At 60.4% G+C, this 57671-nt stretch carries 49 protein-coding genes, 2 tRNA genes, 1 rRNA gene and 2 pseudogenes (1 of these 54 only partly in view); 29 read left to right on the forward strand and 25 right to left on the reverse strand.

Annotation, left to right across the window (positions count from 1 at the left end; translation table 11 throughout):
* Positions 1–583 carry the beginning of a cellulose biosynthesis cyclic di-GMP-binding regulatory protein BcsB gene (locus R3C98_RS10955; RefSeq protein ID WP_371314128.1) on the reverse strand. It extends 1625 nt beyond the left edge of the window, so 583 of the gene's 2208 nt are visible here — the first part of the coding sequence; its start codon is at positions 581–583; the stop codon falls past the left edge of the window.
* On the reverse strand, positions 580–2763 hold the full coding sequence (gene bcsA, locus R3C98_RS10960; protein WP_371314129.1) for a UDP-forming cellulose synthase catalytic subunit: 2184 nt from the start codon (positions 2761–2763) through the stop codon (positions 580–582). The genes R3C98_RS10955 and bcsA overlap by 4 nt, the downstream gene beginning before the upstream one ends.
* 616 nt (positions 2764–3379) lie before the next feature.
* On the opposite strand from bcsA, the pseudogene R3C98_RS10965 reads away from it, so the two are divergent.
* The 3 genes and pseudogenes from R3C98_RS10965 to traG form a co-directional block, all read left to right on the forward strand.
* A pseudogene (locus R3C98_RS10965) lies at positions 3380–3738 on the forward strand (transposase); the annotation flags it as partial.
* Between the two features lie 65 nt (positions 3739–3803).
* Positions 3804–4942 (forward strand): IS3 family transposase gene (locus R3C98_RS10970; protein WP_371312552.1). Its coding sequence is split into 2 segments (ribosomal slippage): positions 3804–4062 and positions 4062–4942, totalling 1140 coding nucleotides; the frame shifts between segments, so codons are not numbered across the junction.
* Positions 4943–4992: 50 nt separating this feature from the next.
* Positions 4993–7059 carry an IncP-type conjugal transfer protein TraG gene (gene traG / locus R3C98_RS10975; RefSeq protein ID WP_371314130.1) on the forward strand — a complete coding sequence of 689 codons (2067 nt, stop codon included), beginning with the start codon at positions 4993–4995 and terminating at the stop codon, positions 7057–7059.
* Between the two features lie 101 nt (positions 7060–7160).
* Here the strand turns inward: traG and R3C98_RS10980 are convergent.
* Positions 7161–8299, reverse strand: a protein-coding gene (locus R3C98_RS10980) for an IS3 family transposase (protein WP_371312552.1) whose coding sequence is annotated in 2 segments (ribosomal slippage) — positions 7161–8041 and positions 8041–8299 — 1140 coding nt in all. Because the reading frame shifts where the segments join, the coding sequence is not laid out codon by codon here.
* A 67-nt stretch (positions 8300–8366) separates the two neighbouring features.
* On the opposite strand from R3C98_RS10980, the pseudogene R3C98_RS10985 reads away from it, so the two are divergent.
* The 10 genes and pseudogenes from R3C98_RS10985 to R3C98_RS11030 form a co-directional block, all read left to right on the forward strand.
* Positions 8367–8477, forward strand: a pseudogene (locus tag R3C98_RS10985) (P-type conjugative transfer protein TrbG); the annotation flags it as partial.
* Positions 8478–8560: 83 nt separating this feature from the next.
* Positions 8561–9733, forward strand: coding sequence for a TrbI/VirB10 family protein (locus R3C98_RS10990; protein ID WP_371314131.1), 1173 nt, complete (start codon positions 8561–8563; stop codon positions 9731–9733).
* Positions 9730–9948 (forward strand): DUF2274 domain-containing protein, encoded by a 219-nt coding sequence (locus R3C98_RS10995; protein ID WP_371314132.1) that lies wholly within the window; start codon positions 9730–9732, stop codon positions 9946–9948. The genes R3C98_RS10990 and R3C98_RS10995 overlap by 4 nt, the downstream gene beginning before the upstream one ends.
* Positions 9949–9992: 44 nt before the next feature.
* A complete protein-coding gene (locus R3C98_RS11000; protein WP_371314133.1) occupies positions 9993–10241 on the forward strand; it encodes a hypothetical protein in 249 nt (82 codons plus the stop codon).
* Positions 10242–10385: 144 nt separating this feature from the next.
* Entirely contained in the window at positions 10386–11426 is a 1041-nt protein-coding gene (locus tag R3C98_RS11005; RefSeq protein ID WP_371314134.1) for a GSU2403 family nucleotidyltransferase fold protein, read from the forward strand.
* Positions 11427–11693: 267 nt separating this feature from the next.
* Complete coding sequence (locus R3C98_RS11010) at positions 11694–13241, forward strand: Fic family protein (protein WP_371314135.1); 1548 nt, start codon at positions 11694–11696, stop codon at positions 13239–13241.
* Positions 13242–13667: 426 nt separating this feature from the next.
* Positions 13668–13976 carry an ETC complex I subunit gene (locus R3C98_RS11015; RefSeq protein WP_034766499.1) on the forward strand — a complete coding sequence of 103 codons (309 nt, stop codon included), beginning with the start codon at positions 13668–13670 and terminating at the stop codon, positions 13974–13976.
* 22 nt (positions 13977–13998) lie between these two features.
* A tRNA-Arg gene (locus R3C98_RS11020) sits at positions 13999–14075 on the forward strand.
* Between the two features lie 142 nt (positions 14076–14217).
* On the forward strand, positions 14218–14883 hold the full coding sequence (locus R3C98_RS11025; protein WP_371314136.1) for a GntR family transcriptional regulator: 666 nt from the start codon (positions 14218–14220) through the stop codon (positions 14881–14883).
* Positions 14884–14886: 3 nt separating this feature from the next.
* Positions 14887–16611: an amidohydrolase family protein gene (locus R3C98_RS11030; RefSeq protein WP_371314137.1), complete on the forward strand. Its 1725-nt coding sequence runs from the start codon at positions 14887–14889 to the stop codon at positions 16609–16611.
* Positions 16612–16670: 59 nt separating this feature from the next.
* Here the strand turns inward: R3C98_RS11030 and R3C98_RS11035 are convergent, their stop codons facing one another.
* Both R3C98_RS11035 and R3C98_RS11040 read right to left on the reverse strand, forming a co-directional pair.
* Positions 16671–17345 (reverse strand): TetR/AcrR family transcriptional regulator, encoded by a 675-nt coding sequence (locus tag R3C98_RS11035; protein WP_371314138.1) that lies wholly within the window; start codon positions 17343–17345, stop codon positions 16671–16673.
* 154 nt (positions 17346–17499) lie between these two features.
* Complete coding sequence (locus tag R3C98_RS11040; RefSeq protein ID WP_371314139.1) at positions 17500–19815, reverse strand: TonB-dependent receptor; 2316 nt, start codon at positions 19813–19815, stop codon at positions 17500–17502.
* A gap of 352 nt (positions 19816–20167) precedes the next feature.
* On the opposite strand from R3C98_RS11040, the gene R3C98_RS11045 reads away from it, so the two are divergent.
* The 4 genes from R3C98_RS11045 (at position 20168) to R3C98_RS11060 (ending at position 24378) form a co-directional block, all read left to right on the forward strand.
* Positions 20168–21460: a spinster family MFS transporter gene (locus tag R3C98_RS11045; protein ID WP_371314140.1), complete on the forward strand. Its 1293-nt coding sequence runs from the start codon at positions 20168–20170 to the stop codon at positions 21458–21460.
* Positions 21461–21541: 81 nt separating this feature from the next.
* Complete coding sequence (locus R3C98_RS11050) at positions 21542–21961, forward strand: heme-binding protein (protein WP_371314141.1); 420 nt, start codon at positions 21542–21544, stop codon at positions 21959–21961.
* A gap of 50 nt (positions 21962–22011) precedes the next feature.
* The gene (locus tag R3C98_RS11055; protein WP_371314142.1) at positions 22012–22821 is read left to right on the forward strand and encodes an enoyl-CoA hydratase/isomerase family protein; all 810 of its coding nucleotides are present in this window, start codon (positions 22012–22014) and stop codon (positions 22819–22821) included.
* A gap of 3 nt (positions 22822–22824) precedes the next feature.
* Positions 22825–24378, forward strand: a complete 1554-nt coding sequence (locus R3C98_RS11060) for an AMP-binding protein (protein WP_371314143.1) — start codon at positions 22825–22827, stop codon at positions 24376–24378.
* A 47-nt stretch (positions 24379–24425) separates the two neighbouring features.
* Here the strand turns inward: R3C98_RS11060 and R3C98_RS11065 are convergent, their stop codons facing one another.
* Both R3C98_RS11065 and R3C98_RS11070 read right to left on the reverse strand, forming a co-directional pair.
* Complete coding sequence (locus R3C98_RS11065) at positions 24426–25007, reverse strand: VOC family protein (RefSeq protein WP_371314144.1); 582 nt, start codon at positions 25005–25007, stop codon at positions 24426–24428.
* A 200-nt stretch (positions 25008–25207) separates the two neighbouring features.
* Complete coding sequence (locus R3C98_RS11070; protein WP_371314145.1) at positions 25208–26359, reverse strand: acyl-CoA dehydrogenase family protein; 1152 nt, start codon at positions 26357–26359, stop codon at positions 25208–25210.
* Between the two features lie 116 nt (positions 26360–26475).
* Between R3C98_RS11070 and R3C98_RS11075 the strand changes: the two genes are divergently transcribed.
* Positions 26476–27123: a TetR/AcrR family transcriptional regulator gene (locus R3C98_RS11075; RefSeq protein ID WP_371314146.1), complete on the forward strand. Its 648-nt coding sequence runs from the start codon at positions 26476–26478 to the stop codon at positions 27121–27123.
* 42 nt (positions 27124–27165) lie between these two features.
* Here the strand turns inward: R3C98_RS11075 and R3C98_RS11080 are convergent, their stop codons facing one another.
* Both R3C98_RS11080 and R3C98_RS11085 read right to left on the reverse strand, forming a co-directional pair.
* Positions 27166–30303: an efflux RND transporter permease subunit gene (locus R3C98_RS11080; RefSeq protein WP_371314147.1), complete on the reverse strand. Its 3138-nt coding sequence runs from the start codon at positions 30301–30303 to the stop codon at positions 27166–27168.
* Between the two features lie 5 nt (positions 30304–30308).
* A complete protein-coding gene (locus R3C98_RS11085) occupies positions 30309–31415 on the reverse strand; it encodes an efflux RND transporter periplasmic adaptor subunit (protein WP_371314148.1) in 1107 nt (368 codons plus the stop codon).
* 269 nt (positions 31416–31684) lie between these two features.
* Between R3C98_RS11085 and R3C98_RS11090 the strand changes: the two genes are divergently transcribed.
* A complete protein-coding gene (locus R3C98_RS11090) occupies positions 31685–32581 on the forward strand; it encodes an ROK family protein (RefSeq protein WP_371314149.1) in 897 nt (298 codons plus the stop codon).
* Between the two features lie 3 nt (positions 32582–32584).
* On the opposite strand, the gene mmsB is transcribed toward R3C98_RS11090, so the two are convergent.
* From mmsB to R3C98_RS11105, 3 genes are read right to left on the reverse strand one after another with little or no spacing between them, the layout of a single operon-like run.
* Positions 32585–33475, reverse strand: coding sequence for a 3-hydroxyisobutyrate dehydrogenase (gene mmsB, locus R3C98_RS11095; protein WP_371314150.1), 891 nt, complete (start codon positions 33473–33475; stop codon positions 32585–32587).
* A 24-nt stretch (positions 33476–33499) separates the two neighbouring features.
* A complete protein-coding gene (locus tag R3C98_RS11100; RefSeq protein WP_371314151.1) occupies positions 33500–34276 on the reverse strand; it encodes an enoyl-CoA hydratase-related protein in 777 nt (258 codons plus the stop codon).
* Positions 34277–34282: 6 nt separating this feature from the next.
* Positions 34283–35779, reverse strand: a complete 1497-nt coding sequence (locus tag R3C98_RS11105) for a CoA-acylating methylmalonate-semialdehyde dehydrogenase (protein ID WP_371314152.1) — start codon at positions 35777–35779, stop codon at positions 34283–34285.
* Positions 35780–35918: 139 nt separating this feature from the next.
* Here R3C98_RS11105 and R3C98_RS11110 point away from each other — a divergent pair, with 139 nt between their 5' ends.
* On the forward strand, positions 35919–36806 hold the full coding sequence (locus R3C98_RS11110; RefSeq protein WP_371314153.1) for a LysR family transcriptional regulator: 888 nt from the start codon (positions 35919–35921) through the stop codon (positions 36804–36806).
* Between the two features lie 83 nt (positions 36807–36889).
* Here the strand turns inward: R3C98_RS11110 and R3C98_RS11115 are convergent, their stop codons facing one another.
* Positions 36890–38974: a TonB-dependent receptor gene (locus R3C98_RS11115; RefSeq protein WP_371314154.1), complete on the reverse strand. Its 2085-nt coding sequence runs from the start codon at positions 38972–38974 to the stop codon at positions 36890–36892.
* A gap of 206 nt (positions 38975–39180) precedes the next feature.
* Here R3C98_RS11115 and R3C98_RS11120 point away from each other — a divergent pair, with 206 nt between their 5' ends.
* The 5 genes from R3C98_RS11120 to R3C98_RS11140 all read left to right on the forward strand — a co-directional run bounded on the left by R3C98_RS11120 (position 39181) and on the right by R3C98_RS11140 (position 43344).
* Positions 39181–39858: a Fe2+-dependent dioxygenase gene (locus tag R3C98_RS11120; protein WP_371314155.1), complete on the forward strand. Its 678-nt coding sequence runs from the start codon at positions 39181–39183 to the stop codon at positions 39856–39858.
* Positions 39859–40195: 337 nt separating this feature from the next.
* The gene (locus R3C98_RS11125; protein WP_371314156.1) at positions 40196–40573 is read left to right on the forward strand and encodes a hypothetical protein; all 378 of its coding nucleotides are present in this window, start codon (positions 40196–40198) and stop codon (positions 40571–40573) included.
* Between the two features lie 147 nt (positions 40574–40720).
* On the forward strand, positions 40721–41557 hold the full coding sequence (locus R3C98_RS11130) for an alpha/beta fold hydrolase (RefSeq protein WP_371314157.1): 837 nt from the start codon (positions 40721–40723) through the stop codon (positions 41555–41557).
* 90 nt (positions 41558–41647) lie between these two features.
* Positions 41648–42388: an SDR family NAD(P)-dependent oxidoreductase gene (locus R3C98_RS11135; protein WP_371314158.1), complete on the forward strand. Its 741-nt coding sequence runs from the start codon at positions 41648–41650 to the stop codon at positions 42386–42388.
* Entirely contained in the window at positions 42388–43344 is a 957-nt protein-coding gene (locus R3C98_RS11140) for an alpha/beta hydrolase (RefSeq protein WP_371314159.1), read from the forward strand. The genes R3C98_RS11135 and R3C98_RS11140 overlap by 1 nt, the downstream gene beginning before the upstream one ends.
* Here the strand turns inward: R3C98_RS11140 and R3C98_RS11145 are convergent.
* The 3 genes from R3C98_RS11145 to R3C98_RS11155 all read right to left on the reverse strand — a co-directional run bounded on the left by R3C98_RS11145 (position 43341) and on the right by R3C98_RS11155 (position 46404).
* Positions 43341–43883 carry a GNAT family N-acetyltransferase gene (locus R3C98_RS11145; RefSeq protein WP_371314160.1) on the reverse strand — a complete coding sequence of 181 codons (543 nt, stop codon included), beginning with the start codon at positions 43881–43883 and terminating at the stop codon, positions 43341–43343. The genes R3C98_RS11140 and R3C98_RS11145 overlap by 4 nt on opposite strands.
* Positions 43884–43999: 116 nt before the next feature.
* A complete protein-coding gene (locus R3C98_RS11150; RefSeq protein ID WP_371314161.1) occupies positions 44000–45163 on the reverse strand; it encodes a CaiB/BaiF CoA transferase family protein in 1164 nt (387 codons plus the stop codon).
* Between the two features lie 248 nt (positions 45164–45411).
* On the reverse strand, positions 45412–46404 hold the full coding sequence (locus tag R3C98_RS11155) for a hypothetical protein (protein WP_371314162.1): 993 nt from the start codon (positions 46402–46404) through the stop codon (positions 45412–45414).
* Between the two features lie 293 nt (positions 46405–46697).
* On the opposite strand from R3C98_RS11155, the gene R3C98_RS11160 reads away from it, so the two are divergent.
* On the forward strand, positions 46698–47003 hold the full coding sequence (locus tag R3C98_RS11160) for a hypothetical protein (RefSeq protein ID WP_371314163.1): 306 nt from the start codon (positions 46698–46700) through the stop codon (positions 47001–47003).
* Positions 47004–47083: 80 nt separating this feature from the next.
* Here R3C98_RS11160 and R3C98_RS11165 read toward each other — a convergent pair whose 3' ends face one another.
* Positions 47084–47716, reverse strand: coding sequence for a peroxiredoxin (locus R3C98_RS11165; RefSeq protein WP_371314164.1), 633 nt, complete (start codon positions 47714–47716; stop codon positions 47084–47086).
* Positions 47717–48086: 370 nt separating this feature from the next.
* Here R3C98_RS11165 and R3C98_RS11170 point away from each other — a divergent pair, with 370 nt between their 5' ends.
* Positions 48087–48545 carry an Rrf2 family transcriptional regulator gene (locus R3C98_RS11170; RefSeq protein ID WP_371314165.1) on the forward strand — a complete coding sequence of 153 codons (459 nt, stop codon included), beginning with the start codon at positions 48087–48089 and terminating at the stop codon, positions 48543–48545.
* Here the strand turns inward: R3C98_RS11170 and R3C98_RS11175 are convergent.
* From R3C98_RS11175 to R3C98_RS11190, 4 genes are read right to left on the reverse strand one after another with little or no spacing between them, the layout of a single operon-like run.
* A complete protein-coding gene (locus tag R3C98_RS11175; RefSeq protein WP_371314166.1) occupies positions 48542–49045 on the reverse strand; it encodes a hypothetical protein in 504 nt (167 codons plus the stop codon). The two genes, R3C98_RS11170 and R3C98_RS11175, sit on opposite strands and share 4 nt — an antisense overlap.
* A 2-nt stretch (positions 49046–49047) precedes the next feature.
* Positions 49048–49167 (reverse strand): cytochrome bd-I oxidase subunit CydX, encoded by a 120-nt coding sequence (gene cydX, locus R3C98_RS11180; protein ID WP_034765495.1) that lies wholly within the window; start codon positions 49165–49167, stop codon positions 49048–49050.
* A gap of 30 nt (positions 49168–49197) precedes the next feature.
* Positions 49198–50340, reverse strand: coding sequence for a cytochrome d ubiquinol oxidase subunit II (gene cydB, locus R3C98_RS11185; RefSeq protein WP_371314167.1), 1143 nt, complete (start codon positions 50338–50340; stop codon positions 49198–49200).
* Positions 50341–50352: 12 nt separating this feature from the next.
* Positions 50353–51957: a cytochrome ubiquinol oxidase subunit I gene (locus R3C98_RS11190; RefSeq protein WP_371314168.1), complete on the reverse strand. Its 1605-nt coding sequence runs from the start codon at positions 51955–51957 to the stop codon at positions 50353–50355.
* A gap of 162 nt (positions 51958–52119) precedes the next feature.
* Between R3C98_RS11190 and cydD the strand changes: the two genes are divergently transcribed.
* Together cydD and R3C98_RS11200 are read left to right on the forward strand one after the other, a co-directional pair.
* A complete protein-coding gene (gene cydD, locus R3C98_RS11195; protein WP_371314169.1) occupies positions 52120–53781 on the forward strand; it encodes a thiol reductant ABC exporter subunit CydD in 1662 nt (553 codons plus the stop codon).
* Entirely contained in the window at positions 53775–55421 is a 1647-nt protein-coding gene (locus R3C98_RS11200; RefSeq protein ID WP_371314170.1) for an ATP-binding cassette domain-containing protein, read from the forward strand. The genes cydD and R3C98_RS11200 overlap by 7 nt, the downstream gene beginning before the upstream one ends.
* A 4-nt stretch (positions 55422–55425) precedes the next feature.
* On the opposite strand, the gene R3C98_RS11205 is transcribed toward R3C98_RS11200, so the two are convergent.
* The 4 genes from R3C98_RS11205 to rrf form a co-directional block, all read right to left on the reverse strand.
* On the reverse strand, positions 55426–56547 hold the full coding sequence (locus R3C98_RS11205) for a PepSY-associated TM helix domain-containing protein (RefSeq protein ID WP_371314171.1): 1122 nt from the start codon (positions 56545–56547) through the stop codon (positions 55426–55428).
* Positions 56548–56700: 153 nt separating this feature from the next.
* A complete protein-coding gene (locus R3C98_RS11210) occupies positions 56701–57090 on the reverse strand; it encodes a hypothetical protein (RefSeq protein ID WP_371314172.1) in 390 nt (129 codons plus the stop codon).
* A gap of 189 nt (positions 57091–57279) precedes the next feature.
* A tRNA-Met gene (locus tag R3C98_RS11215) sits at positions 57280–57356 on the reverse strand.
* A 152-nt stretch (positions 57357–57508) separates the two neighbouring features.
* Positions 57509–57623, reverse strand: a 5S ribosomal RNA gene (gene rrf, locus R3C98_RS11220).
* Positions 57624–57671: the final 48 nt, after the last annotated feature.

Consider the following 57671-nt stretch of genomic DNA (forward strand, 5'->3'; position numbering starts at 1 on the left):
GGTCCGCAAGGGACATGGAAAACCTGGCCCGCTCATAGGTGATTTCAAAATAGGAACGGACCGCATCAATGTCGGTCCATAGTTCCGCCGCCAGCGGATCCTGGCACTCCAGCGTATATCGCTGAACCGCATCAAGGGTCAGTGTATTGTAGCCCGATTGAAGGAAATCTGTCCGGATCGGGACTTCATTGATTGCCGCGCCCGTCTCGGTCACGCCAGGCAGCTGCGCCAGGAAATGACTGTTGAGCGCCATGCGGAGCTGAGGCTTGAGGCTCGATTGGCTGAGCCCATTGACATGGCGCATCACCAGGCGGGAGGACAGGATGTTGGCCTGAGGTGCGAGATTGATGGAAACTGCCGCCTCCGCACTCGCGCCGAGCAGGCGGATATCGCCCCATTCCGACCGGACCGCCGCGAACGGGATCCGGGTGACATAGGTGCCATTCGCCCGGCGTTCAGTCACGATGTCTGCCTGTGCAGGCGCACGGGCAAAGACATCAAACGTGTCAGCCGCCTCTTCGGCGCAAACGGCTCCGCCGTCCGCAATCAGACATATTGCAAGACCAAGCAAAAGCTTCTTCATGTATTCCGTTCCCGTCTGAGATATCGAATGTGTGCCATCGCGTGATGAAGGCTGTCACGCATCAGGAAGATTACCTTCAGCACCATCCCTTCGGATGTCGCGCGCTCTTCCTGGAATGTTTTCCAGTTCTGGCTGCGCGCATAAACCAGCGCCACAATGGTCTGCCACTGAAGCGGGTCTTCGATGACGTAGCTGAACCCGAGGCGCCTTGCCTCACTCGTCCCGAATACCTTTTCAACGCGCAGGTCAATCTGCTGTGAATGAGCCATTCCGAGATCAACCGCATCCAGACGAACGCGGTCACCTGGCTCAGGATTGCAATCACTGCCGGCAGGCAAGACACAGCCAAGCCCGGTGATCGAGATGTCGGTCAGCCGGGCCGTGACACCTTTCCCAATGAAATCGAGGTGGACCGCTCCTTCGCGCTCGAAGCGCGGAAAGATACGCCTTTGCGGCCGCTCATAGAGCACTCCGAGGGCGGCAATGAGCAGGAAGAAGTGGAAGGAGTTCCAGAGCAGGAGGACACCAACCACTCCGGGACCGATCGGGTCTACCAGCAACCGGATCAGCCCGGCGCATTCCCCCAGGAACACGATGCCAATCAGCCAGTAGAAGGGCTTCGCAAGGGGAGAGACAAACTCCGACTCAAGCGACTCCCCCTTGGGCGTCACGGCAAATTCCGGTGCACGCGGGTTCTTCAGGACCTGGAGGATGGCGCCGCTGCAATGAATCGTCTGGATTATTTCATAAAGCTCCGACGCAATGGCCCACCGGGTGCGCCCGTACAAGGTTGCCGACAACATCAGTGAGCCGACAATATGCGGGGCGCCGTACATCAGGAAATCATCGAAATCGCCGACATAGACCCGCACCCCAAACAAAAGGTAGAGCAACGGCCCAAGGATGAAGATCATGCGGGCAAGCGGGAAGAACCAGTAGAAGCAGGAATTCAGATACCCGATCCGCTGGGCAAGGCTGAGCCCCTTCTTAACGAGCGGGTTCTTGAGCAGGAAGATCTGGACCATTCCCTGGGCCCAGCGCATGCGCTGCACGATGAACCCGGAAAACGTCTCCGGCGCGAGCCCCGCAACCATGGGCCGGGCGACATAGGCGCTCCGGTATCCGCGTGAATGAAGCTCCAATGCTGTTTCAGCGTCTTCGGTGATCGTATCTCCGCTTATGCCTCCGATCTCCATGATATGCTCCCGGCGCAAGACAGCTGCCGAACCGCAGAAGAAAGAGGCATTGACGCTATCGAGACCGAGCTGGATCACCGAGTAGAACATCTCGTTTTCGCTCGGCATTTTGCGGAACGTACCGAGATTGCGTTCGAGAGGATCGGGGTTCAGGAAGAAATGCGGTGTCTGGACAAGGAACAGCTTCGGGTCGTCTACAAAATAGCCGACCGTCCTCCACAATATATCTGCCGACGGGACGTGATCGGCATCAAGGATCAGAATCAGGTCGCCGTCGGTATGTTGCAGGGCAGAATTGATGTTTCCAGCCTTGGCGTGCTCGTTCTTTTCCCGGGTCAGATAGGTTGCCCCCAGGCGGTCACAAAGCGCGCGCAGGCGCTCATGCCGTTCCAGGGCTTCGGCGGCCTTTGCCGGATCGGCCTGGTTTCGCTTTGCCACCGTCCCGCCATCGTCCAGCAGGTAAACTTTCGCCTTGCCGGGAGCATAGCTGACATTGAGCGCCGCGGTGATCGTCACCTCGAGCAGGTCTTCATCTTCATTATAGCTGGGGACCAGAATATCCACGCTTGGCGACTTTTCCGGCGATAATGGCGCAGGCTTTGGCCGGCGCCGGAAAATGTCGACAGACAGAAAGGCGGACAGGAGCAGAAGAACATACCCATAGCCCTCGGCGCCGAACAGCATGAGGCCGCCAATCAGCGTCACAGGAGAATCATGGGGAATGGTCTCGACCCCGCGCCAGATCATGTACCGCGTACTGGTGAAGACAATCAGCAAAAGGGTGAACAGCCGGAAGGGCCCACCCATCGGCTTTAGCCATGCCATCACCATGAGCACGGCGACCGTCACAGCCGCCAGTTTGACTTGGACTCCGTCGGTCGTCGGGGTTGCCGCAATCATCGCAACGCCAAGCAGGACCAATATACCGCTCGCCGTGCGAAATCCGGCAAATTCCGAAGCAGGTTTGCGCTTATGACCGGCCAAGGCCGCCCCCCGGGTTAACAATCAACCGGTTTGGATTAACCCGACATGGTTAGCGAATTTCTAAGAAGTCCCTTGCCGGCATGCCAATCACCGAGGCAATTGCGCGCAGCTGCGGCAAGAAACCGAGCTAGAGGACTCGAATCGCAACTTCAGAAGAAAGCGCCTGGACCAGGATGAACGAAACCTGGATCCCACCGATGACGCTTACCAGAAGGCCGATGGATACGAGCTGGCGCGCCCTTTGAGCGAGAGGCCCCATTGGAAATGAGTGAATGAAACGCTGCATGTCCCCAAACTAGCGCAGAGAGGCAAATGGCGGTTTTAATAAAATGATCAAACTTCAAGAAAAAACCTGACTTTCCGGAGAGATAGGAGCAGGCCAGCCTGGTTCCCGATCTGTGCGTCTCTTCAGGACCCTGCTTATTGTGTTTCATTATCTTTGGGATGGTTTCTGAGGGGCGCGCCTGAACTGAAACATGAACTTAATAAAATCGGCGCTGTCTATTCAGGTTGGGACGTGTCAGCCGCATGGGTCTTTCGATCGCCTGCCTGGTCTGCTCCCGAAAAAGTGGTCCGCTATTTGAGTTAGTTTCGGCTTCGATTATGGAGCTGAGGAATGGGCAAGAGAGCCAAACCTGAAGAAGTCATTGCGAAACTGCGGGAGGTGGAAGTCCGCCTGTCCCGCGGAGAGACGACCGGCCAAGCTGTGCGAGCGATCGGGGTGACCGAACAGACCTACTATCGCTGGCGCAAGGAGTATGGCGGCCTTCAGGTCGACCAGGCCAAACGGATGAAGGAGCTGGAGAAGGAGAACCAGCGTCTGCGCCGGGCGGTCTCCGATCTCACCTTGGATAACCAGATCCTCAAGGAAGTCGCTCAGGGAAAGTTCTGAGCCCCTCCCGCAAACGCGATGCGGTCGGTCATGTGGTGGAAGTTCTCGGCGTCTCCGAACGTCGGGCCTGCCGCGTGATCGGTGGTCTGCCTCCCGAAAAGTGGTCCGTTATTTGAGTTAGTTCCGGCTTCAGATATGGAGCTGAGACATGGGCAAGAGAGCCAAGCCTGAAGAGATTATTGCGAAACTGCGGGAGGTGGAGGTTCGCCTCGCTCGCGGTGAAACTGCAGCTTCGGCGGCGCGCGCCGTCGGTGTGACCGAACAGACCTACTACCGCTGGCGCAAAGAGTATGGCGGCCTGCAGGTCGACCAAGCCAAGCGCATGAAAGATATGGAGAAGGAAAACGCCCGGCTTCGGCGCGCAGTCTCTGATCTCACGCTGGACAACCAGATCCTTCAGGAAGTCGTGCGGGGAAAGTTCTAAGCCCTTCGCGTCGTCGTGCTGCAGTCGATCACGTGGTGGAAGAGCTTGGCGTCTCCGAACGCCGGGCTTGCCGTGTGATCGGCCAGCACCGTTCGACCCAGCGCAAGCAGCCCATACGGCGAGATGATGAGGACGCCCTGACATCGGCGATTATCCGCCTGGCCGAACGGTTCGGCCGGTATGGCTATCGCCGGATCACGGCGCTCCTCAGAAATGATGGCTGGCATGTGAACGAGAAGCGGGTTTACCGCATCTGGCGACGGGAGGGGCTGAAAGTGCCGATGAAACAACCAAAACGCGGTCGTCTCTGGCTGAATGATGGCTCGTGTGTGCGGCTGAGGCCGGCGCACAAAGGCCATGTCTGGTCCTATGACTTCGTGCAGGACCGCACCCATGATGGACGTGTGTTCCGCATGCTGTGTGTGGTCGACGAGTTTACACGGGAGTGCCTCGCCATCCGAGTCGAGCGAAAGCTGAACTCACGGGATGTCCTCGACACGCTGGGTGAGCTGTTCGTTCGGCATGGGCCGCCGGAACACATACGCTCTGACAATGGCCCTGAGTTCATTGCAACAGCCCTCCGTGACTGGCTGGCACGTATCGGCGTGAAGACGCTCTATATCGAACCGGGAAGCCCATGGGAAAACGGATACTGCGAAAGTTTCAACTCCAAGCTCCGGGACGAGTTGCTGGCGAGGGAAATCTTCTTCGATCTCAGGGAGGCCCAGATCCTGATCGAAACCTGGCGGCGGCACTACAACACCGCGCGCCCGCACTCTTCTCTGGGCTACCGGCCACCCGCTCCACAAACCATCTTGCCCGCGGCGTTCATACCGCCTTACTGTGAGGAGGTAGCGGCATGAACGCCGCTACGTGAAAACCGCCGGACTAACAAAACCGGTGGACCACCCCTGTGGGGCAGAGCAGCACGAACCTCTTCTGGCAGATCATCCTCGTCTTGCTTGTCGTCCTGGTGGCGCTCTGGTGCGCGACGGAGTGGACGGCCTGTTCGCTCGGCTGGTCGCCGCGTCTGGGCGAGCCGCTCTTCGTCATTCTCGATATGCCGGTCTATGTACCTTGGGCCTTCTTCGGCTGGTGGTATTCCTTCGATGCCTATGCGCCGGATGTGTTCGACCGGGGCGGACTGATCGCCGGATCGGGCGGCGTTGCGGCCATTGTGATTGCCGTGACGGGATCGATCCTCCGGGCGCGGTGGGACAAGCGGGTTTCGACCTTCGGCTCGGCGCGCTGGGCGGAAGGCAGGGACTTGCGCAAGTCAGGTCTGCTGAAGCCTGCCGGCGTATTCCTCGGACAGGCTCATGGCTCCTATCTCCGCCATGATGGCCCCGATCATGTCATGGCCTTTGCGCCGACAAGGTCCGGCAAGGGTGTGGGCCTTGTCGTCCCGACGCTTCTTTCCTGGCCGCATTCCGTCCTTGTGCATGACATCAAGGGCGAGAACTGGCAGCTGACATCGGGCTGGCGTTCAGAATTCTCGCACTGTTTGCGGTTCGATCCGACCGATGTTGCGTCAGCGCATTTCAATCCCCTGATGGAAGTGCGTAAAGGCCCCTGCGAAGTGCGGGATGTCCAGAACATTGCCGACATCCTGGTTGACCCGCAGGGCAAGCTCGGCGATCTCGGGCACTGGGTCGACAAGGCCAACTCGCTCCTCGTCGGCGTCATCCTGCACGTCCTCTATGCCGAGCGGGAGAAGACGCTGGCGCGGGTGGCAAGCTTCCTTGCTGATCCTGACCGGACCTTCCGCACGACGCTGTCGATCATGCTGCGGACCAATCATCTCGGCACGGGTGAGGCACCGAAGGTGCATCCCGTGGTCGCCGAGACGGCCCGTGAGCTGATGAACCAGTCGGAGAACGAGCTCTCCGGTGTGCTGTCGACGGCACTACGCTTCCTGTCGCTCTATCGCGACCCGGTGATCGCTGAAGTAACCTCGCGGAGCGATTTCCGGATCGAGGATTTGGTGTCCGGCGACCGGCCGCTGTCGCTCTACCTGGTCGTGCCGCCGTCTGATCTCTCGCGGACGAAACCCCTGATGCGTCTCATCCTGAACCAGGTCGGCCGGCGGTTGACGGAACATCTGGACGTGCATCCGTCTGTGCTTTCGCGCGGCAAGTCGCTGGCGCTGAACCTTCTCGGGGCGTGCGGCCTGCTGGCGCCGCAGATGTCTTCTGCTGAACCGAAATCCCGGCGGCGTGTCCTATTCATGCTGGACGAGTTCCCTGCTCTCGGCCGGCTCGACTTCTTCGAGAGCGCCCTCGCCTACATGGCCGGCTATGGGCTGAAGGCCTTCCTGATCGCACAATCGCTCAATCAGATCGAAAAGGCCTATGGCCCTTCCAATGCTATCCTCGACAATTGTCATGTGCGGGTCGCGTTCGCGACCAATGATGAGCGGACGGCCAAGCGGATTTCCGATGCGCTCGGCACCAAGACCGAGCAGCGGGCGATGAAGAATTATGCCGGCCACCGGCTGGCGCCCTGGCTCTCGCACAAGATGGTGTCCCGCCAGGAAACCGCCCGCCAGCTGCTGACACCCGGTGAAGTGATGCAATTGCCGGCCGACCAGGAATTGGTCCTTGTCGCAGGCTCACCTCCCGTGCGGGCGATGAAGCTTCGCTACTATGAAGACCAGAACTTCACCGAACGGCTGAAGGACGCGCCGAACTTTGCTGCCTGCATTCCAGGTGCGCGGGAAGACGATTGGGGCCGGCAAGTCCGGTCGATCCATGAAGGCCTGATGCAGGCCGCTGAGATTGAACCCGATGGTGAGGGCCTCGGACCTCAGAAAACACGGGATGCCGCCAGGGATCGCGCGCAGGTCTCTGCGCCCACCCGGTCGGGTAGGTCTCGAGCGGCGGCTCGAGGCGCTCCTCAGCCCAGCCTATTCGATGCCCTCGTGCAGGCCGACAGTCTTGAACAGGCGACCGGTATCGATCTCACGGGGAATGGCCAATGAAACCCCGTATCCAGCCCTATATCTCGCCCGAGACCCATTGCTCTGCCCCACAGGGGTGGTCCACCGGTTTTGTTAGTCCGGCGGTTTTCACGTAGCGGCGTTCATGCCGCTACCTCCTCACAGTAAGGCGGTATGAACGCCGCGGGCAAGATGGTTTGTGGAGCGGGTGGCCGGTAGCCCAGAGAAGAGTGCGGGCGCGCGGTGTTGTAGTGCCGCCGCCAGGTTTCGATCAGGATCTGGGCCTCCCTGAGATCGAAGAAGATTTCCCTCGCCAGCAACTCGTCCCGGAGCTTGGAGTTGAAACTTTCGCAGTATCCGTTTTCCCATGGGCTTCCCGGTTCGATATAGAGCGTCTTCACGCCGATACGTGCCAGCCAGTCACGGAGGGCTGTTGCAATGAACTCAGGGCCATTGTCAGAGCGTATGTGTTCCGGCGGCCCATGCCGAACGAACAGCTCACCCAGCGTGTCGAGGACATCCCGTGAGTTCAGCTTTCGCTCGACTCGGATGGCGAGGCACTCCCGTGTAAACTCGTCGACCACACACAGCATGCGGAACACACGTCCATCATGGGTGCGGTCCTGCACGAAGTCATAGGACCAGACATGGCCTTTGTGCGCCGGCCTCAGCCGCACACACGAGCCATCATTCAGCCAGAGACGACCGCGTTTTGGTTGTTTCATCGGCACTTTCAGCCCCTCCCGTCGCCAGATGCGGTAAACCCGCTTCTCGTTCACATGCCAGCCATCATTTCTGAGGAGCGCCGTGATCCGGCGATAGCCATACCGGCCGAACCGTTCGGCCAGGCGGATAATCGCCGATGTCAGGGCGTCCTCATCATCTCGCCGTATGGGCTGCTTGCGCTGGGTCGAACGGTGCTGGCCGATCACACGGCAAGCCCGGCGTTCGGAGACGCCAAGCTCTTCCACCACGTGATCGACTGCAGCACGACGACGCGAAGGGCTTAGAACTTTCCCCGCACGACTTCCTGAAGGATCTGGTTGTCCAGCGTGAGATCAGAGACTGCGCGCCGAAGCCGGGCGTTTTCCTTCTCCATATCTTTCATGCGCTTGGCTTGGTCGACCTGCAGGCCGCCATACTCTTTGCGCCAGCGGTAGTAGGTCTGTTCGGTCACACCGACGGCGCGCGCCGCCGAAGCTGCAGTTTCACCGCGAGCGAGGCGAACCTCCACCTCCCGCAGTTTCGCAATAATCTCTTCAGGCTTGGCTCTCTTGCCCATGTCTCAGCTCCATATCTGAAGCCGGAACTAACTCAAATAACGGACCACTTTTCGGGAGGCAGACCACAACTATTATGTCGTCGACCGACTGTTCGCCCGCGCAGAACTCCGCCTTGGCGAAAAGCGCCAGGATGTCGTGAAGATCGCGCGCAATGATCTTGGAAGCGCGAAGCCATGACAGAAGCGGCTACCCCTCCTCCCCGGCCTTTGGAAATCCGAGGGAAACCCCGGCCCGTGAAGAGGTTCTCCAGGCGGGCTCTGATGGTGCTTGTCGGCACCGGCAGCGCAATCGTCCTTGGCTCGCTGGCGTTTGCCCTGCAAGGCCCGAAGGACGATGCCGGCGGTCCCGCGCGCGAGCTTTACAATACCGGGCATAATCCGGAAGCGGACGGCCTGGCTGCGCTTCCGAAGTCTTATGGCGAACTGCCGCCGAAGGAAGATGTTCTCGGGCCACCGCTTCCGGGAGACCTCGGGACGCCGGTCCTGAAGGCGCAGCGCGAAGGACGTATGGGGCTGCCGGAAAAAGATGCGCCTCAAATAGATCCGATGCGCGAGGAACTGGCGGCGCTGGAGGCGGAACTGCGGGCACGTGAAGCGGCGCTGACCGATGCGGCGCGCGGGAGCGGGGTATTTTTCCAGGTGGACTCAGGCACGGGATCGAAGAACGTCATTGGGAGTGTTGCGTCCGCGACGCCAGCTTCGTTGAGCTTTCCAGACCTGTCAGCTTTTGCGCCGTCCCGAGAGGGTGCGTTCGGATCGTCGCTGAGCGAGGATCCGAACCGGCAGGTGAGGAAACTGGATTTTCTGGGCGAGGAGCCGGATCCATCGATCTACAATCCGCACCGGCTCGAGACGCCCATTTCGCCTTACCAGCTGATGGCGGGAACGATCATTCCGGCGACGCTGCTAACCGGTGTGAACTCCGATCTTCCGGGGCAAGTGATCGCGCAGGTGACAAGCCCGGTCTATGACACGGTAACGGGCGAGACTGTTCTTGTGCCGCAAGGCGCGCGGCTGATCGGGCGCTATGACAGTGTCATCGCTTTTGGCCAGTCGCGCGCGCTCCTCGTCTGGAGCCGGATCGTGATGCCGGACGGCTCCTCGATCCGCATCGACAATCTCGCGGGCGTTGATGCCCGCGGCTATGCCGGCCTCGAAGACAAGGTCGATTATCATTCCTGGAAGCTCCTGCAGGGCGTTGCGCTCTCAACGCTGCTGGGGGTTGGGTCCGAGCTCGCAAGCGACGATGAAGGCGATATCGCCCGGGCGCTTCGCCGCTCGGCCCAGACAGGCGCCAATGAAGCCGGTCAGGAAATCGTACGCCGCAACCTCGACGTCCAACCCTCGATCACGATCCGTCCGGGCTGGCGGCTCGGCGTGCTCGTGAACAAGGACATCGTTCTGAAACCCTACGAAGAAGGACACCCACAATGAGCAAGACCAGCCTGAAGATCGGGCCACTGCCGGACAAGACACCGCAGAAGCTGGTCGTACTGGTCGATCCGCCGCTGGCGGCAGACCTCGACGACTATGCGCGGATCCATTCGGAGATTCATGGGGCCGAGGTTCCGGCCGCCGCGCTCGTGCCTCTGATGCTCGAGACTTTTTTGGCGAGCGACAGCGGATTCAGGCGGGCCAGGAGATCCTGACCGGACGCAGAAAGAACTAGGTATCAAGTTGTGGAGTATGACCAATGGCAGGAACCAAAATCAGTGAAGCCGATTTCGCCAATGAAACCAGCTGGCTCACACCGAAACAGTGCGCAGAGCTGACGGGGTGGACCGTGGCTGGCCTTGAAAAACGCCGCGTGCGCGGTCAATGGCCGCCCTATTCTATTCGTGCGGGGCGCCCCAGATATCCCGGGGACTATATCAGGCAGAAGTTTGCAGAAGCTGTCGTGACCAACACCGTTCAGGCTTCGACCATTAGCAACCGGCTTTGACTGGCGCTGCAATCGTTGCCACAGGTGAGCTTGGCAAGTCACGCCCTGATCGCCCTTACCACACGAGAGGATTTTCGTGTGGTAAGTGGATTGAAATCATTACGACTATTGACTTTTACCGGCATTTTTGTATTTTGCCGGTAAATGGCCATCCAGGAACTCCCCCTCGTCATCCAGACCAGCTACGCCGAGCTGATAGACCAGCTGCGGCTTGCGACAGCGTCTGATTTTCCAGAAGGCTCGACCTTCCGAAAAAGAAGCATCTCGGGAAAAGACTATTGGTATGTTCAGGAACCAACAACTCCGCAGGGCCGCCCGCCCGAACGGTATCTGGGCGCTGACACGCCAGAGCGCCAGACGGCCATCGAAAGCGCGATGAATGCGAAGGCGCATGCCGATACGCGCAAAGCGATCCGGCGTTCGCTTTCGGGCGCAGGCCTGCCCGAGCCGGACTCGCTGACGGGCGCCGTGATCGAAGCGTTCGCGGAGGCTGGTGTGTTCTGCCTGAGAGGTGTGATTGTCGGCACCATCGCTTTCCAGGCATATGCCGGCCTTCTAGGTGTGAGGCTGCCGAGTGCTGCTATACGCACCGGGGATGTCGATCTCGCACAAGACTATGGCGTGTCTGTTGCGCTCAATGACTCACTCGACGTTTCCCTGATCGACGTCCTGAAAGCTGTCGATAAGGAATTCGCGCCGGTTCCTTCCCTGGCAGGCCCCAACATCGCCGCAACTTATTCTCGCCCTGGTGGATACCGGGTCGACGTCCTCACCACCAATCGCGGCGCCGACCGGGACGCTCCGGTCAACCTGCCGAGCCTCCGATCCGATGCTGTTCCCTTACGCTTTCTGGACTTCTTGCTGAGAGATACGACCGAAGCGGCGATCCTCACGCGCTTCGGCACACTCGTGAATGTTCCGTCTCCGGAGCGGTACGCAGTTCACAAGCTGATTGTATCGACCATGCGGCACGAAGCTGGCGAGAGTGCTGTTAAGTCCGACAAAGATGTTGTTCAAGCTGGCCTTCTTGTCGAAGCGCTCGCTGCCAAACGCAGGCAGGACGATCTTGCCGACACCCTGCAAGAGGCGGCAGGTCGGGGACCGGCGTGGCGGGATCGGCTAAAGCAGGGCGCGACACGTCTTGCGGACGGACCGCGCGAAATCGTCCAGGCTGCTCTGGCCTAAGTCGACCGAACTCAAGCGTCTCACCAATCGACATCTGAGAAGCGAAAACAGCCTTTAACCTGCTTTTTGCGCCGGAAAAGCAGGCTACAAGCTTATTAATGGACGGGGATCGGTTAGGCCTCGAAGACCTCATCGGCGACCTCGCTTACACTCAATTTTTGATCACTTTTCGCAGTTTTTCGATATTTTGAACATTATTCGTATTTTGTGAGTGTTTTTCGGGAAGAATACAATTAGATCAGATTTGTGCTTTGAGGGTTTTTCATCGTGCCCGACGAAAACTATGATTTTTCGCCCGATTTGAGGGTTTTTCGCGACCGGCACGTTCCCGAAGGTGTGCGGCTGTGTGGCTATGCGGCTCTGATCCACGCCTACGACCTCGATATCCCGCTCCCGCGCATGCTGAGTGGAGCAAAGCCAAGCTTTGCGGAGATAACTGCAGATGGCTGGCAGCTCTATTCTCCGCGCCATCTGCCGGATCCAGGTTTTGCAGGACACCTGACCTTCGCGCTCCGCTATGAGCCTGTGGACCTTTTGATCCTGAAAGCCCTCTTCCTGAAAACCGGGGCAGCCCCGGTCGAAGACATGGTTCGCGCCAGTCCGAACGGCCAGTATGCAAGGCGCGCCTGGTTTTTCTTTGAATGGCTGACCGGCACCACGCTCGACCTGCCCGATGCTGGCGCCGTAGGTTACACAAATGCGCTGAACCCAGACATTCAGATTGCGTGCCGTGGGACCAATTCGCAGCGCCACAGGGTCCGGAACAATTTGCCGGGCTCGGCTGCTTATTGTCCGCTGGTTACTCTCTCACCGCCAATCAAGGCATTTCTTGAACGCGACCTTGCAGGCGAGGCGGCAGCAATTATCCGACCGATTGGCAATGACCTTGTTGCCCGGGCGGCTGCCTTCCTGCTGCTCGCCGACTCCCGCTCGTCCTTTGCCATCGAGGGCGAAAACCCACCACAGGACCGGCTGCATAGCTGGGGACAGGCCATCGCCCAGGCAGGACGCAATCGCCTAAGCAACGAAGAACTCTGCCGCCTGCAAAGGATCGTCATTCCAGACGCCCGCTTCATGCGTATGGGCTACCGCACCGAGGGGGGATTTGTCGGAGGACGTGATCGCCACAGTGGCTCTCCCCTGCCCGAACATATCAGCGCTCGGGCTGAAGACCTGCAGGCGCTCATGGCGGGGTTGCTCAATTTTGCAAATACAGACGCGTCCGGCCTCAATCCGGTCGTTGCTGCCGCGCTGATTGCATTCGGCTTTGTCTATATACATCCGTTCGAAGACGGTAACGGGCGCATCCATCGATACCTGATCCACCATCAACTCGCCGCCTCAGGATTCAATCCGCCCGGCCTCGTCTTTCCTGTATCGAGTGCGTTTCTGTCACGCATCATCGAGTACCGGGACACACTCCGCTCTCATTCAGAACGTATCCTGCCCTTCATTCGGTGGCGGGAAACAGACACCCACAATGTCGAAGTCCTGAATGAGACGGCTGATTTTTACCGCTACTTTGACGCCACACCACACGTCCAGTTCCTGTTCGAATGCGTCGCCCAGACGATCGAAAAGGACCTGCCGGAAGAACTCCTGTTCCTTGAGCGCTATGACCAGTTCAAGACACGCATTGAACAAAGACTGGCTCTTCCTGATGCCCGTCTCGATCTGCTGTTTCGATTTCTCAAGCAGAACAACGGCACCTTATCCCGGCGCGCGCGAGAGAATGAGTTTACTGCTCTGACGCCTGAGGAGGCTGTCTGGGCCGAGACGGTCTATGCTGAGGCTTTTCCACCCTCCCCCATCTGAATTGATTGCACTGGTTGCGACGCGCCAGTGGCTCCAGGGCGAACGCGAGCGACAGTTGAGTCTCACGCCCTCTTGGATGGTTGCGGGCGGTCGTTTTCGACTTCCCCACAGATGGGTGATGATCACGGCATCATTGATCCACACTGCCTGAAGCCTGTTCCCGATAGCAGTGAAAACACCATAACAGTTGCAGGCAGGCGCAAGCCTCGCTATCCCGTCTTTATTGCAACTCAGACGGTGGCTTATTGGTGGCTTGGCGTTTGGGGGCACTGCAGAAAGAGGGGTCCAAACCCACTTAATGCATTGAATTTACAGAGGTCTTGCGAGAGACAAAAACCACCATCTATCTGGTTTGGGACCAGAGGGTCGTAGGTTCGAATCCTATCGCTCCGACCATTTTTTTGAATGGCCTACAGGGACAGGCAAATGCAGGCGAGAATTTACAAGCCATCCAAGAGCGCGATGACGTCGGGCCGTGGCAAGACCAAGGCATGGGTGCTTGAATTCGTTAAGGAAAATGTCCACCGCACGGCCGACCCCCTGATGGGCTGGACCAGCATCGACGACACGTCCGGTCAGGTCCGCATGGAATTCGACACCCAGGAGCAGGCCGTCGAATTCGCCAAGCGCGAGGGCATCGCCTTCCGCGTCGAGCCGACGCACGAACGCAAACGCCTTGTAAAGTCGTATAGTGCTAATTTCGACGCTAACCGGAAACAGCCCTGGACGCACTAGTCGCGCATCCGGGTCCGGATTCGGCCCCGTAGCTCAGCTGGATAGAGCATCCGCCTTCTAAGCGGACGGTCGCAGGTTCGAATCCTGCCGGGGTCGCCAGTTCCCAAAAACACCAACTGTCTGCCGCCCACCGATTGCGTGGGGTCGTCCGCTATCCGCTATGCGAAGCGGACTTTTCTTTCGCCCTCCAGATTGTCTACAATATTGTTGACAATCTGGAGGGCGAAAGAAATATTCGGGCATGTCTACAAGCGTCCTGACATCCAATCGTATGCGAAAGCCCTCCGCGCTCGGCATGGTCCACGCCATCATCGAGGGGCTGGAGGTCGGCGAATACATACCTGGCCAACGCCTCGTGGAAGCGGAACTCTGCGCGCGCTTTGGTGTCGGACGGCAGGCTGTGCGCGATGCACTCCAGCAGCTTCAGGTGCGGGGTGTTGTATCCATCACACCCAATCGCGGCGCAGCCCTTGTCACGCTGACGCCGCAACAGGGCATCGACACTTTAAAAGTCACCGAGTTGCTTTTCGGCTTGGCTGCCGAAAGTGCAGCGCGTAAAATTTCCGACGGCGCAAACGGCAAGCGGCTCGCCCTCGCAACGGCAGAGCTGGAACGCCTGCAAAGCTCCATGTCGCCCCAGGATTTCGTCACGGCGCGCCGGAAATTCTACAGCGCGCTCGCGGCCACCGCGAACAATGACGAGCTGTCTCACCTGCTGGCCCATGTGCGGGTTCACGTACTGCGCGCCCAGTACGGGTTCCTGAGACTGCGCGGGCAGCACGCCTCTGAACTCGTTGCTGTTGGAAAAAAAATCCTGGAAGGCGATCCGGCCGAAGCCAGCAGGCTGAGCCGGGAGCATGTCCGCAGATTACAAGAAACACTGAAAGAATATGAAAAGGGAGCGTGAACGATGAGCTATGACGTTGTCATTCGGGGAGGGACGGTTTTCGACGGGACCGGAAGTGCTCCCTATACTGCAGATATTGGCATTCGCGATGGCCGCATCGAAGCGATCGGCTCCATCGACACCAAAGGCGAACGCGAAATTGACGCGTCAAACTACATCGTGACGCCTGGCTTCATCGATATCCACACACACTATGATGGGCAGGTTACCTGGGAAAACCGGCTCGCCCCCTCTTCCGGTCATGGCGTAACAACTGTCCTTATGGGGAATTGTGGCGTCGGCTTCGCCCCGTGCCGGCCAAACCAACGGGACATGCTTGTCAAACTGATGGAAGGCGTGGAAGACATTCCCGAAGTGGTCATGGTAGATGGCCTGCCATGGAACTGGGAAAGCTTTCCAGATTACCTCAATGCATTGGAAGATCGCGCGCTCGACATCGACGTTGCCACCCAGGTGCCCCATTCCGCCCTGCGCATTTTCGTTATGGGAGAACGCGCCGCCCGCAAGGAAGCGCCGACTGCCGAAGATCTGGCGCAAATGCGGTCGCTTGTCACCGAAGCCATCGCTGAAGGCGCATTCGGCGTAACGACGTCACGCAACATGATGCACCGGACCAAGGCAGGCGAACTTGCGCCAAGCCTCTATTCGGAGACGGATGAACTGAAAGCCCTGATGGATGGCCTGGTCGATGCCGACGCAGGCGTCTTCCAGCTCATTCCTGCGCCGGACGGTGATGCCGAGTCCGAGTTCTCATTGGTACGGCAGGTCGCCGAGCATGGCCGCCGCCCCATATCTTTCACGCTCCTTGACGTTCCGAACCAGCCAGGACGTGGCTGGCGGGCTGTGCTTGAAGGACTGGAAGCGGCCCGTGCCGACGGTCTGAAAATCCGTGGTCAGGTGGCCCCCCGGCCGGTCGGCATGTTCTTCGGCCTCGACCTCAGCCTGCACCCCTTCACCGCGCATCCGAGCTACAAGGAAATTGCCGCACTACCGCTTGAGGAGCGCGTCAGGATCATGCGCGATCCGGAGTTTCGGGCAAAACTGCTTTCCGAGACGCCGGAAGATTCCAACCCGGTCACGCTGAATCTCATCAATGCCTTCCGCGCCACGCAGGAGTGGGACAAGACACCGAACTATGAGCCGACGCGCGAGGACCGCATCGAATCGCGCGCCACTGCGGCCGGGCAATCCGTTGAAGAATATGCCTACGACCTCCTGCTGAAGGACGATGGCAAGCGGCTCTTCTACCTTCCTGCTGCGAACTACACCGAAGGCAATCTCAATGCCGTTCGCGAGATGCTGGGCCACCCGGACACCGTCATGGCGCTTGCTGACGGCGGTGCGCACTATGGACTGATCTGCGACGCGAGCTTTCCGACCTACTTCCTGCAACGCTGGGTACGCGACGCAAAAGAGGAAGAGCGGATTCCCCTCGCCGACGCGATCGCGGAACTCACCTCACGGCCTGCTGATACAGTGGGCTTCACAGACCGCGGACGCATTGCCCCAGGAATGAAAGCGGACCTGAACATCATCGACTTTGATGCGCTGTCGCTTCATGTGCCGACGGTCAATTATGACCTTCCAGCCGGTGGTAAGCGCATGAACCAGCTCGCCGATGGGTACGTCGCGACACTTGTATCAGGCGAAATCACATACTGGCACGGCGAACAAACGGGCGCGCTCCCGGGACGCCTCGTGCGGCGTGGCAATGAGGCGATTGCGTAATTGTCTAAGATCGAACTCAATCAGTGAAGCGCACCAGGCGGGTTGGACCGCTGTATTTTCTAGACCTGCCTGGTGGCATTCCTGGTACGAACACGCTTTTTCGACGCGGGGATTGGGTTCACCCTCAGGCCCTCCACCACGATGTCGAGGAATGCCGCGCGGAATTCTGCAGCGGGCTTCTTTTCTCCCGGATCTTCACCGAAGGCGATCTCCATGAGTGGGGCAACATTGAAATAGGTCACAATGGCCCCGTGAAGTAGCATCAGAATGTGGTGCGGCTGATGTTTCTTGATCTGGCCACTGTCTATGCCGCGCTGGATAAGTCGGCAGAACCCGGTGTACGAGGTCTTCATGACCATATCGTACAACCATTCAAGGCGCTCTCCGCCCGCCTGCCCTTCCAGCAAGATGAAACGTCCCAGTTCCGGCCTCTGAATTGAAACATCGATAATGAGACCGCACAGGTGCTGAAGCGCTTCGATCGGATCCATTTCCTCAATGGTTTCCCAATCCGTCGGGAGATCAGATCCAATTTTATCCGCCAGAGACCGGATCGCAGCGATCCAGAGCTCCGTTTTGCTTCCGAAGTGATAATGGATGCTGGGTTGAGACACACCCGCAGCGGCAGCGATCTGGGTCGTGCTGACACCATCATACCCGCAGGTCGAAAAAAGCTCGGTCGCCGCCTCGAGGATCTGCGAGTACTGTTCGGTGTATTTTTCTCGCTTCAACATTCGTCAGTCACTTGAATTGTTTGGTGATTGCAGAACCATACGTCCAGCCGCCCGAAAAAGAAACAGCGCCGAATGAGAAGCCAGGGGCCACTCTTTCGACGCTGCAGGTGACCCGTCCCGTTGGAGGATCCGCCTAGTCAGACATGAGCCCCGACTAGAAAGACTTTCGGACGGAGAGGTAAACAGTTCTGGGAGGGTTGTACGCACCCACCACCGAGGCCGCCACCAGGGGCTGGACGAACGTGAAGGTCTCATAGCGTTCTTCAAACGCATTCTTGACTTCAGCCCTTACCGACCAACCCGAAGCGGCGTTGTCCAGGCCGATATGGAAGTCGGCAATCTGGTATTCACCCGTGCCACGCGGCAAGGCCGGGTTCCGGTGAAGCTGGTTGGAGCTGAACGTCATCCGGGCACCGGCATTGAGTTCGAGGCTTTCGGACACCGGCCGGGTGTAATCGGCACCGATCAGTCCACTGACTTTTGGTGCGTCAGCGAGTCTGGCACCTGTCGCCTGGCTCTTGGCTTCGAGAAGGCCAAGATTCCCATACACTGTCAGATTGTCGGTCAGATCGAATCTTGTTTCCAGTTCGATACCATAAGTCTCGGCATCGAAACTTTTGATAATGAAGGCACCGGTGACACCGACATTCGGGTCATAAACGGAGTCCTGGAAGTCCGTCAGGTCGGTGTAAAAGGCTGCGGCACTCAGCGTACCCCGGCCGCCGGCATAATTGCCCTTGGCGCCGATCTCCACCGAACGTGCGACTTCTTCAGGAATGATAAATGGCTCGGGCGTGAAGGAACCACTGATCGTCGCGTTGTTGAATGCCGCGCTCTTGGTGCCTTGCGCGAAGGAGATATACGTCATCCAGTCATCAGCGAGGTCGTAACTGAAGTTCAGGCTGCCATCGACAGAAGTGTCATCGGTCGACGTGGTCGGCACGACGCCCGCTGCAGTGATCAGCGGATAGATCGAGATCCCTCCGCGCTGGTCGACAGGAAGGAAGAAATCATTCGGAACAGTGATCGGCGCAAGACCGATCAGGTCCAGCAGCGTCACCGAGAAGTCTGCCGTCTTTTCTTCATATCCGATACGCAGACCACCGCTGACAGAAAACTTGTCGGTGAAGTCATGCGTCATCAATCCGAACAGCGCATAGGATTCCAGATCCTGGTCGAGCAGTGAGTTCGACGTGCCGGCAAAGGCGAATCCGCCCACATCGCCACCGCCAATAATGGTGCCGGGCGAGAACCAGGTCTGCAGGCGGACCGTCCGGTCAAACGCCAGGCTCTGATCCTGATACATGCCACCAATGAAGCCGTGCCAGGAATCACCAGCATAGTTCAAGCGGACTTCCTGAGTGAATTGCTCGAAATCCTCATTGAACAGCTGGTACCCTTTTGGCTGCCCCACAGCATCGCTGGAGGAATAGAAGATGCTGGAATAATTTCTGTAGTCCATCACCGAATAGGCGCTAACGGACGTCAGCGTGAGCGTGTCCGACAGCTCCCAATCAAGGGTGAGGACCGCGTCGGTGCTATCCTGAGAATCGGCATCGGCCGGAACAGACACGCCATCGATGAACGTCGTTGTCTGGTTCAGGCGCTTCTCATACGGCCTTGTTGTATAACCAAAATAGGAAACGAGCGCGGGGTTCAGCGCCTCCGTCAACTGGAATGCGTTGCCTCTTGTGTCCTGTTCGGAATGCTGGATCATCAAGGTCGCCGTCAACGCGTCGGTCGGTTCTGCAACCATGGTTCCCCGAACAATGTAGCGTTCGGTGGTGGGCTCATCGTCTCCGCCCGCCAGATTCTTCACATAGCCGCCCGTGTCGGAATACTGCCCCCCGACCCGGAACCGGAGCTTGTCACTCGCCGGAAGGTCCGCCGTGGCACCAACCGTGTAACCCTCGTTCTCGAATTCATAACTGCCGTATACGTCGCCGCCGAGCTCGGTTCCCGGCTTGCGCGAGACAACGCTGATGGCGCCGACACTCGTATTCTTGCCGAAGATAACCCCCTGGGCCCCTTTGATGACTTCCACCCGTTCCACATCGAACAGGGAGTCACGATACTGCCGGGCACGCGGTTTGTAGACGTTGTCGACAAAAAGACCGACCGACTGCTCGGCAGTCTGGTTTGCGTTGTTCGTTCCGATACCGCGGATGACAATGGATGGCAGGTCACCAGGCGACTGGCTGAATGTCAGGCCCGGAACATCCTGAGCGATTTCGCTGACTTCGAGAATGTTCCGGTCCGCAAGATCCTGTCCACTCACAACCGAAATGGCAATGGGCGTGTCCTGCAGCGTGGTTTCGCTCTTGGTCGCCGTAACGATCACGACCGACTGGCGGCTTTCGCTTTCTTTGCTGGCAGGCGCTTCAGCCTCCTGAGCGACGGCCCCTTGAACAGCGGACACAGCCAGCATTGAAAGCACAATAGTGCTGGCATCAAACTTGGAATTAAACATTTGACCTCCCTGGTCGCTCGGTTTTTTGTCTGTGAGCTTTATCTGATAGGTCTATAATACTTCCCTCGCTGCCGCCAAGTCCCATTTGAAAAAAATTTTCTGCCTTCCAGATTGAGAGCGGAACCCTTCCTCCGCTCACCAACATTCCTGACGTGCTGAACCGTCTCATTGGACAGCTGCGCAGACCTCCCCGCCTTCACGCCACGGAAACCGGCTGTTCGCGAAGACAGCTATTGATCCTGATCGATTTATCAGAATACTTGCGCTCAATCCGCCCGCTCGGGGCCCCCTTTCAAATCGAAAAGGTGGCATGCCCGTTCAAAAGAGGCCCGGAGCTCAAGGAGGAACACCAATGTCTGCGGTGTCAGAGTTCAGTCATACCCGAAGCGGTCATTACCGCTATTATGTGCTGTTCATTCTGATGATGGGCCAAACACTGAGCGTGGTGGATCGCGGCCTGATTTCGGTGGTCATGACGAACATCCAGAGTGATTTCCGGCTGAACGACACACAGCTCGGCCTGCTGGGCGGAACGGCCTTTGCCCTTTTTTATGCGACTTTTGGCATACCGATCGCCCGCCTGGCAGATCGGGCGAACAGGAAAAATATCTTCGCTGCCGCCGTAACAGTCTGGAGCCTGGCGACCGCCGCCTGTGGCGCTGCAGGCGGTTTCGTCTCGCTGTTTCTGGCCCGTATGGGCGTGGGAATCGGAGAGGCCGGCGGCACGCCCTCCAGTCATTCCCTCCTGTCGGACTACTTCACAAAAACCGAGCTTGGCCGGGCAATCGGCTTCTTGTCCATGGGCGGTGCGCTGGGCGTTCTGGGCGGTCACCTGATCGGTACGGCGCTCGTCGAAGCCTATGGCTGGCGTATGGTTTTTTACATTACGGGCGTCCCCGGCATATTGCTTGGCCTTCTCACCTATATTTCCGTACGGGAACCAGAGCGCGGCAGGTTTCTTGAACCGGGTCAGCGCCGCAGCCAACAGGCACCGTTGGCCGACACCATACGCTCATTGCTCGCCAACAGGGTCTATGTCGGAACGGTCGCCGGACACACATTTGCCCTTGTCACCGTTCAGGCCCTGCTCGTCTGGCTCTACCCGCTCATCGAACGCAATTTCGGCATGCCGAAAACCGAGATCGGCGCCTACGCGGCCGGCGTCCTTCTGTTCTGCGCCATGCCGTCCCTGTTTGTCGGCGGGATCCTTTGTGACCTCATGGCAAAGCGCGCTCTGAAGTGGATGAGCTGGCTGCCAGCCATCTTCGTCGCGGCGTCCATTCCGTTTTACTATCTGATGCTGGGAGCGAACTCGCCCCTGGTCTTTTTCGCCTATCTCGGCGCCTTCAATATTTTCATCAACCTCGAAGCAGCCCCGGTGTTCGCGTCGGTTCAGGCAAATTCAGACCCCTCCGAACGCGCGCTTGCAGTCGCCCTGCTTGCCTTTTGCGTGACGATTGTCGGCTATGCCATCACTCCCGTCGTCGTCGGGACACTGAGTGACACGGTATTCTCGGGGATGGGGCAGCGTTCACTACATGCAGGCCTCGCGCTCGTCGGATTGTGCGCGCTGATTTCGATCTGGTGTTTCCATTACGCGGGGCGGCATGCAGAGGGTGCGGCCTCGCCGCTTCCCTCAACGTGAACCGAAATCATCATTGACGGCATTTCCAGCAAGCACCTATCAATTGAGCTAATAGGTTTATCAAATCTGAGGGAGGATCACATGGATCTCGTGAAAACCAAAAGCACCATCACAAGCTTCGCAGCACAGAAGATGATCGAAGGCGCCAAAGCCAAGGCGGAAGCAATGGGTAAACCCATGGTCATCGCCGTCGTCGACGATGCGGGCGCGCTCAAGGCATATGAACGCATGGATGGCGCACCGCTGCTGAGCGTCGATATTGCCCAGGACAAGGCCTACACCGCGATCTCCTTCGGCATGGCGACCCATGAGTGGCACGAATTCATCAAGAATGACCCGCCGCTGCTGCACGGTATCGTCAAGACGGACCGTCTCGTCGTTTTCGGCGGTGGGTATCCGGTCTTCGTGAACGGTGAACTCGTTGGCGGCATCGGTGTGAGCGGCGGTCACTATTCGGACGACATGGAAGTCGCACAAGCCGGCCTCGCTGCGATCAGCTGATCCGCCGCGCCGACCGCAACAACGATAACCATCGGGAGGAATAGAAGACCATGGACTACCAACACCTGATACTTGAGCGGGAAGGTCACATCCTGACCTGCCGGATGCACAATCCGCCAAACCAGACGCTCAACATGCTGATGCTTCACGAGCTGCATGACATGCTCAATGCGGTGGAACAGGATGAAGAGCTGCGTGTCCTGGTCGTGACTGGCACAGACGATGTGTTCCTGCGCTGGATGGAACTGACCGAGATGCAAAGCCTGGCGCACGGTGAGCGGCAGATTGAAATCCCGGCAGTCGTCAACGCCAATCACACGCTGGCCCGCCGTATCGAAGCCCTCCCGGTCGTGACGATCGCTGCAATCAACGGCAATGTTGGTGGGGGCGGTTGCGAGTTTTCACTGTCCTTCGACTTCCGCCTGATGAAAGACTCTCCCACAGCCACCTTCGCCCTGCCCCAAAGCAGCTTCGGGCTCGTTCCCGGCGGCAGCGGCGGCTGGTATGCCCTGAAATACCTCGGCCGTGCGAAGGCCCTGGACATCCTGCTCCATGGCGAATTCCTCCAGCCAAGCACGGCGCTGGAACTCGGCCTGATCTCCCGCCTGTATTCGGAAGATGAATTCGACGCTGAAGTAAAAGCTTTCGCCGAGAAATTCGCTGCGCGCGCGCCGCTCGCCATGCGTGGTATCAAGCGCCTCATCAATGCCGGAACCAATCAGGATCAGCTGAACTTCATGGCCGAGGAAGCCAAGGAGATCATGCAGATCATCGTCTCCGAAGATGCACAGCATGCGCTCGACATGTGGCTCAACAATCCCGATCCGGCAGCCTACAACCCTCAGTTCAAAGGCAAATAGCCGATGAGCAGCCTGCACGTGGCCATGGACAAGGATTTCCATTGGCTCTTGAAAAACCACGCAGAGCGTCGTCCGGAGGCTCCGTTTCTTCACTGGGAACCCTTTGAGGGCGACGCGAAGACATGGACATATGGCGCGTTCTACAAGGATGTGCGCCGTTGCGCGGCCGGTTTGCACGCGAAGGGCGTCCGCCGGGGCGACTTCCTTCTGCTGCATGCGAACAATTGTCCGGAATTCCTGATTGCCTATCATGCCTGCGTCGCGCTCGGAGTGGTCGTCGTCACGACCAATCCGCGTTCCGCCGTCGAGGAGATGCGCTATTTCATCAGCCATTCGCGGGTTCGCTTCGCCATCACGCAGCCGGAATTCATTGACCTGATCCGCGAAACCGGTCCGGACCTCGAATGGATCGCCAGTACTGAGCGCAACAGCGCGGAGCCTTCCGGCCCCATCCCCGAAGGCATCGTTGCGTTCAGCGACCTGTTCGCTGACGACACGCATTTCGACATTGAGCGGAATGATCCGATGGCACCGCTTTCCGTCCAGTACACATCCGGTACGACGTCCCGTCCAAAGGGCGTTGTCTGGACGCATGCGAATGCCCTGTGGGGAGCGCAAACGGTCGCATCCCACAATCTGTTGCGGGATATCGACACGGCGCTCGTGTTCACCCCGCTCTGCCATACCAATGCAATGAGCTGGGGACACTTCGGCGTGCTCTGGTCTGGCGGCGCCATGGTGCTGCAACCGAAATTCTCGGCAAGCCGCTTCTGGCCGGCGGTGCTCAAGCATGGGTGCACCTGGGCCAATGTAATTCCGTTTGCGATGCAGGCACTGGCGACCTTGCCTGTGCCGGAGGATCACAAGTTTCGCTACTGGGTGATCGGTGCGGCGAACATGGGCCCCGCGGAAGACCTGTTCCGCGTCACGTTCGTCGGTGCCTGGGGCATGACAGAGCTGATCGCTCACGGAACATATACACCGCCTCAGCTCTCCAGCCCGGAAAGATCGATGGGCATGCCCGCACCGGAATTCGAACTGAAGATTGTCGATGAAAGCGGACAGGATGTGACACCTGGCGACACCGGCCTTCTGAAAGTGCGCGGGATTCCGGGCATCACCCTGTTCAAGGAATACTTGTACAATCCGGAAGCGACTGCGGGCAGTTTCGATGAGGAAGGCTGGTTCGACACTGGCGACCGTGTGTTCCAGACCGCGGACGGTCACCTTCGCTTCGCAGACCGGGCCAAGGACATGCTGAAAGTCGGCGCAGAAAATGTCGCCGCATCGGAAATCGAAGGCGCTGTCATGCTGACGGAGGGTGTTCTTGAGTGCGCCGTTGTCGGCAAGCCTGACAAGATGAAGGATGAAGTGCCGGCCGTGTTCGTACGCGCGGCAGAGGCATCGGACGCTCTGGCATCAGCCATTCTGGAAACCTGCCGCGCCCAGCTGGCAGACTTCAAGGTCCCGGTCGAAGTGATCTTTGTGGATGATTTTCCGCGCGCCGAATTGAACAAGATCGCCAAAGCAAAACTGCGGAAACGATTTACAGATTGATGGATCGCCGGTCTCAGCAGATGAGACCGGCATTCACGCTTTTCGGGTTATCCAAATCCCGGGTAAGGAATCTTGCGATTGTCGAGCGCCTCGGCGCCGAACTTGCTGACCTTCTGCTCGCGGGTCCGCTTGACCCATTCATCCAGATTCTTGTGTGCCTTCGGCCCCTCCTCCGTGGCATACTCCGTATAAGTCGGGGTCTTTGTTGTGATCTCCACCTGCATGCCGTTCGGATCATACATGTAGACCGACTTCAGAAACCCGTGATCCACGGGCCCGAGACACATGATGCCCTTGTCGTTGATCTTCTTCTGCCAGGCCAGCATCTCTTCTTCGGAATCCACCTCGAACGCGATATGCCGGTCAAAACTGTGAGCCGTCGCAAAATGGGCCGGCGTCGCATTGGTCGGCTCATCGAAGAATGCGATGAAGTCGCCATTTCCCAGCTGGAAAAACAGGTGCATGAACGGTGTCGGCTCATTCGTTCCCGGAACGTTTTCTTCGGAGAAGGCAATCCGGAGAGGCAGCCCCAGGATGTCTTCATAAAACCAGCGGGTTTGCTCGGCATCACGGCAACGATACGCCGTGTGGTTTGCATTGTTCAGAATGTTCTGCGCTTCTTCTGGCATTGGTCCTCTCCTTACATTCAATCGTGACTTGCCTTGTAACCCGGGCCGGAACCCGCGCGAAATCATTTCTGGCAACGCACCCCACTTCTGATAGTTTTATCAGTACCGGCTGTCAACGCGTCTCAATCCCGCGACACTTCCGCATCAAGGGGCGAAAACACGTCGAAAAATGAAACAAATTCTCAGCCGTCCCGCCCCCGCTACACGAGCGGATACTGCACCGGCAATTCCAGCATATTCCGCCCGGTGATTTCACGCGACGCATCCCAGTCCCAGAAGGCGTGCGAGCAAATTGTATTGAGATCCCGCCAATAGCGCTGAAGGGGTTGATCGAGATGATAGCTCGCCGCCCCTGAATTCGACATCATGGCGTTCACCGACTGACGGCAGTGATGAGAGAGGAACGCAACCCGCCCCTTCATGGCAATTCTTTCGTCCCAGGAGAAATCGCCTGCCGAAATGATCCCTTCGGCACGTTTATAAATGTCCTGCGCCATCTCCTGCGCGACCTGGACACGGATCCCCATTTCGCCAAGCACGATGTGCGCATGCTGCAGGTCCTTGACCACAACGCCAGTGAAGTTGCGCACGCGCCGGGAAATCATCTCTTCGAATTCCGCCTTGGCACCGGCAACACCGCCCGTGACGACGGGCACGATGGTGCAATACGCCAACAGCAGGAACGGTGCCTGATAGAGCGGGTTCTCATACTGGCTGGAACCTTCCGTTTTGCCGCCGTTGAATTCAAGGAGATCAAGCGAACGATGGTCCGGCACGAATACCTTTTCCACGGAGTAATCATTGCTGCCCGTCCCGGCGGCTCCGGAGAAATTCCATGTGTCGATCATGGTCATTTCGGACGAAGGGATCAGGAAGGAACGTCCACTGTCACCAACACGCCCGCTCATCTGAACCCAGTCTGAATTCACGACACCTGAGCTCCATACCGCACGTCCACTGACTTCCCAGCCACCGTCTACTTTCCGCGCCTCCAGGTTCGGCGCAGAAGCGGCGGGCATTTTGACGTAGCCGTGAGGTGAGAAAAGTTCCTCCTGGGCCTGTTCGCTGAAGCGCGTCACATAAATATTGTGGCCGGCATAGAAGGCCGTGATCCAGCCGGTGGAGACGCACGCGCTGCTGATCGTTTCGACCACCTGCCGCATCGTATCGAGGCTGGCTTCAGACCCGCCCCACCGTTTCGGAACGAACATCTGAAGGATCTCGGCATCCGCCAGTTCCTGCAGGGTCTCGTCCGGCACATGACGCAGCTTTTCGGTTTCTGCGGCACGCGCCCTGATCCCCGGGACCAGGGCTTTTGCGCGATTGATCAGCTCATTATCGGTAGCAGGCATGAATGTTTCCTCGTCAAATTTTCGGGGAGGCATAGCATTTAATGACCACTTGTCTATTTTATTTTTTGGTTTCAGAAATTTTTGTCGCCTATAAGCCCAGCATGATGAACAAGACCATGAAACGTGGAAAAGGCCGCCCCGCCGCGGGCGGCAAACACGTTGTCGACGAAGAAAAGTGCATGGAAATCGCACTCGAGACCTTTGCGGAATTCGGCTTCGAAGGCGCTTCGGTTCGCGATATTTCCCGCAAGAGCGGTATCAGTCACAGCCTGCTGAATGCGAAATATGGCACGAAGAGAGACTTGTGGACTGCAGCCTTCGACTTCGGCATGGACCGGCTCTATGACCGCATGGCCGCCTATGAACAGACCGCGGCATCTGATGCCGACCTGCCGGACCAGCTCCGCCAGGTCAGCCTCAATTTCCTCATGGGCCTCGTCGAATCCCCGACGATCTTCATGATCATGAATGCCGAGGGCGGGCATCAGAGTGACCGCCTGGACTACATCGTCCAGAAATTCTTCCACCAGCGGCGCTGGGCCTTCACGGATATCCTGAAGAAGGGCCAGAGCGCCGGCGTTTTCAAGAAGGTGAACCCGGTCGTTCCCTTCACCCTTCTCGCGCACGGCGCTGGCGCCATACTCGCATTGCGCCCTTTGATACAGACGGTCGATCCGCGCCTGACTGCCTCCGACCGCGCTGTACGGAAATCGCTCGAAGACTCTGTCGATATTATCGTGGCGGGCCTCCTGGCCGGCAACTGAACTCCCCCCAGGCCGCGCTGACGCTGCCTGGCAGGGATTTCACTATTCTGCCGGTGAGGCCGCGGCTTCGTCGGCGGCTTGCTCTTCCGCCTCAAGGCGCCGGGCAACATCGCTTGGCGAACCTGAGCCGCGCGCGATCAGCGCATAGGCCGTCGGCACGATCAGCACCGTCACCAGCATGCCGGCCAGAACGCCGGACAGGATCACCACACCGATGGCCTGGCGCGTTTCGGCGCCTGCCCCACTGGTCAGGATCAGCGGCACGGCGCCTGCAGCCGTGGTCAGGCTGGTCATCACGATTGGCCTGAGGCGCGTCAGCGACGCTTCCTTCAGCGCATCGAGGAACTCCATGCCCTCATCCCGCAGCTGGTTGGCGAATTCGACAATCAGGATGCCGTTCTTCGCCGAAAGGCCAATCAGCATGATTAAGCCGATCTGCGTGTAGATGTTCAGCGAATTGCCCGTCAGGTAGATGCCGAGCAGGCCGCCTGCCAGCGTCGCCGGAACGGTCAGCATAATGATAATCGGGTGGCGATAGCTCTCGAACTGCGCAGCCAGCACCAGGAACACGATGATCATGCCGATTGCAAAGACGAACATGATCGAGCTACCGGAGCTCTTGAAGTCCAGCGACTGGCCCTTGAAGTCGATCTGCGCTTCGGCGGGCAGCACGTCACGTGCGATACGCTCCATCTCGATCAGAACATCGCCCAGCGAAGCCCCTTCCGCGAGGCCGGCTTCGATCGTGATCGAGCGGACCCGGTTGTAGCGGTTCAGCTGCGGGCTGTCGGCGATGCCGACAATCTGCACGAGGCTGGCGAGCGGGATCAAGTTCCCGGACGTCGCCGAACGCACATAGATGTTCTGCACATCGTTCGGCGAATTCTGTTCGGATCGCAGCCCCTCCAGAATGACGTCATACTCTTCGCCATTCTCGACATAGGTTGTCACCCGGCGCGAGCCGAGCATCGTCTGCAGCGTGTTGCCGATGTCGGCCACAGTCACGCCCAGGTCGGCCGCGCGGTTATAATCGATCTGCACACGGTATTGCGGCTGGGTTTCCTTGTAGTTCCAGTCGATATCCGTGATGCCCGGATTGTTCTGGTTCAGCGCCTGGACGAAGGTGTCCCGCCATTCGGTCAGCTGCTCATAGTCCGGTCCGCCCAGCACGAACTGAACCGGCTTGCCGTTCCCACCGCCAAGGCCCTGGCGCATGATGGCGAAGGCCCGGATCCCCGGCAGGTCGCTCAGCTTCCTGTTGATCTCGCCGATGATCTCGCTGCCCGGCCTGCGCTCACCCCAGTCTGACAGGGACACAACCACAAAGGCCTGGTTGAACGCGTTGCTGCCAAAGCCCGGCGCCCGCACGAGCACGCGCCGCAGTTCGGGATTGTCCCCCTCGGTATAAGGCAGCACGCGGCGTTCGATCTCGTCGACATATTGTTTCATATAATCGAACGAGGCGCCTTCCGGACCACGGATCATGACGAAGAAGCTGCCCCGGTCTTCCTGAGGCACGTATTCCTGCGGCACGGTCCGCAAAAGGCCAAACGCGCTGGCAAACAGCGCGATCAGAACGATCCCCACAGCAATCGGGCGCTTGATGAGCTGGTTCAGAAGCACAGCATATCCGCCCCGCAGCTTCCTGAACCCGCCATCGATCAGTTTCGGCAGGATTGAGAACACACCACGCGGCGGCGTCGGGGAGAGAAGCTTCGACGCCAGCATCGGCGTCAATGTCAGGGCTAGAATGGCCGAGAAGGACACAGCCGCCGCAATCGCCAGCGCAAACTCTGTAAACAGACGGCCAAGATCGCCTTCGAGGAAGGTGATCGGCACGAACACGGCAATCAGGACCAGCGTGGTCGCCACCACGGCAAAGCCCACCTGACGCGTCCCGCGGAAGGCCGCGACCAGTGGCGACTCTCCATACTCTTCCATGCGGCGGTGAATGTTCTCCAGAACCACGATGGCATCGTCCACGACGAGACCAATCGCAAGAACAAGCGCCAGCAGGGTCAGCAGGTTCACCGAGAAACCAAGCGCGAACAGGACGATGAATGTCGCCGTGATCGAGACCGGCACCGTAATGGCCGGCACGATGGTCGAGCGGAAACTGCCAAGGAACAGGAAGATCACCAGCGTCACGAGCGCAACGGCGATCCCAAGGGTCACCCAGACTTCGCGGATCGATGCACTGATGAAGACCGAACTGTCATAATTGACGACGATCGTCATGCCGTCCGGCAGCGAGCCATTCAGCTGGTCCGCCAGTATGCGCGCCTGTTCGGCGACGGCCACCGTGTTCGCGGTCGATTGCTTGACGATGCCGAGGCCGACCTGCGGCACGCCATTCCCCCGGAACAGGTTGCGGTCTTCCTGTGTGCCGCGTTCAACCCGTGCCACATCGCCCAGCCGGATGAGGTAGCCATCTGTCCCCCGTCCGATGACGAGGTTGGCGAATTCGTCAGGCGTCCGGAACGCCCGGTCGATCCGGACGGTATAGTTCCGTGCGCCAGATTCGACACTCCCCGCCGGAGCTTCTACATTTTCCCGCCTTAGGGCGTTCTCAATGTCGGCGACCGTGAGGTTCCGCGCGGCCAGGGACCGGCGGTCAATCCAGACCCGCAGGGCGTAAGAGCGGTCCCCACCGACCCGCACGCGGGCCACACCATCCAGCGCCGAGAACCGGTCGACGAGGTAACGGTCGGCATAGTCGGACAATTCCGGCGTCGTCATGTTATCACTGGCCAGGTTCAGCCACATGATGACGTCTTCGTTGTTGTCGGCCTTCTGGATTTCCGGCGGATCAGCTTCGGTCGGCAGATTGTTCAGGACCGTCGATACACGGTCGCGGATGTCGTTCGCCGCCGCATCGATGTCCACATTCACTGAGAACTCGACGCTGATGCTGGACCGGCCATCCGTGGAATTGGAATCGATAAACCGGATGCCGGATACGCCGGCAATCTGGTCCTCGATGATGCGCGTGATGCGCGTTTCGACAACGTCAGCGGAAGCGCCAGGATAATTGGTCTGGATGTTGACGATCGGCGCGTCGATATCCGGATACTCACGCAGCGGCAGCCGCATGAAGGACACGATTCCGAAGATGATGAGGACCAGCGAAAGGACCGATGCAAACACCGGCCGCTTGATGGAAACGTCTGACAGCAGCATCGGGCTTACCGGCCGTTGGAGGCGCCAGGCGAGGCCACGCCACCACCTGTCTGCAGCACTGTGCGATCACGCACGACAATCGGGGCCCCATCGCGCACACGGATCAGGCCGTCGGTGATGATCTCTTCCCCCGGCTCCAGTCCGGCAACGACTTCCACCTGGCCACCTTGGCGCAGGCCAACCTGGATCTGACGGCGCTCTGCCACCAGCTGGCCGTTCTTGTCCGTCGCGACATAGACGAAACTGTTCGGACCGATCGGCTCGATCGCCTCTTCCGGCACGGAGAGCGCGCGGCGTGGATCGGCCAGCAGCGTCACTTTCATGAACATGCCCGGCTTCAGCAGGCGGTCCGGGTTCGGCAGGATGGCGCGCACGCGGATGGAACGGGTGACCGGATCGATGCTGGCGCCGACCGTGTCTACGGTGCCGTCGAACGACATGCCCGGCAGGTCGTCCGTTTCGACGCGCACATCCGTTCCCTTGCGCACCGAGCGCAGGAAAATGGACGGCACAGAGAAGTCGAGCTTCATCTCGCTGTCGTCGATCAGTTCGGCCACCACGTCACCGGCGCGGACATAGGAGCCGACGCTGACAAGGCGGAACCCGAGGACTCCGTCGAACGGCGCGACCAGGACGCGGTCCTTCTGGCGGGACTGGACGGCTCGCAGCTGCGCATTCGCTGCGTTCAGGTCGCGCTGGGCCTCGTCGAGGACGGATTGGGACACGGTGCGCCCCTCGACCAGCTGCTTGGTCCGCTCATAGCGCTGACGGGCTTCATTGGCGGTCGCCTCGGCGGCATCCACCAGCGCGGCCTGTTCGCCCTGGGCGAGGGAGAGCAGCGTCTTGCCCTTGGTCACGCGGTCGCCATCGTCGAAATAGATGGCCGTCACGCGGTCGGCGACGTTCAGGGTCAGGTCAACGCTTTCACGGGCTTCCAGCGTGCCGAGGGCTTCGATCTGCATGGAGAATTCGGTTTCCTGCACGGGCGCAGTGAAGACGCTGGCAGCGCCCGGTCCGCGCTGGGCTTCCGCTGGCAATGTGCCCGCCGTGACAATCACGGCCAGCGCAGCTGCCAGGGCTGCGTGCCAGTGTCCGAAAATCCGGATTTTCATTTCTACTCTATCCTGTCCGGCGGCAGAAACCGCCTGTCCATATTGGTTCGGGCCGGCCATGCAATGCACAACCAGCCTCCAAATCGCCCGTATATTCAAAGATAGTCCAAACTGGCCAAAGTCCATATGCGGTTTATTGCAGGTGCACACATTTTCGTGAGATTGAGTCAGCGATGAATCATGATTTCTCGCAAAGGTTGCAGACAAGCCCCTCTATTTGCTTATACGGATAAGTGAATTCATTGGATGTGTTACTTTAGGAGGAATCGATGCTGGGCGGGATCGAAGCAGGTGGCACAAAGATAGTTTGTGCAGTCGGAAGCAGCCCTGACCAGATTTTGGCCAGTCAGGTCATCCCGACAGCTGACCCCGCCGCCAGCTTCCAGCAGGTGTGCGCGTTCTTCGACACGGCGCAGGCCACGCATGGACGGATCGACTCGATTGGCGTCGCCGCCTTCGGTCCGGTCGACATCGACCCCGGCTCTCCGACCTACGGCACGGTCCAGCGCACGGTGAAGCCCGGCTGGGCGGGCGCCAGCTGGGTCGACGGGCTGAGCCGGCTCGGTTGCCCCTTCATCGTGGACACAGATGTCAACGGCGCCGCGCTCGGCGAATGGCGCCTCGGCGCCGGGAAAGGGTACGCCACGCTCGCCTATGTCACGGTCGGTACCGGCATTGGCGCGGGGGTCCTGAAGAATGGCCGCTCGATGTCCGGCTCGGGTCATTACGAGATGGGCCACATATATCCGCCGCACGATTATGAATCCGACCCGTTCCCCGGTCGTTGCCCGCTTCACAGGGATTGCCTGGAAGGCCTCGCCAGCGGCCCGGCGATCACAGACCGCTGGGGCGTGACGCTGTCGGAAGTACCGGCCGGTCATCCGGCTTTTGCCCTGCAGGCCGGCTATCTTGCCCACCTCGCGACAACCATCACGCTCACCCATATGCCGGACCGGATCATCTTCGGCGGCGGCGTGATGAAGGCGCCCGGCCTGATGGAGCGCCTGCGCGCGGCGACGCGGATCCTGCTGGCGGACTACCTTTCAGACGGCCCCGCAAGCGGAGACCTGGCCGGCTATCTCGTGCCGCCCGCCCTGGGGGACGAGGCAGGGGTGACCGGCGCCCTCGCCATGGCGGAGGCGCGGGCCGGGCACGCCGCGCACTGATCGCTAGAGGTCGCCCTTCAGGTCTTTCATGACGCCGGAGAAGTCGAGCCCGGCATGGCCGCGCGCGTCAAGGTCGCCATAGACCTTCTCCGCCATCTCGCCGAGCGTGATCTTCGCGCCCGCCGCCACGGCAGCCTCATGGGCGAGCTTCAAATCCTTCAGCATCATCGCAACGGCAAAGCCAGGCTGGTAATCCCGGTTCGCAGGCGAGGTCGGCACCGGCCCCGGCGCCGGGCAATAGGAGGTCATGCTCCAGCACTGGCCGGATGAGACCGACGAGATGTCAAAGAAGGTCTGCGCATCGAGGCCCAGCTTCTCGGCCAGGTTAAATGCCTCGCATGTGCCGATCATGGAGATGCCGAGCAGCATGTTGTTGGCGATCTTCGCCGCCTGCCCGTTTCCGCTGCCGCCGGCGTGGAAAATGTTCTTGCCCATCGCCTTCAGGATCGGTTCGGCGCGGGCGTACGCCATGTCGGGCCCGCCAGCCATGAAAGTCAGCGTGCCCGCATCGGCCGCGGCCGTGCCGCCGGAGACCGGCGCATCAATCATCGGAAAGCCCGCCGCTTCGGCCTGTTTCGCGGCTTCGCGCGCATCGTCCACCGCGATGGTGGAACAGTCGATCAGCAGGATGCCCTTGTTGGCATGTTCCGCCACGCCATCCTTGCCGAAATAGACCGCCAGCACATGCTTGCCCGCGGGCAGCATGGACACCACCACCTCGGCGCCCTGCACGGCATCCTTCAGCGACGCCGCACCAAAAGCGCCCTTGTCCACGGCCGCCTGCACGGCATCGGTGTTGAGGTCGAAGGCACGCACTTCATGCCCCGCCTTGCACAGATTGGCACACATGCCCGAGCCCATGTTTCCGAGCCCGATGAATGCGATCTTGGCCATGACGGCCTCCCTTTGACTTTGTTCTTACTTGTCCTTGAAGTCCGGCGCGCGTTTCTCGACGAAGGCGCTCATGCCTTCCTTCTGGTCTGCGGTGCCGAACAGGCCCTGGAACAGGCGGCGTTCGAACTTCACGCCTTCCGTGGTCGGCAGTTCGAGGGCCCGGCCCACCATTTCCTTCGCCGCCATCAGGGACGGGATGGAGAAGCCGGCGATTTCCTTCGCCGCCGCCATCGCCTCATCCATCAGCGTCTCATGCGGCACGACGCGGGAGACGAGCCCGATCCGGTCAGCTTCAGCGCCGTCGATCATGCGGCCGGTCAGCACCATGTCCATGGCCTTCGCCTTGCCGACGGCTTTCGTCAGGCGGATCGAGCCGCCCATGCCCGGCGTGACGCCCAGCTTGATTTCCGGCTGGCCGAACTTCGCCTTTTCCGACGCGATGATCATGTCGCACATCATGGCCAGCTCACAACCGCCGCCGAGGGCAAAGCCATTCACCGCCGCGATCACCGGCTTGCGGCAGGCCGCGAACCGGTCCCATAGACCGAAGAAATCGTCGACATACATGTCGGAGAAACTCTGCGGCTGCATCTCCTTGATGTCCGCCCCGGCCGCAAAGGCCCGGCCCTCACCCGTCAGGATACTGACGGCAATATCCTTGTTCCGGTCGATCTCGCCGAAGACATGCGCGACTTCGCTCATGACTTCCTGGTTCAGCGCATTCAGGCTGTCCGGCCGGTTGATCGTGACCAGCGCAATGCGGTCGGAATGTTCGAAAGTGATCGTGTCGTAGGTATTCATGAAATCCTATCCCATCGTCGGAATGATGAAGGCCTGATCGCCGATGTCGCCTTCCGGCCAGCGCTGGGTGATCGTCTTGATCTTCGTCCAGAACCGCACGCCTTCCGGGCCATGCTGGTTCGTATCGCCGAATGCCGAGCGCTTCCAGCCCCCGAACGTGTGATAGGAGACCGGCACCGGGATCGGCACGTTCACGCCGACCATGCCGACATTCACCTGCGCCGCGAACTCGCGCGCCGCGCGGCCGTTCGAGGTGAAGATCGCGCAGCCATTGCCATACTGGTGATTGGAGGGAAGCGCCGCGGCCTCCTCCAGCGACTCCGCGCGCACCACCTGCAGCACCGGCCCGAAGATCTCTTCCTTGTAGGACTGCATGTGCGGCTTCACATTGTCGAACAGGTTCGGCCCGATGAAGTAGCCGCCCTCGGCGCCCTGCATGGTGAGGCCCCGGCCATCCAGCAGCAGGTCTGCGCCCTCGTCCACACCCATCTGGATGTAGCTTTCCACCTTCGCCTTGTGCGCGGCGGAAACAACCGGGCCGTAATGCGCATCCGCATCGGTGGAGAAACCGACGCGCAGATCCCGCGCCGCGTCCAGCATGCGCTCGACGAACTCGTCGCCCGTCTTCTTGCCGACCGTCACCGCAACCGGCAGCGCCATGCAGCGTTCGCCCGCCGAGCCATAGGCCGCGCCGACGATGTCTTTGACTGCCTGCTCCATGTTGCAGTCCGGCATAATGATGCCGTGGTTCTTCGCGCCGCCCATGGCCTGCACGCGTTTGCCGTGCGCCGTGCCGGTCGCATAGACATATTGTGCGATATCGGAGGACCCGACGAAGCTGACCGCCTTGATCTCCGGATGCTTCAGGATGGCGTCGACGGCCACCTTGTCACCGTTGACGACGTTCAGCACGCCTTCCGGTGCGCCCGCTTCCAGCAACAGCTCGGCGAGGCGCATCGGCACCGACGGGTCTTTTTCAGACGGCTTCAGGATGAACGTGTTGCCGCAAGCAATCGCCACGGCGGCCATCCAGCAGGGGATCATGGCGGGGAAGTTGAACGGCGTGATGCCGGCCACGACACCCAGCGGCTGGCGCATGGAATAGACGTCGATGCCGGGGCCCGCGCCCTCGGTGTACTCGCCTTTCTGCAAGTGCGGGATGCCGCAGGCGAACTCGACCACGTCGATGCCGCGCTGAACGTCGCCCTTGGAGTCGGCCACCACCTTGCCATGCTCGGAGGAGAGCAACTCGGCCAGCTCGTTGATGTTGGCTTCCAGCAGGCGCTTGAATTCGAACATGACGCGCGCGCGGCGCTGCGGGTTCATCACCGACCAGGCCGGGAAGGCCGCTTCGGCATTCGCCACGGCGGCGTCCAGCTCAGCCTCGGTCGCCAGCGCGACGCGGGCCTGAACCTCGCCGGTGTTCGGATTGTAGATGTCGCCGAACCGACCGGACGTGCCGGTCACGCTCTTGCCGCCGATGAAATGATGCACTTCGCGCATGGTGGACTCCCTTTGACGTCTGGGGGGAATAGATCCCCGACTTTGACGGGACCGTAAAGCGCGCGTAATTTCAGGTAAATGGACAATATCGCAGCTTGCAGCTGCGTTTATGCAGGCGAATTTCAATGAACTGGCCAACATGAACTGGGATGATCTCCGCCTCCTTCTCGATGTCAGCCGCCATCCGCGCCTCGCCGATGTCGCCGCACGCACAGGGCTCGACGCGACAACGATCAGCCGGCGCCTGCGCCGCCTCGAAACGGACCTTGGCCTCGAACTGTTCGAACGGACGCCCAAGGGTCATTTGCTGACGCCCGCCGGGCAGGCCGTCGCCGACAAGGCCGAGGGGCTGGAACACTCCGCGTCAGAGATCGCCAGCCTGTCGGAAAGCGAAGGCCCGCTCGCCGCAGGGCGCGTCCGCCTCGGCGTGCCGGAAGGCCTTGGCAGCCTTCTGATCGCGCCCGCCATCGCCCGCTTCGCCGTGGCCTACCCGCATATCGGGCTCGATATCATCGCCCTGTCCGGTTTTGTGAGCGTGCCGAAGCGCGAGGCGGACATGTCGATCATGCTGACGCGGCCCAAGGCGGGACGCCTGAAAGTGCGGAAACTGTCGGACTATGTGCTGCAGCTCTACGCCCATCCGGACTATCTTGCCCGAACCGGCCCGGTCAGCGCCGTGGCCGATCTCGCGGAGCATGACCTCATCGGCTATGTCGACGACCTGATCTATTCCGCCCAGCTGCGTTACCATCAAGACATCGCGCCGGGCCTGACGCCCCGCTTCTGCAGCCCGTCCATCGTTGCCCAGTGGCAGATGGCGCGGGAAGGCGCCGGCATCGCCGTGCTGCCGCACTTTATCGCCGGGAACGACCCGCAGCTTGTTTCCGTGTTGCCGGACGCCGTGCGCATCGAACGCGCCTTCTGGCTGGCCGTGCACGAAGACGTCCACGCCACCAGCCGCGCCCGGGCGGTGAATACGTTCCTGGACGAGTTGTTCGCCGGAGCCACCCAGCGCCTGATGGGCTGAGCCCTCACCTCCGGTCGGGGGGAGAAACCGCTGCGGGGGCAACGGCTGGAGGTGAGGGCCAGGCGGGTCTTCCGGGAGGAAGCCTAGAACGCGGCGCGGATGCCGACGCGGATGTTCCGCCCCGGCGCCGGCACGACATCTTTCAGCACGCTGGTGGCGTAGCGGATCTCTTCATCTGTCACATTGCGTGCATCGACGAACAGCGTCGTGCCGTCCCGGCCGAAGCCTAGCTCTGCGAGGTTCAGGTCCGCACGCAGGTCCAGCTGCGTGTAGCCATCAGTCGGCAGTTCGCCCGTAGCGGTATCGGTCTGGTCGTCCGCCCACGTCACATGCGCCGCGGCGGACCAAAGACCCCAGTCGGCCTTGGCGCCGGCATTGATCGTCAGCGGCGGCATCAGCGGGACATTGCCGCCACGGTCCAGTTCGCCGGAAACGACATCTATGCCGCCATCCAGCGTCCAGTCCGCGTTCAGCGGGCCCTGCGGGATGTAAGCCTGGCCGTAGATCTCCGCGCCGGTGAAGGTCGCGTCTTCCTGGCTGAACAGGTAGACCGGCAGGCCGTCGACCTCTTCGAGCCCTTCATAGAGGCCCGGTGTCAGGTAGATGAAGCCATCGAAGCTGGTGCGGAACAGGTTCACGCCGAAGCTGGCATTCGCGCTTTCCCAGCGGGCCGTCGCTTCGATGTTCAGGCCCTTTTCCTTGTCCATGTTGATATCGCCGACCTCATACTGCGCGGTCGCGAGGTGGGCGCCGTCGGCATAGATCTCGCTCTCGTTCGGGGCCCGTTCGGTGTGGGAGACCTGCAGGCCGACGAACCAGCCATTGTCCCAGTGCTGGTGCGCGCCCAGCGACGCGCTGAACAGGTCGAAGCTCGTATCGCCCGCCGCATTGCCGCGCTCGGCGTTCTCGATCCGCGCGCCGCCTTCCAGGCCGAAGCCGCTCTCCCAGTCGATCGTCTCGTACAGGAACGCACCGAGGCTGTTGGAAGAGGTGGGCGTGATGAAGGCTTCATCGCCATAAGCCCCGAGGTCCTTGTCGGTGTACTGCACACCGACCGCGCCCTTCACGAGACCGATTTCATGGCTCAGCTCCACGCGCGCCTCGGTGCCGTCAGACTTGTAGACCGTGCCCGGCTCGCCCGGCGCTTCGAATTCCGTATGCGCGTAGTCTGCCTGCGAGACGGTCGCGGTGAGTTCCTTCAGGATGCCCGTATCGAACTTGATGCCGCCGCGGAAATCGTAGCGGGTCTGCTCCATGTCGATGAAGGGATTTTCCTCTGCGGCCGCGCCATCGCCTGCATCGCCGTCCTCATCGCCATGTTCATGGGCGGAACCGGGCAGGCCATACTGCGCCTGCTGCTGGCGCACGGCCACGCCAAGGAACGCGTTTTCGCCGATCCAGGAGACACCACCTGCCAGAGACGTCGTCTGCGCGAAGGAGTTTTCCATCGTGCCGGAGGCATGTTCTTCTTCCTCATGCGCTGGGCCTTCCTCGGCCTCTTCCTGCGCATGCAGGCGGGCCGACTCGGCCATGCCCGGAATGTCGTAATTGCCGAAGTCACGGGCAGAGCCCGTCAGGGTAAAGACGAACGGCCCCTGCACCATCTGTCCGCGCGCGGCGGCTTCAGTACCTTCGCTCACGTCATTGTAAGCCCCGAACATGTCGGCCGAGGCCTTGCGCTCCGGCAGCGTGTCCGGCAGCAGGCCGTCGATCACATTCACAACGCCGCCGATTGCCTGCCCGCCATAGGCCAGCGCCGCCGGACCGCGCAGGATCTCGATCTTCTCCGCATCGATGCCGTCAGCCGCAGCCTGGTGGTCGGGCGAGGCGGCAGAGACGTCGATCACGCCGATGCCATTGGTCAGCACCTGCACCCGCTCTGCGCCAAGCCCGCGCAGCACAGGCCGGCTCGCGCCCTGTCCGAAGAAGGTGGTGGAGACGCCCGGCTGGCGGTCCAGCGTGTCGCCCAGCGTCGGGCCCAGCGTCTCGATAATGCCTTCCCGGCCAATCGAGGTCGCATTGCCGATCAGCTCGCCTTCCAGCCTGTCCGGCCCCGGCGCGGTGACAATGACGGACTGCTGGCGCAGGTCCTTGTCTTCAGGGGCATCGGCATGGGCAAAACCGGCGAGGACCGCCGAGGAGGCAGCGAGGAGAAGAAGCTGTTTCATAATAGGAGGGAGGATCCGCTTGCGTGAATGTTATAATATTGCATTACCTGATCGGCAGGCAGCGTCAAGCCACCTTCTAGGGAAAACCCCCGGGTTTCAGCAGCTGCGGATCTGGGCTAGGCGGGAGAGCCTCGATAGTCACCGTAACAACCGACCAGATCATGCTGACACCTCGCTGACGCACGAACAAAGGCTCCGCAAATCCCATGATGATCACGCTCAGCAGCGTCCTCACCCCAGACCAGGTGCAAAAGGTCACCAGTCTCGCCTCCGGGCTCAGCTGGCGTGACGGCGCCACCACCGCCGGGGCCGTCGCACGGCAGGTGAAGCGCAATGAGCAGGCAGAGCTGACCGGGGCCACCGGCACGGCGGCAAGGAAAATCCTGACCGAAGCGATCGAGCGCCACCCCGTGCTGCGTGCCGCCGCCCAGCCGCGACGCTTCTCGAACCTGATGATCAGCCGCGCCCGCGATGGCGGCGGCTATGGCCGCCATGTTGACAATGCCTTCATGGGCAGCGGCGACCGGCGCCTGCGCACTGACCTGTCCTTCACGCTCTTCCTCAGCGACCCGTCCACCTATGAAGGCGGCGAATTGGCGGTCGACACGCCGTCCGGCGAACATGTCGTGAAGCCGGAGGCGGGCGACCTCGTCCTCTATCCTTCCACCACGCTGCATGAAGTCCGGCCCGTGACGTCCGGCGAACGGATCGTCTGCGTCGGCTGGATCGAGAGCGCCGTGCGCGATGCCGCCGCCCGCGAAATCCTGTTCGACCTCGAAAACCTGCGCGCGACCCTTGCCCAGCAACACGACGCGCAATCGCCCGAAATGCTGACGCTGGCCAAGACAATCTCCAACCTGCTGCGCCTCTGGGGCGACGCGTAAGGCAAGTCCGGCATGATCCGGTTTAGTCCGGTATAGTCATGGCAGGTCATGCATGATCATGGCGAAGTCGGCTTTCGTGCTGCGCAAATCATCACCACACGCGTCACGCCCGATGGCCAACGGTCATCTGGGCGCCCATCTCTGAACGAGGCGCCAAGCGCGTCATGTCATGACGTTCCTGAGGTATCGTTCCGGGATGGATCCCCAAACCGCTGCGCGGCCGGGGATGACGCAGGTGGGGAGTTATCCACCAACTGAACCGTCAAATCCTGCCGCCATCATTACCGCGCAAACAAAATTATCCAACACCTCCGTCCCCTGACGTATAGTCCGGCACATGTCACTCTTCCGCCTTCCCGACGGTTTCCCGCCACAGCTTGCCTTTCTCTGGCCCGTGATCTGGGTCCAGGTGCTGATGCTGCGCGCGGAGATCCGGGCGACCTATGGGCGGGGCGTGAAATATCACTGGAGCATCACGCCGAACCTGCGCGTCTATCTCGTCAGCATCGACTGGATGCCGGGACAGAAAGCCGAACGCGACTGGCTGAAACCTTCCGAACATTACAATGACCGCCTTGCCGCTGCGTGCGATGGGCGGGCGGCTGCGCCTGCATATACGGCGCAGTTCGGCGAATTTCATGATGTCGGTATGGCGCCCGCCATCCGCCACATCGCGCCAGCGAGCACGCTGACTCTCCCGTTGCCGGAAACCTGACGCGCAACCTGATCCTGAAAATCCGGTTCCCTCCGCAAAGCGCCTTCACGGGCGTCGAAGCTGCTGGGCGCAACGGCATGTCTGGACAAGTCCGCCGCAGCGGCCGACATTCGCGCCATGATTACAGGACCGACTTCTCATTCGTTCATGTCGCAGCGCCTGCGACTCCATTATGTCGACTGGGGCAATGAAGGCGCCCCGACGCTGATCCTGCTGCATGGCGGGCGCGACCATTGCCGCAACTGGGACTGGGTGGCCCAGGAATTGCGCGATGACTGGCACATCATCGCGCCGGATTTGCGCGGTCATGGTGACAGCGCCTGGTCGTCGGACGGGGAGTACAGCCCCCGCGCCAATGTCTATGACCTTGCCCAGCTGATCCACCAGCTGAATGTCGGCCCGGTCCATATCGTCGCCCACTCCTATGGCGGCAACATTTCGCTGCGCTATGCCGGGATCTATCCGGACATGGTCAACAAGCTGGTCGCCATTGAGGGGCTGGGGCCGTCGCCGCGGATGCTGTCCGAGCGCTCGTCGGTACCGCCGGACAAACGGATGCGGGACTGGATTGAAAACAAGCGTGCCGCGGCCGGCCGGATACCTCGCAAATACGCCTCACTGGAAGACGCCTACAAGCGCATGCTCGACGAGAACTCCTATCTGTCAGCGGAGCAGGCCCGCCACCTCACCATTCATGGCATCAGCCAGAATGAGGACGGCACCTATTCCTGGAAGTTCGACAATTACTTCCGCGTGATGACGCCTTATGACTTGCCGCAGGACGAACTGGAACAGCTGTGGGCCAATATCACCTGCCCGACTTTCCTGGCCTATGGCGAGAAAAGCTGGGCCTCGAATCCGCAGGAAGACGGACGGTTGAAGCATTTTCGCAATGCTCAGGTGAAACTCTACAAGGATGCCGGCCACTGGCTGCACCATGACAAGCTGGATGAGTTCGTCGCGGACCTGAAAGCCTTCCTTTAAGGGCCTTTCCGGCCGGGCATGACCGTGGGTCACGACTGGTATGCGCGTGTGTCCGGGATAGACTGGCGCGGTACATATCAGGAGGAACACATGGCAGATCCGCTTTTCAGCCTTGAAGGCAAAGTCGCCCTCGTCACCGGCGGCAGCCGCGGCCTCGGCTATCAGATGGTGAAAGCCTTCGCCGAACGCGGCGCCGACGTCATCATCGCCAGCCGCAAGGTCGAGGCTTGTGAAGAGGTCGCCGAAGAGGTCCGCGCCATGGGCCGCAAAGCCCTTGCCATCGGCGCCCACTGCGGAAAGTGGGACGATATCGACCGCCTGATCGAAGCCGCCTATGCCGAATTCGGCCGGGTCGATATCCTGGTCAACAATGCCGGCATGGGCCCGATGGTGCGCAGCCACGAAGTGCCGGAGAACCTGTTCGACAGCGTCGTGAACCTCAACTTCAAGGGCCCGTACCGCCTCGCCGCGGTGATCGGCGACCGGATGAAGAAGGACGGCGGCGGCTCCATCATCAACATCTCCTCGATTGCCTCGCTGGTGCCGATGCCGCGCGTTGTTTCCTATGCCGGCGCCAAGGCCGCGCTGAACGCGATGACGACCAGCTTCGCCCGGGAATACGGCCCGGAAGTGCGCGTGAACTGCATCGCCGCCGGCCCGTTCCTGACCGACATCTCCAAGGCCTGGACGGAAGAGGCGCGGGAAACCTCCGACAACGCTCTCGGCCGCCCGGGACGCCCGGAAGAGATCGTCACCGCCGCGCTCTATCTGGCGTCCGATCATTCCAGCTTCACCACGGGGTCCATCATCCGGGTCGACGGAGGCGCGTAATGTCCTCCGAGCATCTGCTGGAACCGGACCTGAAGGATTTCTTCCTGTCCATGCCGCCCCTGACGCTGTCGCGGGAAGCAATGCCCGCCATTCGCGAAGCCCGCGAGAAGATGGCGATGGAGCAGATGCCGCCGCTGCCGCCGGAAGTCTCCATCGTGCAGGAACTGGCCCCCGGCCGGGACGGCGCACCGGATGTGCGGATGAAAATCTACCGCACGCCATCGGACCGGAAAGACCGGCCCGCCATCCTGCACCTGCATGGCGGCGGCTATGTTCTCGGCAGCCCGGAAAGCAACGCGCCGCAGCACTGCGCCTGGGCCAAGGGCATGGACGCGGTCGTCGTCGCGCCGGCCTACCGCCTCGCGCCCGAGACCGCGTATCCGGGCAATGTCGAGGATGCCTATGCTGCACTCGCCTGGCTCTGCGAGAATGCCGGGCAGCTCGGCGTCGACACATCGAAGATCGCCGTGGCAGGTGAAAGCGCAGGCGGCGGGCTCGCCGCGGCTCTGGCACTGCTCGTCCGTGACCGGAAGGAGTTCAGCTTCTGCTTCCAGTACCTGATCTTCCCGATGCTGGACGACCGCACAACCATCCGCGCCGATCTCTCGCACATGTTTGGCGAATATGTCTGGGACAGGGCGAAGAACCGGTTTGGCTGGGAAGCTCTTCTGGGCGAGGCGCCTGGCGGGCAGGACGTTTCACCCTACGCCGCCGCCGCGCGGGCAGAGGACCTCTCCGGCCTGCCGCCGACCTTCATCTCAACCGGAGCCATGGACCTCTTCACGGAAGAAGACCTCGAATATGCCCGCCGCCTGATGGCGGCCGGAGTACCGGTGGAAATGCATGTCTATCCGGGCGCTCCGCACGGTTTCATGTGGGTACCGAAAGCGCGTGTGACAAAGCAGTACGCCCGGGACGCCTGGGATGCACTGGCAAGAGGAATCGGGGCCGCCTAAAAGTTCGCGGCCTCGGCTTCGTTCGCCGTAATGGAAAAGACCAGGCTTGGCGGCATGTCCGGCACATCCTTCACCGTATCGGTCTGGCGCATGTTCAGCTGTTCCAGCGCCTCGATGATCTTCTGATTGTCGGGACGGACGATGGCGTGAACCGCATCGGCATCCAGCTCCCGGAACGCCTTGTGGAAAGTCGCCCGGCCAAGTTCGTATCCGTATCCCTTGCCCCAGGCTTCCCGGGCAAGGCGGAAACGGAGGTTCAACCGCTCCTTCAAATTGATCTGCCGGTAAGCCAGCCCGCCAAAGCCAATCACGTAATCCGGGTTGTCTACTGTAGAAACGGCCCAGTTGCCGAACCCATACTTCCACCAGTGATCCTTGATGGTCTGCAGCATGCGCCGGCTGTCGCTCTTCTCGCGCAGCGGGCCGGTTGGCGCATAAGCTGAGACTTCCGGGTCACTGAAGATCGCAAAGTGGCGCTTCAGGTCAGCCATCGTCGGTTCTCTGAGTGCAAGAGAGCCAAAGGTTATCTGTTCATCCATGGACGCGGTTCCAAGTTTCCCCCCGGAAATTTGTGACGACAGTCCTGATGCCCGCAAAGGGCGGTGTCAATTTCAACCGCAGGGAAAGCTGTGAATCGCTCGCAACCAACCAATGGTCACTTCTTCAGGCCCAACTCCGAGAGCACGTCATCGGTATGTTCGCCGATTGCCGGAGCCGGGGTTATTTCACGCTTCGGCTGGCCGACAAACTGAACCGGCGGCTGGGTTTCCCAATAGCCGCCTTCCGTCGGGTGTTCGCGGTGCTGGAAGAAATTGACCGCCTTCAGGTGCGGGTCGTCCTGAAGGTCCGCGAAATCATTCGCCCGCGCCGCTGGAATGTCGGCTTTGGCCAGCAACTTCAGCCAGTGCTCGGTCGTGTGATTGACGAAATAGTGCTGCACGCGCGCCATCATGTAGTCCATGTTGAAGAACCGTCCGCGCCGGTCGGCGATCCGCTCGTCCTTCAGCTCTTCCGGCGCGCCCATCACCTCAAACAGCTTCACCCAGCGCTGATCCACATAAGGCGCGATGACGATATAGCCGTTCGCCGTCTGCAGCGGCTGGCGACAGGGGTCGACCTGGCGCTGGTAGCAGAACGGACCGACGGGCGGATCGAACGCCGCCTCGTAGAAATGCTCCTCCAGCAGGAAATGTGTGATGCATTCGAACATCGGCACTTCCACATGAACGGCCTCGCCTGTCCGGTCACGCTGGCGCAGCGCCGCGAGTGTCGCATAGACTGCATGCAGGCCGGAAACCTTGTCCGCAAATGCCGTCGGAATGAAACGCGGGCGCGGATTGCCATCCACTTTCGGCAACAGGCTGGTGGCTGCTGAGAGCCCCTGGATCAGGTCGTCATAGGCTGGCCGCCCGGCATAAGGGCCTTCCGATCCGAAACCGAGGCAGTGGACATAGACGATGTCCGACTTGATCGCCTTCACTTCCTCGAAGGTCAGCCCCAGCCGTGCCACTGCATCCGGGCGGATATTGTGGATAAAGACGTCACTGCGTTCGATCAGCCGGCGGATAGCTTCCTGACCTTCTTCGGATTTCATATCCCAGACGACCGATCGCTTTCCGCGATTGATCGTCATATGGCAGGGGCCCATGTGCTTGTTGTTGGCTGACTTGCCGACATTGCGGAAATCGTCGCCGGATGCCGGTTCGACCTTCACGACGTCGGCGCCCATGTCCGCCAGTGTCTGGGTGCAGTACGGTCCGAAGATCACCGTGGTCATGTCGGCAATTCGGATATCGGACAGCACACTTGTTCCCGGCATGGGCATCTCCCTGTTTTTCCATACTCAATGGGACAGGGTCGGAGGCCTTGGCAAGACCTGCCCCGCGGGGATTTCCCTAGGGAAAGAGATCAGGCGAGCAGGCGAACATATGGCTGTTTCCATCCCCGAGGCGTGCCGCATTCGATAGTAGAGATGGAATTGGCGTGGATACTGCCGTGTTCGGTCAGGCCTTACACATGTCTACCCGACTATGGTTTCCCGCCTGAACCGACGAACTTGGGTGACCGTCAGGAAACGTATTTCAGGCCCGGCGTACCTTGCCTGCCCTCTGCTGCGGCCCGCAGATTTTCCGCCATCCAGTCCAGCGACTTGTTCACACGCTCGACGGCCTTGCGTTGGGCGCTGAACACACTCTTCTCGCCATGCGGCAGGTGAAAATATGGATTGGCTTCCCAGATGATAATGCTGCCGTCCGGGCGGATACAGTAATCTACAGCGGCAAAGTCGAGCCCGAGGGCACGCACGGCATGCGACAGGGTCTGAGCCTGAACCGGATCACTGTCGAAATAGGCCCTGTCTTCGCAGATCATGTCGTTCAGCAGTTTGCGGTGGTACCCCATCTTGTGCGCCGCCTGCCGGCGCGGCCTGGATTCCCGCTTCAGCAAGCAGTTCGAGAGGCCCACGATGAGATTCGGCGAGAAAAACAAATGACTGGGCATCACCGCCTCACCGAACACAAACGCGCGCGCCTTGTGATGGTATCGGGCAAACAGGCTGGAGCGGTTTGTGCCTTCCGCCCGGTATTCAGAGCGAATGTCGAAAAGCTGGATCACGGCGACCGGGAACTGGCATTCGTTTGCGGCGCGGCGTGCGTCTGCCTCATTGCGGACGATCCGGACATCCCGCTGGGCGTGCTCTGTGTCCGAGCGGATGATGCATGTGCCACCAAGATCCTTGCAGACCTGTTGCAGGTCTGAAGAGCGGTTGACCATCCGGGCCCGAGCCGACGGGACGCCCTCCTGGTACCAGACAGCCGATTGGCGTGTCTTGCCCGTATTACTCAGCGCTTCCGGACTGTTGAGGATGCGGATTCCTTCTGCGCGTGCGGCATTGGCGATGCCAGCCGCCTCGGCGAAACATTCAGGATATTTCTCCTTTAGCGGGTCTCCCAACCAGAAGACGACCAGGCTAACGCCCGTCAGGTCTGGCATGGGTGTGCCGGTTTTGTGGAAGCGAATGCGCGCGGCAAAATCCGGATCGGTTTCCCGGAGCCGGTCCATGAAAACTGCGCCTGTGGGAACCCCACGGCCACGTCCTGGACCATGAACGACTATGAGAATGCTGCCCTGCGTACCCATCTACTCATTGCGCCTTATTGTGCCAAAACGCTCCGGAAATCCGCTTCCGGCGGCGATATGGCTGGAACAATCGCAATATCCTTGCCAGTTACTCTAAACAAAAACAACTGCAATTACTGCAGATTACGGGATATTACGTATCCGATCCGCCAAGACTTAACCGACCTTAACCGAATCGCCGGCATGCTTTGGCCTCTCAGTGTGAGGAGGCTGAAATGTCCATAAAATGGGTTCGGCGGCGCGCACATGTCCGGCGCCTGGCATCCGGCGACAGCGTCCAGGTCGCCCCCAGTTGGGTGCCCGTCGAGGACAAGGGCGGGGACGCAAAAGGGGCTTCCTTTCACTCGGCTTGCCCTGTCTGCGATGCTCCGATCCTCAGTCTGCGCATGCCCAACGGAGGCTGGGTTCACTTCGAACGGGGGATTGGCCTGTCCCGCCTGAAACACCCCTGCTTCTACTTTGGCGAAGACATCGCCAATGCCCGCGACGAGGCGACCGGCGACCTTTTTGACGACGCCTGAAAAGAAAATCGCGCAGACGGCGAGCGTCTGCGCGATCCTTGCTGCCCTGCAGGAAGGGGGTCGGCAGGACAGTAGTGCGGTCAGGCCTTCACTTCGGTCAGGCGCAGATAAGGGCGGAGCGTTTCCCAGCCCTGCGGGAACAGGGTCTTTGCTTCTTCATCCTTGATCGACGGCGGAATGATCACCTTTTTGCCCGGCACCCAGTCTGCCGGCGTCGCGATCTTGTTTGCATCGCTCGTCTGGAGGGCATCGATGACGCGGAGGATTTCATCGAAGTTCCGGCCCACCGCCATTGGATAGGTCATGGTCAGGCGGATCTTCTTGTTCGGGTCGATAATGAAGACCGATCGTACCGCCTGAGTGTCGCTCTGATCCGGATGGATCATGTCGTAGGTCTGGGCGATCTTGAGGTCCTTGTCGGCCACGATCGGGAATTGCAGGTCGGTGTTCTGGGTGGCGTTGACGTCCTCGATCCATTTTACGTGCTCTTCCACCGTGTCCGTCGACAGGCCGAGCGGCTTCACATTGCGGGCAGCGAACTTGTCCGCCAGCTGGGCCGTACGTCCCATTTCCGTGGTGCAGACCGGTGTAAAGTCAGCCGGGTGGGAAAAGAAGAAGACCCAGCTGTCGCCCGCCCAGTCATGAAAGGAAATTTCTCCTTTCTGGGTGGCAACAGTAAAATCCGGGGCGGTGTCTCCGATACGCAATGACATGGCAGAAAATCCTTCAGTTCTTGTTTGTCCAGTGTCCGGCTTTGGCCCGCGGAAGATCCGGGGCCACTTCCTGAGCCTTATGTGTTACTTTATATAACACTTTTCAAACTCATTCTTCCGATGCCTGCCATAGACTGGATTTATGAGAGAAAATGCCCGGATCACTCGACCCGGAAAGTGCTCTATTATCTTGTAAATTATAGATATTAATTCCGAAGCACATCGCGTCATTTAGATATTCTATCCGGACCCCCGTAGAGTTACGGATTGACACAGCGCGGCTCAATTTCATTATAGTGGCAATAACTTTGACACTTTAATGTGTCATGATCAGGCTGGGTGGCAGAGCAGCCGGGAGGAATTCGAGAACGTGCGACTGACAGCTTACACGAACTATGCACTCCGGACGCTGATGTATTGCGCCCTGCATCCAAACCAGTTGGTGCGCATTCAGGACGTTGCCGATGCGCACGGGATTTCCAAGGCCCACCTGCTGAAGGCAGCACGCCAGCTGGGCCAGCTCGGCTATCTGGAAAATGTACGCGGCCGCACCGGCGGCGTACGCCTTGGCCGCCCGCCCGAGCGTATCATCATCGGCGAAGTGGTCCGCCACACGGAAGGCGATCTCGAAGTCGTCGAATGCTTCAATCAGACGACTAACACCTGCCCGCTGATCGGCGTCTGCAAGTTCAGCACGCTGTTCCGGGCGGGCCTGCGCGCCTTCTTCGGCGAACTGGACAAGGTGACCCTGGCGGACATGGTCACCAACGGACCGATTCTGCTGGACCGGCTCGAAACCAATCGCGAGGCCCTTGCGGCCGGCTGCTAGTCCGCCGCATCATCCTTCACTTCGACAGCCTTGTAGCTGCCATGGCAGGCGGCGCACTTTCCCATGATCCCGCTGACAGCCAGCTGGATCTCGTCCATCTCCGCTGTCATGGCCATGCCAGAAATGGCGCCGAAATCCTGACGCATGGATTGGCCGATGGCGCGGAAACCTTCCGGGGCTTTCGCCTGCACGGCCTGCCCTTGTCCATTCCCGCGGCGGAGGCCACCCGCCACATCGCGGATCGTTTCCCGGTCTCCTTCGGCCATGGCCGCTTCGATCGTCTGAAGACCCTGAAGGAATTCAAGCATCTCACCGCTGACATGCGCGCGATCCGCAGCCGTGAAATAAAGCGCCAGACGGCCATCGGCGGTGCGTTCCGGGCGGGCCGTTTCGGCCGCCAGCTCGCTGAGGTCTTCATGCGTGGAAACAAACCGCATGAGGCCAACACCCATGATCAGGCCGAAAAATATCCAGCCAAAGGCCGCCCAGGCTTTCTTCATGATCAATCGATCTCCAGATCGTTCTCACCGGCTTCGCCCATGGACACTTCGTTCCACATCGCATTGAGAATACCGAAAGTCAGCGCGAGGCCGAGGCCCAGAATCCAGCTGAAATACCACATACCGTTTTCCTTCCGCTTGATAAGCGTGATCTAGTAGGTGCCGGGGGCGTTGGCTTCTTCCGTCGTCAGACGGCCGAAGAGCACTTTGAAAACCCAGGCCGTATAGGCCAGCACGATCGGAACGAAGATCACCGTCACAACCAGCATGATGAACAGTGTGAGATGGCTGGAAGAGCTGTCCCACACGGTCAAGCTGGCGTTCGGGTTGATCGAACTGGGCAGGATGAAGGGAAACATCGATGTGCCTACCGAGGCGACAATGCCGGTTGCGGCAAGGCCAGACCCGATGAGGGACAGCGATGTCTGGTTCCGGAGGCCAACAAAGGCCAGGGCCGACCCGATAAAGCCAAGTGCGGGCGCCAGGATCATCCACGGATACTTTCCGTAATTGGTGAGCCAGGCACCCGCCTCCACCACGACTTCCTTGCGCAGCGGATTGGCGACACCGTTCGGATCCATGTCCGTCACGATACGGTAACCCATGCCCGTCACAGCGAGCCAGACGCCGGCTGCCGCGTAGAACACGATCACCAGAATCGCCGCAATCTGTCCGAACTTTGCCGCGCGGTTCATGACGTGGCCATGTTCGATTTTCACGACCAGCCACGATGCACCGTGCACAACCAGCATCGCGACAGACGCCAGGCCGCACAGCAGCGCGAACGGGTTCAACAGGCCGAGCAGGCCGCCCGCATAGGTCGCCCGCAGCGTGCGGTCGATGTCAAACGGCACACCCTGCAGCACATTGCCGAGCGCCACGCCGAAGATCAGTGCAGGAACGAAACCGCCAACGAACAGGGCCCAATCCCATGAAGTGCGCCATCCTGCGCTTTCGCGCTTCGACCGGTATTTGAACCCCACAGGTCTGAGTATCAGCGCGGCCAAAACAACGAACATGGCGAGATAGAAGCCGGAGAAGCTGATCGCGTAGACATAAGGCCACGCGGCAAACAGGGCGCCGCCGCCCGTGATCAGCCAAACCTGGTGGCCCTCCCACATCGGACCGATGGAATTGATGACGAGGCGACGTTCCTTGTCCGTCTTAGCGACGAAGGGAAGCAATGACGCAACGCCGAGATCATAGCCGTCTGTCAGGGCGTAACCGATGAGCAGCACGCCGACGAGACCCCACCAGAGGACTTTCAGCGTTGCATAGTCGAGAGGAAGTTCCATTGTCCTGTCCTCCTATTTGTCGAACTGGATGGTGCGCGGACGGGCCGGCACGGCGTCGTTGTGTGTGTCGGGGCCACCGCCACCCGCGCCCTGAGGCAGGATGCGGGCGCCCGGGCCAAGCTTCACCGCGCGGATCATCAATGTGATCTCGATCACGGCGAGCGTGCCGTACAGCAGCGTGAAGCCCGCCATGGTCATGATCACCTGCGTGGCCGACAGGCTGGAGACACCCATGAATGTCGGCAGGACACCGTCGATCACCCATGGCTGGCGTCCGGCTTCCGCAAGGATCCAGCCGAGTTCCGCGGCAATCCATGGCAGCGGGATTGCGAAAAATGCCAGCCGCAGGAACCAGCCCGGCACTTTTCGCTTCAGGCTGACAAAGTAGAACGCCGTCGCGAACATGGCGATGAACAGGAAGCCCAATCCGGCCATGAAGCGGAATGAAAAGAACGACATGGCGACATTGGGCACCGTGTCCCAGGCTGCCTTCTGGATCGTCGCGCGGTCCGCCGTTGCCGGGTCGTCGACATAGCGCTTCAACAGCATGGCATATCCAAGGTCTGTCTTGGTCTGCTCGAAGATATCGCGAGCCTGCAAGTCATCCGGGTTCTCGTTCAATGCTTCCACGGCCTTGTAAGCGCGAATGCCATTTTCGATCCGGTCTTCCGCAACGGCCACGAGCGGCAGGATGCCCTGAACTTCCCCGTCCAGCGACCGGGTCGCGATCAGGCCAAGCACATAAGGCACATGAATGGCGTAGTCGGTGCGGTGTTCCGCTTCATTCGGAATGCCGATCAGCGTCAGGCCAGCCGGGGCTGGCTCGGTCTCCCACATGGCTTCCAGCGATGCGAGTTTCATCTTCTGGTTATCGGTCAGGGCATAGCCGCTTTCGTCACCAAGGACGACCACAGACAATGCCGACAGGAGGCCAAAACTGGCCGCGACCGCCATGGAGCGTTTGGCGAGACCAAGGTGCCGGTTTTTCAGGACATACCAGGAAGAAATCCCGAGTACGAAAACGGACGCCGTCACATAGCCGGCGCTCACCGTGTGAACGAACTTCGCCTGCGCAACCGGGTTGAACAGCACTTCCATGAAGTTGGTGACTTCCATCCGCATCGTGTCCGGATTGAATTCAGATCCGACCGGGTTCTGCATCCAGCCATTGGCGATCAGGATCCACAATGCCGACAGGTTCGAACCGAGCGCGACGAGGAACGTGACCAGCCAGTGGGCAGGACGGGACAGCTTGTCCCAGCCGAAAAACATCAGGCCAACCAGCGTCGCTTCCAGGAAGAAGGCCATCAGGCCTTCGATCGCCAGCGGCGCGCCGAAAATGTCGCCGACATAATGCGAATAGTAGGACCAGTTCATCCCGAACTGGAATTCCATCGTGATGCCGGTCGCAACGCCCAGCACGAAGTTGATCCCGAACAGCGTGCCCCAGAACTTGGTGGTGCGTCGCCACACCTCCTTGCCGGTCATCACATAAGCGCCTTCCATGACCACCAGCAGCATGGAAAGCCCAAGCGTCAGTGGCACGAACAGGAAATGGTACATGGCTGTCAGCGCAAATTGCCAGCGCGACAGGTCAGCAACTAATAAATCAGGCATGGTCGTCTCCCGGCCGCAAAAAATGAGCGGTCTCTGGTCTACATGACGGCACAAATATGCCTGTCATTTTTAACAAACGATAGCGCAAAAAGTCGCATGCAATATAACACTTATAAGTCTTAACTAGCTTACATGCCTGAAGCCCCTGAAAACTCTGGAAAAATGCGGACACGTGCTGCCCTGAAATCGTGGGCAGCTGCATCGCAGCGCGCCATCCGCCTGGGCCTTGCCTGCCAGCTTCTGGCCATGGCGGGCTGGATCGCGATTGCCTGGGGCATCGGGCACAGCGTTGCCGCCATTGCATCCGGGGACGCTCCCGGGCCGGGCCTGCCCATCGCAGCGGCCGGCGTTCTCGTGCGGGGCGTGTCAGGCTGGCTGGGCGATCTCCTGCTCGCCCGCGCAGGTCAGGCGATGGTGACGGCCGCACGTGCAGACATCTTCAGAACCTTGTCGGAAGCTGGCGCCGGCTGGCTCAGCGGGGCCGACGCTGGCACACGCACGGCGCAAATCATCGACCGGACGGCAAAGCTCGAAGGCTACGCTGCACGCTGGCTGCCGGGCATGCGCCTCGCTGTCGCCGGGCCGGTCATCATTCTGATTGCCGTCGCAACCCAAACCTGGCTCTCGGCCGTCCTGTTGCTGGTATCGGTTATGGTGCTGCCCGTGTTCATCTGGCTGACCGCAAGCGAAACTGCTGCCCGTGCGAAAGCCCAGCAGGCCGCACTCGATGAGCTTTCCGGCACGTTCCAGTCGCGCGCGGCGCAGTCCGGCCTGATCCGCGCATTCCGCGGCATTGCGCGTGAGACCGTCAGGCTTGAAAACGCGTCCCTCCAGCTGCGAGACCGGACGATGGCGATTCTCCGCGTTGCCTTCCTGTCGACAGCCGTGCTGGAATTCTTCGCCTCGGTCTCCATTGCGCTGGTCGCCGTCTATATCGGGTTCAAGCTGCTGGGCGTCTTTCCGTTCGCCACCGGCGAAACCCTGACGCTGGCCGAGGGCCTGACCGCCCTGATCCTTGCGCCGGAATTCTTCAGCCCTATCCGAAAGCTCTCCAGCCTTCACCATGATCGTGCCGATGCGGCAGCCGCCGCAGACATGCTGTCGGAGTGGCTGGAACGCCGGGCCGATTTCCCGGTGAGGAAGCTGGAGCCGCTGGCGAAGGCGCCTGCCATCATCTTCGATCAGGTGACACTCGGCTGGAACGACGACCGATCAGCCGTCTCCGGTCTTTCGTTCGAGGCATTGCCCGAAAAGGTCACCACGCTGGCCGGTCCGTCCGGGTCCGGAAAATCCACGTCCCTACTCGCCCTGATCGGCCGCGCTTGTGTGGCCGATGGTGAGATCAAGGTAGACGGTCGAACGCTGCAGCCCGGCGAAAGCCTCGCCGATTCCATCGCCTATATCGGCCAGACGCCGTGGCTGATGGAAGGCAGCATCCGTGAGAACATCGCCATTGCCCGGCCGGGCGCGCTGCCGGAAGACGTCATGCAGGCAGCACAGCAGGCGGGTATTCTCGACTTCGCTGACAGCACCCGCGGAGGACTGGATCAGGTGCTTGCCCGCTTCGGCGCGGGGCTTTCCGGCGGACAGCGCCAGCGCATCGCCCTCGCCCGCGCCCTGTTGCGCAACATGCCAATTCTTCTGCTCGACGAACCGACGGCGCACCTGGACCCCGATGCGGAAGAAGCATTCCTCCTGAAACTGAAAGACCTCGCGAAGGACCGGACACTTCTGGTCGCCAGTCATTCCGATGCGCTCATCGCTGCATCCGATCTCGTGATCCGGCTCCAGCCGCAACACAAGATGGAGGATGCCGGATGCTGAAACTCTGGAAACTCCTTGGCCGGCCCGCCAAAGTCCGCTTTGGTCTTGCCCTGCTCCTGTCTGCCCTCGCAGGGGCTTCAAGCATTGCCCTGCTCGGCCTTTCCGGCTGGTTCCTCTCCGCAGCGGCCATCGCCGGATCCGCCGGGGCTGGATATGTGTTCAACCATCTTTATCCCAGCGCCGGCGTTCGCGCGGCCGCCTTCTCTCGCGTCCTCACGCGCTATGGCGAACAGCTCGTTGGTCATGACGCGACCCTCAACCTGTCTGCGCGCCTGCGGCCCCAGCTCTTCGCGGCCAGCGCCGCAACGCAGCGCGGCTTCACATCCATGCCAGCAAGGGAACTCAGCTCACTGATTGATGATGTGGATGCTGCCGAAGCCGGCTTCCTGCGCGTCTACAGCCCGGCCGCCGCCGTGATCGCAGGCGTCGCCGTGGCGCTCGGCTTTGTCTTCGCGAGCGACTGGATCAGCGGTCTTCTCGCGCTGGGCGCATTCTTGTGCACGGGCTGGATTTTCCCCGCAATGGCCGTGCAACGATCCCATCAGGCCGCTGAGGCCCACGCCCGCCAGGCCGAGGTCGCGCGGGAGCAGACATCCCGGCTGATCGAAAACGCCATCGAGCTGGACATCCTTGGCGCCATCGGCCGCGAAGCGGCGCTTGCGCAAACTTCTTTGGAACAACAGGTCACCGCCCGCGACTCCATAGAGGAGCCCTATCGCAATCTGGGTGCGTTTACGGCGACGGTCGGCCTGGCACTGGCGCTGCTGGTCCTTTGGCGTGCGGCTGAAACACAGTCAGGGATCGCCATGGCGACCGGAGCTGCGCTCGCCTTGATGGCTGCGTTTGAATCGACGGGAGCGATGCTGAAAGTCTTCGATGCACGCGCCCGCTCCGGCGTGGCAGCGGACCGCCTGGCCTCCCGGCTGCAGCCGAACGAAGCGAGTTGGGACCCGCCGCTGGAGTCCGCGCCCGAACTGGACAGTCTTTTTCCGCTCACCGTAGACGGCCTGATGGCTCAGGCAGCGCCGAACGCGCCGGTAATCGGTCCCCTGACCTTTACCGTGGAACCCGGCTCATTGTTGCAGCTGATCGGTCCTTCGGGCAGCGGCAAGACGACGGTGGCAGAAGCCTTGATGCGCCTGCACCCGGTGTCACCGGGCACGGTGCATTACGGCGCGACGCCTGCGGAGTCAGCGCGCATCGCCAGCGTTCTGGCGCGCATTGCCATCAGTCCGCAATTCCCGGCATTCCTGCCCGGTACACTGGCCGATCAAATGCGGTTGGCCGCTCCGGAAGCGACGGACGAAGAGATCAAGGAAGCCCTGCGCACAGCCTGCGCCGACGGCTTTGTCACCGCCCGGCCGGAAGGCCTCAACATCATGTTCAGCGAAGGAAACCTTCCCTTTTCAGGCGGAGAGCTTCGCCGGATCGGCCTCGCCCGCGCCCTGCTCGCAAACCCGGAAGTCCTGATCCTGGACGAACCGTTCGCCGGGCTGGAAGCGGACCTCGCCCGGCGCCTCGCAGCAAACCTCGATGCGTGGGCTTGCGAGCCCGGCCGCGCGCTCATCGTATTGGCGCATAAGCCTGTGGATGCCCTGTTCGAACGTGTCACGCCCCAACAGGTTTGTATCACGGCGTAGGCGATCAGCCTTTCACGGAACGTTTCATGCGGATCAGGCGGCGGATGGCGAGCGAAATCCCGGTGTAGACGAGCACGATCCCTGCGATGGACGCGAGGCCTGCCAGCGTCTGACCGAGGAACCCGTAAACCTCACCGGTATGCACGAAACGCATCCAGCGCCGGGCCTTCTGCGCCGGGCTGGATGTATCCCCGACAGGCGCACCGATTAGACCGGATCCGTCCCGCGCGACGGTCACGCTGCGTTTCTTCGACGCCTGTGTACCATTGCCCCAGTCGATCGACAGGTCGAGCGTCGCCGCCTCTGGTTGGGGCAGTGTGATGGTCACCCGGCGCCAGTTCTTGAAGTTCCCGGTCGCCTGGGCAACCAGCGGATCGAGCGGCAGTAACTCACCTGACATTTCCGGCACCGTCACCGCGGCCACCGCCTGCCCGCCGCCCTGGCCACCCGGCGTTTCGCCAAACGCCGCATAGACCAGCTTGTTGGCCCAGCTGTAGGAGAAGACCGCTCCGGACACGATGATAAGGAAGAGTGGCACGAAGCTCCACGCCGCCAGCACATGGTGCCAATTATAGTGACGCGCCTTCGCATTCGGCAGGCCGCGGCGGAAGAAGAGCTGCATCTTCACCAGCGGCCACTTCCATTTGCGAGGCCACCAGAGCACGACGCCGGATATCAGAAGCGCGCCGAAGACCAGGTTCGCTGCGCCATTCACCGCCGCGCCAACCTCATTGCGCCCGCCTGTAAAAGCAAGCCAGCGATGGATGCGCATCACGCGCCCAAAGAAGGCTTCCATGCCTTCGCCAGCACCTTCGAGCGCTTCGCCCGTATACGGATCGAGCAGCAAAGTATCCCGACGTCCTTTGGAAAGAGTCGCGACATTGGCTGGATTACGTTGAATTGTCAGTGTATTTCCCGCAGCGCCGCCAGCAGCCAGGGCCGCCTCAGCGAGAGCATCCACGCTCAGCGGCTCTGCTCCGGCCGGGGCTTCGACAGCGGCATTCTGCGCAGCGGCCACCATCTGGCGCTCATAGGTCATCAGCACACCGGTAACCGACATAAGCAATATGAACACGCCCGCCGCGAGCCCCATGGCAAAGTGTGTCCAGAAGAAAATACGCCGCATATCGCACGCCCCTTTTAGTCCATCTGCCAGATCAAACGGACCAGCAGGAGATTTCCGTCGGTGTGCGTTGCACGACCTGCAGCACCCGCGCCAGATGACAAAAACCCCCGTATCCGAAGATGCGGGGGTTTTGCAGTACCAAACGCATGAAACCTAGTGACGGTGTTTGGATACTTCGTCCACTTTCACACGCACGTCCTGGTCTCCGGATATCTCAAGCATGGCCAGCAGCAATGGGAGCGCCATATAGGGCGGATGCTTGTCTGAAAGACACATACACCAACCGGGGTCTGTCCCCGTTTGATGATCTTCGGCCAACTGAACGGCGATCTCCTTGCAATCGGACCAAAAGCCGCGAAGGGCGTCCCACCACCCTGCCGGAACTGTTTCATCGCCCTGGAGAACGCTCTGCGCCTTTGAAAGCGGCACTTCCTCGTTCAGACGAGCTCCAATGATGTACACGAGATCTTCGGACCGGAGTCCGAGAAATTGCGCGCAAACCATAAAACCACAAGATGTAAGCATGGTTGCCCCCACAGCCATGGCTAGAAATCTAGGTCCATATTTCCGGGTTTTCAACGCTCTCGCGGAAATGTCGTGAAAGATACGGCTTTCTGCATATCAATTGATCACGCAATTGAGGCGCATACGGCGATCGGATCCGAGCGGGAACTCCAACAATACCCCCAATAGGAAAAGCCCCCGAAATCCGCAAGGAAATCAGGGGCTTATTGGGTGCGGGAGTAGGATTTGAACCTACGACCTTCAGGTTATGAGCCTGACGAGCTACCGGGCTGCTCCATCCCGCGTCAAACTTGTGCGCTGCACTCTAGGCGTTGCCCCCCAAAATGCAAATCCGGCCCGCCAGAGGCTGAGGCCGGAGCAACTGCCGGCTTGCGGCAGATGTCGTCGTAAAGGAAAGAAATGTCTGCAAGATGCTTGCTTTGTCTGGGCTCTGCGGACCCGGCAGCGACCTACTCTCCCACGCCTTAAGACGTAGTACCATCGGCGCAAGGGGACTTAACGACTGAGTTCGGGATGGGATCAGGTGGGGAGCCCCTGCCATAACCACCGGGTCGGCGGAAACCAGACTGCTTGCAAGCTTAGAAACCAATATGTCTGTT

Source organism: Hyphomonas sp. (genome assembly GCF_041398465.1).
GTDB lineage: Bacteria > Pseudomonadota > Alphaproteobacteria > Caulobacterales > Hyphomonadaceae > Hyphomonas.

Excerpts from the sequence above, each read along its gene's own strand:
- R3C98_RS11030 (WP_371314137.1), top strand. The coding sequence starts at position 14,887 with ATGAGCTATGACGTTGTCATTCGGGGAGGGACGGTTTTCGACGGGACC.
- R3C98_RS11160 (WP_371314163.1), top strand. The coding sequence starts at position 46,698 with ATGTCCATAAAATGGGTTCGGCGGCGCGCACATGTCCGGCGCCTGGCA.
- R3C98_RS11075 (WP_371314146.1), top strand. The coding sequence starts at position 26,476 with ATGAAACGTGGAAAAGGCCGCCCCGCCGCGGGCGGCAAACACGTTGTC.
- R3C98_RS11120 (WP_371314155.1), top strand. The coding sequence starts at position 39,181 with ATGATGATCACGCTCAGCAGCGTCCTCACCCCAGACCAGGTGCAAAAG.
- R3C98_RS11040 (WP_371314139.1), bottom strand. The coding sequence starts at position 19,815 with ATGTTTAATTCCAAGTTTGATGCCAGCACTATTGTGCTTTCAATGCTG.
- R3C98_RS11150 (WP_371314161.1), bottom strand. The coding sequence starts at position 45,163 with ATGCCGGGAACAAGTGTGCTGTCCGATATCCGAATTGCCGACATGACC.
- R3C98_RS11100 (WP_371314151.1), bottom strand. The coding sequence starts at position 34,276 with ATGAATACCTACGACACGATCACTTTCGAACATTCCGACCGCATTGCG.
- R3C98_RS11045 (WP_371314140.1), top strand. The coding sequence starts at position 20,168 with ATGTCTGCGGTGTCAGAGTTCAGTCATACCCGAAGCGGTCATTACCGC.
- R3C98_RS11025 (WP_371314136.1), top strand. The coding sequence starts at position 14,218 with ATGTCTACAAGCGTCCTGACATCCAATCGTATGCGAAAGCCCTCCGCG.
- R3C98_RS11065 (WP_371314144.1), bottom strand. The coding sequence starts at position 25,007 with ATGCCAGAAGAAGCGCAGAACATTCTGAACAATGCAAACCACACGGCG.
- R3C98_RS11155 (WP_371314162.1), bottom strand. The coding sequence starts at position 46,404 with ATGGACCGGCTCCGGGAAACCGATCCGGATTTTGCCGCGCGCATTCGC.
- R3C98_RS11055 (WP_371314142.1), top strand. The coding sequence starts at position 22,012 with ATGGACTACCAACACCTGATACTTGAGCGGGAAGGTCACATCCTGACC.
- R3C98_RS11005 (WP_371314134.1), top strand. The coding sequence starts at position 10,386 with ATGGCCATCCAGGAACTCCCCCTCGTCATCCAGACCAGCTACGCCGAG.
- R3C98_RS11110 (WP_371314153.1), top strand. The coding sequence starts at position 35,919 with ATGAACTGGGATGATCTCCGCCTCCTTCTCGATGTCAGCCGCCATCCG.
- R3C98_RS11205 (WP_371314171.1), bottom strand. The coding sequence starts at position 56,547 with ATGCGGCGTATTTTCTTCTGGACACACTTTGCCATGGGGCTCGCGGCG.
- R3C98_RS11175 (WP_371314166.1), bottom strand. The coding sequence starts at position 49,045 with ATGAAGAAAGCCTGGGCGGCCTTTGGCTGGATATTTTTCGGCCTGATC.
- R3C98_RS11130 (WP_371314157.1), top strand. The coding sequence starts at position 40,721 with ATGTCGCAGCGCCTGCGACTCCATTATGTCGACTGGGGCAATGAAGGC.
- R3C98_RS11115 (WP_371314154.1), bottom strand. The coding sequence starts at position 38,974 with ATGAAACAGCTTCTTCTCCTCGCTGCCTCCTCGGCGGTCCTCGCCGGT.
- R3C98_RS11140 (WP_371314159.1), top strand. The coding sequence starts at position 42,388 with ATGTCCTCCGAGCATCTGCTGGAACCGGACCTGAAGGATTTCTTCCTG.
- R3C98_RS11090 (WP_371314149.1), top strand. The coding sequence starts at position 31,685 with ATGCTGGGCGGGATCGAAGCAGGTGGCACAAAGATAGTTTGTGCAGTC.
- R3C98_RS11080 (WP_371314147.1), bottom strand. The coding sequence starts at position 30,303 with ATGCTGCTGTCAGACGTTTCCATCAAGCGGCCGGTGTTTGCATCGGTC.
- R3C98_RS11145 (WP_371314160.1), bottom strand. The coding sequence starts at position 43,883 with ATGGATGAACAGATAACCTTTGGCTCTCTTGCACTCAGAGAACCGACG.
- R3C98_RS11015 (WP_034766499.1), top strand. The coding sequence starts at position 13,668 with ATGCAGGCGAGAATTTACAAGCCATCCAAGAGCGCGATGACGTCGGGC.
- R3C98_RS11070 (WP_371314145.1), bottom strand. The coding sequence starts at position 26,359 with ATGCCTGCTACCGATAATGAGCTGATCAATCGCGCAAAAGCCCTGGTC.
- R3C98_RS11125 (WP_371314156.1), top strand. The coding sequence starts at position 40,196 with ATGTCACTCTTCCGCCTTCCCGACGGTTTCCCGCCACAGCTTGCCTTT.
- R3C98_RS11135 (WP_371314158.1), top strand. The coding sequence starts at position 41,648 with ATGGCAGATCCGCTTTTCAGCCTTGAAGGCAAAGTCGCCCTCGTCACC.
- R3C98_RS11085 (WP_371314148.1), bottom strand. The coding sequence starts at position 31,415 with ATGAAAATCCGGATTTTCGGACACTGGCACGCAGCCCTGGCAGCTGCG.
- R3C98_RS11050 (WP_371314141.1), top strand. The coding sequence starts at position 21,542 with ATGGATCTCGTGAAAACCAAAAGCACCATCACAAGCTTCGCAGCACAG.
- cydD (WP_371314169.1), top strand. The coding sequence starts at position 52,120 with ATGCGGACACGTGCTGCCCTGAAATCGTGGGCAGCTGCATCGCAGCGC.
- R3C98_RS11210 (WP_371314172.1), bottom strand. The coding sequence starts at position 57,090 with ATGGCTGTGGGGGCAACCATGCTTACATCTTGTGGTTTTATGGTTTGC.
- R3C98_RS10995 (WP_371314132.1), top strand. The coding sequence starts at position 9,730 with ATGAGCAAGACCAGCCTGAAGATCGGGCCACTGCCGGACAAGACACCG.
- R3C98_RS11165 (WP_371314164.1), bottom strand. The coding sequence starts at position 47,716 with ATGTCATTGCGTATCGGAGACACCGCCCCGGATTTTACTGTTGCCACC.
- R3C98_RS11000 (WP_371314133.1), top strand. The coding sequence starts at position 9,993 with ATGGCAGGAACCAAAATCAGTGAAGCCGATTTCGCCAATGAAACCAGC.
- R3C98_RS11105 (WP_371314152.1), bottom strand. The coding sequence starts at position 35,779 with ATGCGCGAAGTGCATCATTTCATCGGCGGCAAGAGCGTGACCGGCACG.
- R3C98_RS11190 (WP_371314168.1), bottom strand. The coding sequence starts at position 51,957 with ATGCCTGATTTATTAGTTGCTGACCTGTCGCGCTGGCAATTTGCGCTG.
- cydB (WP_371314167.1), bottom strand. The coding sequence starts at position 50,340 with ATGGAACTTCCTCTCGACTATGCAACGCTGAAAGTCCTCTGGTGGGGT.
- cydX (WP_034765495.1), bottom strand. The coding sequence starts at position 49,167 with ATGTGGTATTTCAGCTGGATTCTGGGCCTCGGCCTCGCGCTGACTTTC.
- mmsB (WP_371314150.1), bottom strand. The coding sequence starts at position 33,475 with ATGGCCAAGATCGCATTCATCGGGCTCGGAAACATGGGCTCGGGCATG.
- R3C98_RS11060 (WP_371314143.1), top strand. The coding sequence starts at position 22,825 with ATGAGCAGCCTGCACGTGGCCATGGACAAGGATTTCCATTGGCTCTTG.
- R3C98_RS11035 (WP_371314138.1), bottom strand. The coding sequence starts at position 17,345 with ATGTTGAAGCGAGAAAAATACACCGAACAGTACTCGCAGATCCTCGAG.
- R3C98_RS11200 (WP_371314170.1), top strand. The coding sequence starts at position 53,775 with ATGCTGAAACTCTGGAAACTCCTTGGCCGGCCCGCCAAAGTCCGCTTT.
- R3C98_RS10990 (WP_371314131.1), top strand. The coding sequence starts at position 8,561 with ATGGTGCTTGTCGGCACCGGCAGCGCAATCGTCCTTGGCTCGCTGGCG.